Origin of the sequence: Streptomyces sp. NPDC026589 (assembly GCF_040638385.1) — a bacterium.
GTDB lineage: Bacteria > Actinomycetota > Actinomycetes > Streptomycetales > Streptomycetaceae > Streptomyces.
In genome coordinates this window covers 109,305-166,069 of the sequence record NZ_JBEZYG010000008.1, presented here as the reverse complement: position 1 = coordinate 166,069, position 56,765 = coordinate 109,305, and the positions used below count along the sequence as shown (strand labels likewise).

Genomic DNA, 56,765 nt, shown 5'->3' with positions numbered 1-56,765 from the left:
AGCCGTTCGCCCCGCAGCGCCGGCCCCCCGAGAAGAGGGAGCGTGGAGGTGAGGTAATGATCGAGGGAGGAAAGGGGCACCGCGATGGTTTTCGGCTCCCCGGTCGTGCCCGAGGTCTGGATGAGATAAGCGGTCCGTCCGGCGCCGCCGGGGGAGGGGGCGACGCGAATTCCGGTATCCGGGAGGGGTATTTCGGTGTACCGGTCTCCGCGGACGACAGCCGGGGTGGGCGAGATCCGGGCGGCCAGCTCGCCGGCCCGTGAGAAGTCCTTTCCCGAGGACAGAAGAGTCCGCACCCCGGCGGACGCTATCCGTCGCGCCCAGGGGCCGGGTGCGAGGGACGGATCGAGCGGCAGCCACGGTCTGCCTGTTTCCAGGCAGGCCACCATTCCCGCCACGGTGTCTGCATTGCGGTGGGCCGGGAAAGCCACAGGCCCGTCGTCACCGGTAGCGCGAAGCCGGTGGGCTATCGCCCGGGAATGCCGGAGTAATTCTTCTCCGGACAATGATGTGCGGATGCCGTCGTCGTCTTCGAAGACAATGGCCGGACGCGAGCCGGTGGCAAGTAATGCGTGATGAATGCGCTCCGACAGCCTGTGTGTGCTAGGCATGCAGACTCCCCTTGGTCCGGTGGCGTCACGCAAACGGAAATGGCTGGGAAAGTGAGGGAAGGTATTCCCGCTTTTCCCCCAGCCAACAGGCATCTGACAGGCAATGAGCGAGCCCGACTTTAGGCGGTGATCGTCGCCCTGTCGAGAGAAATGTTGTTTCATAAATAAGGATGCGTAAAGGTGTGCAGGTCGCGGCGCGGGCCTTCGGGAGCCTGCGGGGAGACGTTGCCCCGGGCATCTGCGGAAGGGCTACTCGCCGCCCCTCGGGGCTCGTTGCGACGGATCGGCGCTGTGGCTTAAGGTGATCGCAACGCGTCGATGGAGACGAGTAGCCGCATTCCGGGCGAGCCGAGAGAACTGCCGGTGCTGTGAAGGCAGTCTCGCTCCCTGTGGCGAAGACCCTCCTGAGTGCGGGGAGGAACGGGCGCACCGCCTTTATGCCCCGCCGGCCGGCCACCGTCATCTGGCTGTCAAGAGGCTGTCGCTCCGGCGGCGGCGAAGGCGTGGTGGCACCGCGAGTACCCTTCTCGCCCACGCTTCCAAGGGATCACGAAAGTGCCTGGGAGGGCCTTGATGATCCACGCGAACGAACGCGTACACCTGTCTGATCTGCGCCAACACGTGGGCAGGACGGTATCCGTCTGCGGATGGGTGAACACACTCCGACTCCAGCGCAAGATGCAGTTCCTCGTTGTCCGTGACCACACCGCGATGACCCAGGTAACACATCGTCGCGGTGGTGACGGCGACCCGGTGGAAGCCGCCCTGGAGTCCCTCAGCGCCGAGTCCGCCGTCCGCATCACGGGCCGGGTGGTCGACAACCCGGTGGTGAAGCTGGGCGGCCTCGAGATCGTCCCCGAGCGCGTCGAGGTCCTCAACCGGGCCGAGGCCCCACTGCCCACCGATGAGCGGAGCGGGCTGGAGCACCGGATGGACTGGCGGTTCCTGGACGTACGTATCCGCCCCGCGGCTCGTCTGCTGTTCGCCGTGCAGACCACGTTCGAGCAGGGCATGCGCGCGTACGCGTACGAGCAGGGGTGCACCGAGATGCACACGCCGAAGCTCATGGGCACCGCCAGTGAGAGCGGTGCCGAGGTGTTCAAGCTCGGATACTTCAACGGTTCCGCCTACCTTGCCCAGTCGCCCCAGTTCTTCAAGCAGATGGCCATCGCGGCAGGTATCGACCGCGTGTTCGAGATCGGGCCCGTCTTCCGGGCTGAGCCGTCGTTCACCAGCCGCCACGCGACCGAATTCACTGGCGTGGACGTGGAGTTGGCCTGGATCTCCGATGTCGAGGACGTGATGTGCTTCGAGGAACGGATGCTCGCTCACGCGATCGCCCTGGTCGCCGAGCGGCACGGCGACGCGATCGAGGAGACGTTCGGGGCGGAACTCGCCGTGCCCAAGACCCCATTCCCTCGCATCACCATGGCCGAGGCCCAGAGCATGCTGCGCGCCGATGGCTGGGATCCGGAGGGAGTGAAGGAGGACCTGGACCCCGAGGGGGAGCGTGCCCTCGCGGCGCTCATGCTCAAGGAGACCGGCCATGAGTTCGTGTTCGTGACGCACTATCCCACCGGTATCCGGCCCTTCTACCACATGCGTTCGGAGGACGACCCGGGGCTCACGCTCAGCTTCGACCTGCTGTGGAAGGGGCTGGAGATCACGACCGGGGCGCAGCGTGAGCACCGTTACGACCGGCTGATCGAGCAGGCCGCCGACAAGGGGATGGGCACCGACCCCCTGGAGGACTACCTGAACTGCTTCCGGTACGGCTGCCCGCCCCACGGGGGGCTCGGCATGGGCCTGGCCCGGGTCCTCATGGTGATGCTCGGCCTCGACTCGATCCGGGAGGCAACGTTCCTCTTCCGGGGCCCCCATCGTCTTACTCCCTAGGGCAGGAGAGGGAGGGTGGGGGGCCCGCCGACCGCCCATCCTTCCGCTCCGAGTGCCGTGCCGACGACCTCGCGCACGGTTGGCGGTGGGGCGTCCAAGGGGTCGGTGGAGTAGGTGTTCCATCTGCGACGAACAGTGCGCCATGGATCGGGTGGGTGGACCTTTCGAAGACGTGGGCGACCGCGGACTTCCACGGGCGAACGCTGCGCCGTGCGGGAGGGCCGATCGATGCCGACTTCTACGACATCGAGACCAGCGAGGAGTTCTGGGTCTCCGGTCCGCAGCGGGACCGTGCCGACACGCGCTACGCCCCCTCGGACCTGAGGCCGAGCCGGACACGGCCGATGCCTATGAAGCCTTCCTGGACGGCGCGCCTCTGCCGGGCCGGGCTCGGACGCGTGGGATCAGCGGTCGCCGCCGTGGAAGACGCAGCCGACCGTGGCGCCGCTGCCCATGCTGACGACCCCCACGGCCGGATCGGCGCTGCCCCGGACGAAGCCTCCCGCGTAGCCGTCGTCCTCGGCGCCGCGTGCGCTCAGGTAGAGGCCCCAGTTGAGGAAGAGTTCCCGCACGCCGCCGGCGCCGTCGGGAAACGGCTCGGCGGTGGGACGTACACGGCGCTGGAGTACGAACGGGCCGTCCATCGCCGAGGCGACCCTGCTCTCCCACTCGGCCGGGTCCACCGTCCAGCCGGCGATGATGCCGTTGCCGCCGTGCAGCAGCGTCGGCTTGAGGATCAGCTCGTGCTGGTGCCCCAGGGCGTGGGCGAGCAGGTCGACCCGGGTGCCGCCGGGGTCCGTGGCGCGGGGGCGCACGTACCGCGTCCACGGCAGGATCCGGTCGAGGCACGCCAGTTCGGCGGCATCGTAGCGGTCACGGTGCTCCTCGTCGGAGAGCATCGCCAGGGTGCCCTTGTTGCCGTACAGCTCGGCGTCCAGTCGGCTGAACAGGCCCAGCCTCCCCTGCTCGACCGCGGTCAGCAGCGGCTCCAGCTGGGCCGCCGCGGTGGGGTCGGTGAGGTCTTCGGGCAGGAAGTACCGGAAGACGACGTCGACGGTTCGGCCCGAGGCCGTCGGACGGCCGTTCGGGTACGTGATCGCGCCGAGGTCGCAGGCGATCCCCTCGACCCCGAAGTCGGCCAGTTTCTCGGCGAACACCCGCAGCCGAGGTCCCACGACGGCGAAGTTCTCCACCGTGTCCACCACGGCGACGACAGGGGCCCGGCCGGTGGGGATGTTCGCGGCGCACTCCGCGTACATGGTCCGCACCATGTGGCCCAGGGTGTCCTCGTAGCGCAGTCCGTGCCGCCGTACGAACTCTTCGAGCGGAGGATAGGCCAGCATCGCCCGGTTGATGTCCGCGTTCTCGAAGCCGCCGAGCGCACTGGTGATATTGAATTCGAGAAGCCTGAACCCCGTACCGTCGTGGTAGAGATCGGCCCGCCCCAGCGGGAGGAGCGACCCGGTCCGGGCGCTCCGCGTGATGAGCGCCGACTGCGAAGGGTCCAGCCCGACCGCCGCGGCCAGTGCGGTGACGCTTCCGCCGAACCCGCGCTCCGGCAGCGAGCGCAGCAGCCCGTAGACCGTGTGGAGGTCTCCCACGAGGGTGCGGAGCTCGCTCTCGCCGAGGAAGGCGGGGCCGGTCAGGAACCGGTCCTGGTACGCCAGTCTCAACGTGGCGGACTCCAGGGCCGCGGCCGTGGGGCGGCCAGTCGGCCCGTACCGCGCGAGTTGCTCCCCGTACGCGTGGCCCAGCCGCGACCTGGGCGGGGTGCGCGGACTCGTGGTCGTCGTCATGGGGTGTCCCTTTCCGGAGTGGGCACGTTCGGTACGGTGCCGCGTTCGGTGCGGTGCGGTCCAGGGGGGATGCGGTGCCGGTGCCGGTGCGGACCGGGGCGCTGCCGCGTTCGGCGCGGTGCGGCCGTCCCGCGGCGCGCCGGACGGCTGCCCGCTCAGTCCGTCTCCGTCGTGCGTGGAGCCGGGTCGGCGCGGGTGATCCACCGGCGGCGGGCGCCCACGAGGAGCCCCGTCGCGACCACCGCCATGACGACCGCGCCGGCCCCGAACACGGCGCGGGTGCCGACCTCCGCGGCGACGAACCCGCCGGCCGCCGCACCGACGGGCAGTCCGCCCCAGGCCACGAGCCGGTACACGCTGTTCGCCCGCCCGAGCAGGTGCTGCGGCACCAGGGTCTGCCGCAGCACGACCACGACGACGTTCCATGTCACCGTCCCGCAGGCGAAGATCGCGAGGGCCACGCCGGCCGCGTACACCGAGGGCACGGCGGCGAGCACCGTCTCGCTCGTGGTGATCAGGACGGCGGTGGCGACCAACGCACCTTCCCGGCCGAGCCGTTCCGTCAGCGCGGGCGCGAAGCGTGAGGCCAGGACGGCTCCCACCGCTTGGCAGGCGAGCAGGACGCCGTACCCGAACGGCCCCAGGCCGAGTTCCTTCCCGCTGTGCACCACGAGGACCGCGAGCATCGCGCTCCCGGCGAGGTTGATCAGACAGGACACCAGGGCGAGGCTGCGCAGCAGGTGATGCGAGAACAGCCATCTGGCGCCGGCCAGCATCTCCGACATCACGCCGGACCTGTCCGGTGCGCGCTCGACGGGCCTGGTGCGGCGGATGCGGCTGATCAGGACGGCGGAGCACAGGAAGGTGGCCGCGTCCACGCCGAAGGGCAGGGCCGTCGCCACACCGAACATCAGCGCGCCGAGGAGCGGACCGATGAAGCCGGTGCCGGCCTCCTGCGCGGCCATGATGCGGGCGTTGGCGGTGGAGAGACCCGCCTGCGGGGTGATGAAGGGGACGAGTACCTGGGCGGCGTTGCGGCAGAGGACCTCGCCGACGCCGAGCAGGAACATGCAGACGTAGAGCAGCGGCAACCCGCCCCAGCCGCCGAGGATCCCGAGGGTGAGCACCGCCAGCAGGACGGCCCGGCCGACGTCGACGCGCACCATCATCGCCCGGATGTCGATGCGGTCCACCAGCAGCCCCGCCGGGATGCCGAACAGCAGGAAGGGCGCGGTGAAGGCGACCGAGGCCGCGCCGATCAGGCGGGGGTCGTCGGTCAGACGGGTGGCCAGCAGGGGCGCGGCGGCGATCGTGGCCCCGTCACCGAGCGACGACACCGCGGCGGACCACCACAGCCGGGAGAAGTCACGTCCCAGAACGGGCCGTTGCGCGTCGGCCTTGTCGGTCGTCGACGCGGTCATGAGCGCGCGTGGCGGCGCAATCGGCAGTACATTGCCTCCCCCTTCGATGTGGCTGCCCCGCCGTCGACGCCCCACCAGCCCGTCGTCGTGCGCCGAGACCCGCGCAGCCAGGTGCACGGGGTTCCCGAGAGTAGTCGGCGTCCGCGGTGGAGTCGAGGGAGAGATCAGGTCCTGCGGGGAAAGGCACGTATCCGGCGCTCAGGTGGCCGGGAGGAGCCGCCGAGCGCCTCCCCCGAAGATCAACCCATGCGCGAATGAGGGGGGTTGTGTCCTGCGGTCTTCTGATATGTTCACCGCCGCTGGGCGGGTGAATCGGCGGCCGGCGACGTGCGTGCAGGGGAGGACATGCCGTCAACGGGGCTTCAGCACACCGAGTCAAGCCTCCGGTTCGCGCTCACGGCCGATTGTTTCGGCGCGACGACCTGCGGCCGGTGATTCCTCGTTCTCCACGTGCGACCGCGCATCGCCTCACTGATGCTTCACCTCTCGGCGGCCGACCGGCACAGATGACCGACCGACGGTCGCCCGAGGCAGGTGGGAGAGGCATCGTGACCGACCGCGTCGGACACGGTCCGGAACGGACGGAGATCCCGGTGAGGCACCCGGCCGCCCGCGGCCAGGACCGCCACGGAGCAGCCGCGCGCAGATGGAAGGGTGGGAACAACGTTCATGAGAACCTACGAACCCGACGCGGCGAGACAGACGACCGGCGCCCGCCGTCGCCACTCACAGCCTCCGCCGGCCCCCCGCCTCCGGCGCCCCGGAGGCATCCGTTGAGTCTCGCGGCGCGCCTGACGAACGCCAGTCCGGACATCGTCGAGACCGTGACGGTCGCCGTCATCGGCACCGGGGCGATCGGGCGGGACCTGGTCAGCAAGATCGACCGGTCGCCCGGGCTGGACTGCCGGCTGGTCGCCGGGCGCAATCCGGAGTCGGCGGGCCTGCGCTACGCCGCGAGCCTCGGCTGCGCCACCACCGCCGCGGGCATCGAGGCCGTACTGGCGGCGCCGATCCCGTTCGACGTCGTCTTCGACGCCACCAGCGCCGCGTCCCACCGGGCCCACTGGCCGCTGCTGGAGCCGCTCGGGACGCTGGTGATCGACCTGACCCCCAGCAAGGTCGGGCAGATGGTGGCGCCCACCGTGACCGGGGTCGCGGCCGAGGCCGCGCGCAACGTCAATCTGATCAGCTGCGGAGGCCAGGCGTCCGTTCCGGTCGTGCACGCGCTCGCGGCCCGGTTCCCGGTGACGTACCTGGAGGTCGTGTCGACCGTGGCGAGTGACGTGGCCGGCCGCGCGACCAGGCTGAACCTCGACGAGTACGTGACGGCCACCGGTCACGCCGTCACGGCGTTCTCCGGCGTGAGCGACGTCAAGGTGATCCTCAACATCAGCCCGGCGGTGCCGCCGGCCACCTTCCGCACCGTCATCCATGCCCGGGTGCCCGACGCCGACGCGGCGGCGGTGCGAGCGGTGGTCGACCGGGCGGCCGAGCAGGTACGGTCCTTCGCCCCCGGGTACGAGGTCGTCGCCTGCACCGCCGCCGACGACCTGGTGACGATCGTCCTCAAGGTCACGGCGCACAGCGACGTCCTGCCGCCGTACGCGGGGAACCTCGACATCATCAACGCCGCCGCCGTCATGGTCGCCGAGCAGTACGCGGCCCGCCCCGACCGGGCGTCCCGGACGGGGGCGTCGTCGTGAGACAAGTGGTGATCCACGACCCGACGTTGCGCGACGGTCAGCACGCCGTCCGCCACCGGCTCGGCCTGACCGCACTGCGCCGCTACGCGGAAGCGGCGGACGCGGCGCGGATCCCGGTGGTGGAGGTCGGCCACGGCAACGGTCTGGGCGCCTCCTCGTTGCAGGTCGGGCTTGCCGCGGCGACCGACGACGAGATGCTCTCCACGGTCCGCGAGGCGCTGAGCCACAGCCGGCTGGGCACCTTCATGCTGCCCGGCTGGGGCACCTCCGACGACCTACGGCGGGCGATCGCCCACGGGGTCGACGTCTTCCGCGTCGGCGTGCACGCCACCGAGGCGTCCTTGGCCGAGCACCATCTGGGCTTCCTCCGGGACGCGGGCGTCGAAGCCCACTGCGTCCTGATGATGAGTCACATGGCCTCCCCCGGCGAGCTGGCCGAGCAGGCCGCGCGGGCCGTCGGATACGGGGCGCAGGGTGTGGGGATCATGGACTCCGCGGGGCACTTCCTGCCTCCCGACGTCACCGCGCGGATCGGCGCGATCGTCGAGGCGGTCGACACCGTCCCGGTGATCTTCCACGGGCACAACAACCTCGGTATGGCCGTCGCCAACTCGGTGGCCGCCGCCGACGCCGGAGCCCTGATCATCGACGGCTGCGCCCGTGGCTTCGGAGCCGGGGCGGGCAACACCCAGCTCGAAGTGCTGGTACCGGTGCTGGAGCGGAGCGGGTTCGCCACGGGCATCGACCTGTACGCGCTGCTGGACGCCGCCGACCTCGCCGAGCGCGAACTCATGCCGGCACCTCCGGTGACCGCCTCGATGAGCATCGTCAGCGGTCTGGCCGGAGTCTTCTCCGGGTTCAAGCACCGGGTCGTCGAACTCTCCGGGGCCGCGGGCGTGGACCCGCGCGAAGTCTTCTTCGAACTCGGCCGGCGGCAGGCCATCGCCGGCCAGGAGGACCTGATCGTGGACGTGGTGGCGGAGTTGAGCGCCCGCGGGACCGACGGCTGACGCGGAACGAGACCCGGCGAAGAGAGGAGGACCAGCGACATGGCAGTTCCGCAAGCTGTGCCCGGGTCGAACGGGACAGCGGGGGTCGAGATCACCCGTATGTCGTTCGACGAGTTCCTGGCCGTGGGCCCCCGGGGGCTGTACCAGGCCGACCGCCCCGTGGTGATCAAGCTGCCGGCCGATGTGCAGGGACTCGGACGGGACGAAGTGGCCGCGCGCCTGGCCGAGATGACCGTCACCCTGTTCACCGAGCCGGGCGACAAGAACCATCCGGGGCGCTGGGAGACACGGGACATCAAGCTCCGCGAGTTCTTCGCGGACGAGCAGCACCTGACCAGCACGGACACCTGGCACCGGGTGGTGTCGAACATCCGCAGCAGTCCTGCCGACGTGAACGCCGTCATCGGGTTCGACGCCGAGGAGTTCTTCGGCTACGGCGACAGCCTGTACGCGGCCAACCTGTGGATCAGCCACCGGGGCGTGTTCACCAAGAACCACTTCGACGAGTTCGAGAACTTCAACATCGCGTTGGAGGGCCGTAAGCGGTTCATCATCGCTCCACCGGGCGTTCGGGCGTACTACCCGAGGTCGGTACTGCGCGGGTTCGGCGACAAGTCGAACGTGGTCGACCTCGACGACGTCGACCTGTCCCGCTACCCGAGGCTCGCGGCCAAGCTCGCCCGACGCCGCGACTTCGTCCTGGAACCGGGCCACATGCTCTACCTGCCGCTCGGCTGGTGGCACCAGGCCGAGTCGCTGGGCGAGATGAACATCAACGTCAACTTCTGGCTCAAGTCCAAGAAGATCCTCCGCAGGCCGCACGTGCTCGGCGTCGCCCTGTACACGTACGCCTACCGGAGGCTCAAGGGCGTCTACAGCTACAAGCCCACCGAGGGGAACTCCCGATGAGCGAGCGCAGGACGATCACCCCCACCCACCGGTACCGCAACAACGACAAACTCATCGGGATCGGCAACGCCTTCTGGAACCAGTCCTACGAGAACGGGGTCGCCGGAATCGTCGGCGACCTGGAGGACGGCGTGTTCCACATGCCCGACGGGCATGAATTCGTCAACTTCACCGTCTGCTCCTACCTGGACCTGGACACCCACCCCAAGGTCATCGACGGCGCGGTCGCCTCGCTGCGCCGCTTCGGGGTACTCGACCACTGCATCCCGCGCACCCGCGTCCAGACACCGGTGCTGCTGGAGCTGGAGGAGTCGCTGGGCGAGCTGTTCGGCGCGACGGTGATCAGTGCGATCTCCACCGCGGCGGCCAGCACCGGTCTGCTGCCGATGATCGCCTCGGGGCACCTCGGCAACGGCGTCAAGCCGCTGATGGTCTTCGACAAGAACGCCCACGTCTCCCTGGCCAACGCCAAGCCGAGCTGTGCCGACGAGAGCGAGGTCGTGACCTGCGGCCACCACGACCTCGACTTCGTCGAGGACATGTGCCGCACCTACGAACGCGTCTGTTACGTGGTGGACGGCTCGGACAGTCTCGGAGGCTACGCGCCCGTCGAGGAGCTGGCCGAACTCCAGGAGAAGTACAACCTCCTGGTCTTCTACGACGACTCGCACTCGCTGTCCGCGTACGGCGAACGCGGCATCGGCTACGTACGCACGCACTCCCCGGTGCTCGACGAGCGGACCATCACCGTGGCGACCCTGACCAAGGGCTTCGGAGCCGGAGGTACGGCGATCCTCCTCGACGGCTACCCCGAGGAGACGCGCCGGATCGTCGAACGGTTCGCGGGCCCGCTGGGCTACTCGCAGAAGATGAACGCCGCCGCGGTCGGCGCGGCACTCGCCTCGGCCGAGATCCACCGTACCGAGGAACTCACGCGGCTACAGGGGCGCCTGCGCTCCAACATCGCGCTGTTCGACTCGCTGGTCATGACCGAGCAGGCCGAGGGCACCTACCCGATCCGGGTGGTGCCGATGAGCGACGACACGGTCGTCGAGGCCGCCAAACAGGTCTTCGCGGCCGGGTTCTACACCTCACCGGTGTTCTTCCCGATCGTCGCCCGCGGTACCGCAGGACTGCGGGTCATGCTGCGGGCCGGCCAGAGCGCCGACCAGATCAAGCGGCTCTGCACCGCGCTGACCGAGGCCGGGGCGCGCCCGGCGGGCACCACACTCCCCGGGGCGGTGAACCGGTGACCGGGGCGGCCAGGGCGATTCCGCGCAGCATCCTCTACACGCCGGCCCTGTCGCCGGAGAAGGTGGTGAAGGCCTGGTCGTACGACGCGGACGTCCACCTGATCGACCTGGAGGACTCCGTACCGCCCGCCGAGAAGCAGGCCGCCCGCGCGGTCTGCCGGGCCGCGCTGGAGAAGACGCCGAGACCGGCTGACGTCGCCGTGCGGATGAACGAACTCGGCAGCCTCGCGGGGGTCCAGGACGTCCTGATGCTGGCCGAGGGCCCGGTGCGGCCCGGCATCGTCCTGATGACGATGGTGACCTCGGCGGACGAGGTCGACCTGCTGCGCCGGATGCTGGCCTCGGCGGGCGCGTCCCCCGAGATCTACGTGACGGTGGAGACGGTCGAGGCGGTCACCCGCATCGACTCCATCGCGCGCGCCGCCGACGGCCTGGTGCTCGGCTCGGCCGACCTGGCCGCCACACTCGGTGTCGACATCAGCTGGGAGGCCATGCTGGCCGCCCGGCAGGCGATGGCGATGGCCTGCGCCCGGCACGGCACGGCGTGCGTCGACACCGCCAACTACCGGCTCGCCGAACCGGCGGTCCTCGCCGAGGAGACCACCCGGGCGCGGGCGCTCGGCTTCCACGGCAAGGCGACGGTCCACCCGGGCGAACTCGACGTGATCAACCGCCTCCTGCGGCCCCGCCCCGAAGAGCTGGGACAGGCCCGCCGAGTGGTGGAGGCCGTCGCGGCGGCCGACGGCGGGATCGCCGTCCTGGAGGGCAACATGGTCGGCCCGCCGTTCGCCCGGCTGGCCCGCACCACCGTGGCGCGCGAGGACGCCTGGACGCGCCGGTTCGGCCGCGCCGGAGGAACGGCGTGAGCGCGCCGGTGATGGTCCGGGCCGCCGACATGGCCGGAACCCGGCGGATGGTCCGCGTGGTCGACGTACTCGGCGAGATGTTCGTCGACCTGGCCGCCGGCCGCACCCGCTCCCCGGCCCGCACGGTGCTCGAACACGGCGACCGGCGCGTCCTCCTGGTCAGCCCCGCCGTCTGGGAGCGGCGCGCGGTGGGCAGCGTCAAGGTCACCACGCTCACCCCCGACAACCCGGTACGCGGGCTGCCGCTGATCCACGGGATCGTCGCGCTCACCGACCTGGAGACCGGGCAGATCACCGCCCTCCTGGACGGCGCCGAACTCACCGCCGTCCGCACCGGCGCCGTCGCCGCACTGGCGACCCGCTGGTGCACGCCCGACGACGCCGACGACCTGGCGGTGATCGGCGCGGGGGTCCAGGCGCGCGCCCTCTTCCGGGCGGTGACGGCGGTCCGCCCGATCCGTCACCTCCGCGTCCACTCGCGCACGCGCGCCGGTGCCGAGGAGTTCGCCGACTGGATCCGCGACACCGCACCACGGCCCGTCCACGTGACGGTCTGCGCCACCGCGAGGGACGCCGTCACCGACGCGGCGATCATCTGTACGGCCACCTCGACCGACGACGGCACCCCCGTGGTGGAGGCGGACTGGGTGACCCCCGGGGCGCATGTGAACGTGATCGGCGGAACCCACCCGGACGCCGTCGAGCTCGCCCCCGCCCTGCTGGCCGACGCCGTGACCGTCGTCGAGGACCGGACCGCGGCGCTGGACGGCGCGGGTGAGATCCGGGCCGCACTGGCCGGCGGCCTGATCAAGGCCGAGGACCTGTACGAACTGGGCAGCCTGGTGAGCGGCCAGGTCGACGTCACCGGCCGGACCACGGTCCTGCGCACGGTCGGCATGGCCATCGAGGACACCGCCGCCGCGGTGGCGCTGTTCGAGGAGCACCGTACGGCCGAGCAGACAACCGGCGGCCCGGCCGCCGTCCCGCCGACAGAGGAGGAAGCGCCGGATGGACACGCATGAGGACCTCGGTCCGGGCCACGGGCACCCGTGGTTCGGCCGCCACCGGCTGAGGCCCGCCGCGTCGGCCGACGCGATCCGGCGGATGCTGCGGCACGAGCTGCGGGACACCGGCTGGCCGTACCAGAAGGTTCTTCCCGCGGCGCCGCTGGCGATCCCGCGCGCGTCCTACGCCGAGATCTTCCGGGTGAGCGTCGCGCTGGTCGATCTGCTGCGCCGTGCCGCCCTGGAGAGCGGGCGCACCACCGCCGACCGGCTGACCGCCTACGCGATGCCCGCCACCGAGGACCGGCTGTGGGCGTGCGACCCGTTCGTCGAGGAGCGGTACGCCGACTCCGTGGTCCGTCCGGATCTGGTCATCGGGCCCGACGGGCCGCAGTTCCTGGAGTTCAACGTCAGCGGTGCGCTCGGTGGCGTGGTGGAGACCCAGAGCCGTCTGGCGGTGTGGCGCGCGCTGCACGCCGACGAGGAGGGCCGGGCCCCGTTCCGGTCGCCGAGCCCGTTCGCCGCACGCGCCGAGATGTTCCGGTCGCTCAGCGCGGAGTCGGCGGTGGCGCCGAGGGTGGCCGTCGTCGGCAGCGCCCGGGTGACCGGCGTGGAGCGGCGGTACTTCGAGATGGAGGCCGACTACTACAACAGCCACGGCCTGACCGCACGCTTCTTCGAACCGGAGGAGCTGCCGGAGGCGTGGGACTGCGCCCCGCATCTGCGCTATCCGGTCGGACTGCGGAACTTCACCATTCCGGACTGGCTCGACGCGGGCCTCGACACCACTCCGGTCCAGGACGCCCTGGACCACGGTTGCCTGCTGGTGGGCACCCAGACATCGACGTTCCTGCACAGCAAGCTCACCATGGGGCTCCTGTCGGAGGGACGGCCCTGGATGACCGAGGGCGAGCGCGGGCTCATCGCGCGGTACCTGCCGTGGACGCGGATCCTCTCCGAGCGCAGGACCGACCGCGAGGGACAGCAGGTCGACCTGGTGCCGTTCGTGCTGAAGAACCGCGAGCGGCTGGTACTCAAGGCCGCGCTCGGGGAGAGCGGACAACAGGTGATCATCGGCCGCGAAGCCGAACAGGCCGCGTGGGAGTCGGCCGTCGGTGAGGCCGTCCAGGGCCGCACCAGCGTGGTGCAGGAGTTCGTGGAGCCGGGGACCTGCCGGGTATCGCTGATCGCCGACGGGGTCGACGAGCCGTACGACGCCGATGTCGCGCCGGTGCTGGGGCCCCTGATATTCGGTGGCCGGCCGGCCGGGCTGTTCTGCCGGTTCTTCGGCGACGGCTCCGCCGGGATCGTCAGTGTCCGGGGCGGAACGAGCAGCTCCGACAACGTGATGGTGGCGATCTGACCGCAGCACCGCTCACGCCCAGCCCCGCGTACCACTGCGCCCGCCCGCGCCGCCCCTGATCGAGTGACATCACCGGAGAGATGCCGCACATGACCCTGCGTCACGTCAAGGACAACGAGTACGTCGAGGAGCACGGCGGGGACTACGAGGACTTCGAACCGGGCATGGTGATCCGGCACTGGCCGGGCCGTACCCTCTCCGAGGCCGACAACACCTGGCTGACCCTGCTGACGATGAATCAGCACCCGCTCCACTTCGACCAGCACTACGGCGCCGGCGCCGAGTACGGAAGGGTCCTGGTGAACAGCGGCATCACGCTGTGCCTGGTCGGCGGGATGACCGTGCAGGCGCTGTCGGCGCGGGCGGTGGCCAACCTGGGCTGGGACCGGGTCCGTCTGAAGAGCCCCGTCTTCGTCGGCGACACCCTCTACGCGACGAGCCGCATCCTCGACAAGCGGCTGTCCCGGTCCCGGCCGGGGCAGGGCATCATCACGGTGGAGACGACCGGCACCAAGTCGACGGGGGAGACCGTCATCGTCTTCGAGCGGTCCTTCATGGTCCGCTGCCGGGAGCTGCCCGACCCACCGACGGGCCAGGACCCCGAGGGCCCGACCGCCGCTGTCGAAGGAGGCCCGCCCGCGTAGCGCACGGAACCGCAGGCCCCGTACCCGCGACCCGGGCCCGTTCCGTTCCTGGGCGCCCGCCCGGCCGCCCAGGAACTGCGACCCGCGTGCCCCGCGGCTACGCTCGAACGATGGAAGACAGCGGAGCCGGCTCCGGGCCGCCGCCGAACGACGCCGACGCCCAGGACCCTGCGGTACAGGCCCGGCTCGTCGCCCTGGTGGAGGAGTGGTCCGCCGCGATCGTCTCGAACGACGTGCCGCGGATCAGGGCCTTCATGGCGGACGACTGGGTCATCGTCTCCGAGTCCGGCATCACGGACCGGGACGCGTTCCTCGGCCACGTCGCGTCCGGCGACCTGACCCACTCGGCGATGCGGGCCATCAGCCCTTCGAGGATCCGCGTCCACCAGGACACCGCCACGGTCACCGCACGGATGACGAACACGGCCCACTACGGTGGCCGCCGCTTCGACGCCGACGAATGGGTCACGGACGTCTTCGTCCGGCGGGACGGCCGCTGGCTGTGCGTGCTCACCCACATCACCTCCGCCGCCCCGACGGACCCTCCGTCCGACGCATGAGCCGGACGCCCGGCTCCGCGCACCGCGGGAAACGCCTCGGTTACCCGGCAGCGGCGGCCGTCTTCGCCATCGGTATGGCGGGCACCACGCTCCCCACACCGCTCTACGGCCTCTACCGGGAACAGCTCGGCTTCTCCGAGCTGATGGTGACCGTGGTGTTCGCCGTCTACGCCCTCGGAGTGATCGCCACCCTGCTGCTCGCCGGGAACGTCTCCGACGAAGCGGGGCGGCGACCCGTGCTCCTGGCCGCCCTGGGCTTCTCGGCGGCCAGTGCCTTCTGTTTCCTCTTCGAGGGCGGGCTCCCCGCCCTCTTCGCCGGACGTCTGCTCTCCGGGTTCGCCGCCGGACTGCTGAGCGGCGCGGCGACGGTCACCGTGATGGAACTGGCCCCGCCGGGACGCGCGGCCCGGGCGGGGCTCGCCGCGACCGCCGCGAACATGGGCGGCCTGGGGTGCGGCCCGCTGCTGTCCGGGCTGCTCGCCGAGTACGCCCCCTGGCCCCTGCGGCTGCCCTTCGCCGTACACCTGGCGCTGATCGCCGTGGCCGCCGTACTGACCTGGTTCCTTCCCGAGACGGTCGCTTCCGCCCGGGTACGGGAAGTGCGGCTGCGGCCCCAGGGCCTGGCCGTCCCGCCCGCGATGCGCGGCGTGTTCGCCACCTCGGCGCTGGCCGCCTTCGCCGGGTTCTCCCTGCTGGGCCTCTTCACCGCGGTAGCCCCCGCGTTCGTGGCCGAGACGCTCGACGTACACAACCTGGCCCTGACGGGACTCGTCGTCTTCTCCGTCTTCCTCGCCTCGACGGCCGGGCAGGCCCTCATGGGGCGGGCCGGCGAACGGCGGGCCCTGCCCGGCGGCTGCTTCGTCCTGGTCGGGGGCCTTCTCCTGGTGGGCGCCTCGTTGCTCTTCACCTCGCTTCCCCTGCTCATCGCCGGTGCGCTGTGCGGCGGCCTCGGCCAGGGGCTCGCGTTCCGGGGCGCGGTGACGGCGATCAGCGCCGCCGCGCCGGCCGAACACCGGGCCGCGACCGTGTCCGCCTTCTTCGTCATCGCCTACCTCGGCATCTCCCTGCCCGTGGTCGGCGTCGGCGCCCTCACCCTGGGCATCGGACTCAGGAACGCCGGACTGACCTTCGCCGGCTGTGTCCTGGCGCTCGCCCTCGGCGTCGGCCTGTACCTGGCGCGCAGGCCTCCCGCACCCCGGTGATGTACCCGGGGCAGCCCCGGCCGACGTACCGGAAAACCCTTGCCGTGCCCCCCGATCACGGTGCGAGACTGGCTCCGTGGACACAGCGACGCGCTTGCGGCAGACGGTCGTCTCCTGGGCCGCGGGCGACAGGGAGGCGCCCGCGCCCGCCGAGGCCGGGGCCGCCCGTGCGCTGGCGGCCGACCTGAGCCTGCGCACCGTGGTGCTCGTCGAGGGCGTCAGCGACCGGGCGGCGGTCGAGGCCCTCGCCGAACGCCAGGGGCGCACCCTGAGCGCCGAGGGCGTCGTGGTCGTGCCGCTCGGGGGCGCCACCAGCGTCACCCGCTATCTGCGCCTGCTGGGGCCCGACGGGCTCGACACCCGGCCCGCCGGTCTGTGCGACGCGGCGGAGGAGCGCTTCTTCGTCCAGGGCCTGGAGCGGACCGGCTTCGGCACCGCCCGGACCCCCGACGAACTGGCGGCGCTGGGCTTCTTCACCTGCCGCGCCGACCTGGAGGACGAGCTGATCCGGGCGCTCGGCACCGACGGCGTCCAGCAGGTCATCGACGACCAGGGAGACCTGCGCACCTTCCGGATCTTCCAACGCCAGCCCGCCCAGCGGGAGCGGACGGTCGAGGCGCAGTTGCGGCGTTTCATGGGGACCATCGGCGGCAGAAAGGAGCACTACGCGCGAGCGCTCACGGACGCACTGGACCTCGCACGCCTGCCGGAACCGCTGGACGGCCTCCTTTCCCACGTCTGACCGAGGGAGTTGCTGACCACCCTTCCCGGGGAAACGCCAGAGCCGCGCGGACGACGACGACCGCGCGGCTCCGGAACCGGGACAGCTCCGCGCTCACCCCTCGCGCCGCGACCGCCAGAGCAGCCAGATGAAGTACGGGGCGCCGATCACGGCCGTCAGCAGTCCGACCGGGATCTGCGCCGGGGCGATGATCGCCCGGCCGACCAGGTCCGACACGACCACCAGCAGCGCGCCGAGCAGCGCGCTCACCGGTATCACCCGCACATGACCGCGGCCCACCAGTGCACGTGCCGCGTGCGGGGCGACGAGGCCGACGAATCCGATCACGCCGACCGCCGCCACGGCTCCCGCCGTCAACAGGACGGCCAGACTCAGCAGCGCCAGCCGGGTGGCGCCGATCCGTACACCGAGCAGGGCGGGTGTCTCGTCGTCCAGCCCGATCAGGTCCAGCTCGCGGCGCAGCAACGCCAGGACGGGCAGCGCGACGACCAGACCCAAGAGCACCGGGATCAGCTCGGGGAACGTCCGCCCGTACGTCGAACCGCCGAGCCAGGCCAGCGCCTTCGTCTCGTTGTGCGGGTCGGTGAGCACGATCAGCAGACTCACGAACGCGCCCGCACCGGCCTGGACGCCGATGCCGATGAGGACCAGGCGGTTCTGTTCCAGCCCGCGGCGTGCGGCGAGACCGAACACCAGCGCCGCGGCGGCCGTCGCACCGGCCAGCGCGGAGCCGCCGATCAGCCAGAAGCTCGCCAGCGGAACGACGGTGAGGACGGCGACCGCCCCGACCCCCGCACCGCTGACAACGCCGAGGACACCCGGCTCCGCCAGCGGATTGCGCGACACCGCCTGGACGACGGCACCCGCGACGGCCAGCGCCGCACCGGCCAGCAGGGCCGCGGCGACCCGGGGGACTCGCGTGTCGAGGACGTAGCCGACGAACTGCCCCGCCCGGCCGGTGAGCCAGTTGCCCACATCGCCCAGGAGCAGCGTCGCGTCGCCGAAGAGTGTCGCCGCCACCACCGCGCCGAGCAGCCCCACGACCGTCGCCACCAGCGTGAGGACGAACGCCCGCCGGCTGCGCAGCCGGGCGAACGCCGTCGAGCCGCTGTCCGTGCCCATGTCGCGCGACCGGTAGGCCAGGACGATCAGGACGAGCGCGCCGAAGCAGGTCGTGACGATGCCGGTGGGCACCTCGGCACCCGCCTGGGCGCCGAACACCGCGCGCAGAGCGACGTCCGCGCCGAGCACGACCAGCACACCCGCGAGCGCCGACGTGGGGATGAACGCGTGGTGCCGGACCAGGCCCGGGATCCAGGTGCTGAGCAGCCGGACCACGGCGGGCGCGCACAGGCCGACGAAGCCGACCGGCCCCGCGACCGCCACGGACACCGCCGCCAGCAGCACCGCGAGGACGACGGCGGTGCTGCGCGTCAGCCGGGGGCTCACACCGACGACCGCGGCGCCGTCGTCGCCGAGGGCGAGGATGTCCAGCCGCCTGCCGAGCAGCATCAGTCCGGCGAACGCCACGAGCGCGACCGGGGCGAGCCGGTCGATGGACTGCATGCCGATCTGGGCGAGTGAACCATTGCCCCAGGCGAACAGCCCGGTCGTCTGCTGGGAGCGCAGGAGCAGCAGCATCCCGCTCAGCCCGGACAGGGCGAGGGTGAGCGCCGAACCCGCCAGCACCAGCCGGATCGGTCCGGCCCCCGCCCGGGAGAGGCCGAGGACGACGCCCGCCGCCAGCAGCCCGCCGAGGAACGCCGTGGCCCCGGCCGGCAGCGCGGGCAGCGTGATGCCGAACGCGGCGACGGCGACCACCGCGAGGTACGCGCCCGCGTTGACGGCGAGCGTGTCGGGGGAGGCCAGCATGTTGCGCGACACCGACTGGAGGGCCGCGCCCGCCGCGCCGAGCGCGCAGCCGACGAGGAGCCCTGCGGCGAGCCGGGGCAGCCGGGAGTCCAGGACGACGGCTGCCGTCTGCTCGTCGGCGGTCCGGTCGGAGGCGGCCCCGGTGGCCAACTGCCAGAGCGTGTGCAGATCGACGGCGGCGGTGCCCTGGCCCACGTGCACGATCGCGAGTGCGGCCAGCGCGACGATCCCCGCGATCGCGAGGAGGAACATCCGGCCGCGACGGGCCGGCGGGCCGGCCGTCACCGGGGACGTGGCCCCGGCCGGACCGGCCGCGCCCGCCCCCGTCTTCACGGGGGCGGGCGGGGCGGTTGTGGTGCGTGTGCTCATCGTCAGGCGGTCAGCGCGCCGACGAGGGCGTCGATGTACTCACGCATCGACGCGGTGGAGCCGAACATCCAGATGCCGTCGGGCAGCCGGTGGACCTCGTCGTCCTTGACGAACGGGAGAGACTTCCACACCGCGTTGTCCTTGAGGCCGTCGGCGAACGGGTCGCCTCCGTCGGAGTCGTTGGCGATGTACGCGAACCGCGCGTCGCCGATCTTCGTGAGGCCCTCGACATCGGTCGCCGCCAGGCCGTAGGCCGCGTCGCCCTTCAGCTTCCACGGGTCGACGAGGCCGAGTTCGGTGTTCACGTCGGAGAGCAGCGAGCCCTTGACGTACGGGCGGACGGAGACCTGGTTGCCCTCCTGCCAGCCGTCGGCGAAGGCGACCTTCTCGCCGTCGAGACCGGCGTCCGCGAGCTTCTTCCTCCCGTCGGCGACCGCCTTGCGGAAAGAGTCGACCTCGGACTCGGCCTTGTCCTCGTTGCCGGTGGCCTTGCCGATGAGTTCGACGGTGTCGACCATCTGGTCGATCTGCCGGCTCGCGTCGGCCGAGCGCACCACGGCGACCGGAGCGGCCTTGGACAGCTGCGCGATGGCGGAGTCGGACAGGTCGGTGGTGGCGATGATCAGGTCGGGCTTGAGGCCGGCGACGGTGGCGACGCTGGGCTCGCCCCGGGTGCCTATGTCCTTGACGCCCTTGGTGAGCGGCGCGGCGGTGTTGTACGCGGTGTAGCCCTTGACGTCGGCCACGCCGACCGGCTGGACGCCGAGGGTCACGAGCGACTCGACGACGTTCCACTCGGTGCCGACGACGCGCGTCGCCGGCCCGTCGAGCGTGATCTTCTTGCCGCGGGAGTCCGTGATCGTCACCGCGCCGTCCCCCGCGGACTCCTTCTTCGGCGCCTCGGTGGTGCCGCAGGCCGTGAGGGCGAGGGCGGCCGCGGCGGCGAGGACGGGCCACGTCAGGTGCTGGTTCTTCATGAGGGTGTTCAGGGCCTTTCGGAACGAAGGTGGTGGCGGCCGACCGCACGGGTGCGCGGGATGCCGGTGGAGGAGTCGGGTTCGACGTCGATGCGGATGCCGTACGCGTCGCTGAGTCGCTCGGGGGCGTACACCTCCGTGGGCGTGCCCGCGGCGACGATCCGCCCGGACGAGAGGAGGACGACCTGGTCGGCCACGGCGGCGGCCTGGTCCAGGTCGTGCAGCACGACCCCGACGGTGACGCCGTGGGTGTCGGCGAGGTCGCGGACGAGGTCGAGGATCTCGACCTGGTAGCGCAGGTCGAGATAGGTGGTCGGCTCGTCGAGGAGGAGGACGTCGGTGTTCTGGGCCAGGCAGCAGGCGAACCAGACACGCTGCAACTGCCCGCCGGACAGGCTCTCCACCCCGCGGTCGGCGAACTCGGCGAGGTTCGTGACGGCCAGCGCGTGCTCGACCATCCGGGCGCCGTCCGGATCGGTTCCCCGGAGCCGGCCCCGGTAGGGGTGCCGGCCGAATCCGACCACGTCGCGCACGCTGAGGCCGGCCGGCGCGTTCCGGCTCTGCGCGAGCAGGGTGACCCGGCGGGCGAAGTCGGAGCGTGACAGGGCGAGGGCGTCGACAGGCGCGGCGTCCTCGGCCCCGGCCGCCACGGTCACACTGCCGACGCGGGCCTTGTGCAGCCGGGCCACGGCACGCAACAGGGTCGACTTCCCACTGCCGTTCGGCCCGATGAGCGCGGTGACGCGACCGCGCGGAAGCCGCAGGTCGGCCCCGTGCACGACGTCGGTACGGTCGTACGCGATCGTCATGTCGCGGGCTTCGAGGCCGGCATCGGGTTCGGGGCCCGCGAAGGCCGTGGCCGGGCCGGGCTCGGCGCCGGGGGGCGCGGCGGTGGCACCGGCAGCGGGCGCGGAGCGCCGACGCGGCGGTGGGTCTTCTCGGTCGAGGGCAGGAGCGATCACGGCTGTGAGGTTAGCCTAACCTAAATTGCCCTGGTCAAGCGGTATTCGGAATCGTGTCCTCCGCGTGACCCTCGGGTGGTTCACCTTCCGGTTGCTGGTCGCGGTCGGGAGCGGTTGACGCTCGCGGAAGGGTCCGGCGGTCCCGGGTGGCGGTACATTCTGGCCGAAGCGGAGGTGTGGCGCATCAATGGATGCTCGTGTATCCGCAGGTCAGGCGGTCGTTCTGTGCTGAACCGCCGCAGTTCGTCCATATGCTGGACGGCTCGCGCGAGGTGCCTGAGCTGCCCGAATGACCATTCGGTCGGCTCGAACGCTCGTCTGCGGCTGGAAGCGGGCCGTCGGCGTGCGCCTACTTTCCGCATACGTAAGACTCCTGACCGCAATCAGGCACACGACCAAGGAGTCTTCACTCATGCGACGCAACCCTCACGCGATCTTCGCAACCGTCACGGCGGGCACCCTTCTGCTCGGCGGATTCGCGACCGCCACCGCCCAGGCCGCGCCGACGGGGGCGGAGAGCCTCTACGCGCCCTCGGCGCTCGTCCTCACCGTGGCCCGCGGCGAGGACCCGCTGACCGCCACCGTCGAGCGGGCCGTGACGCTCACCTGCGCCCCCACCGCCGAGGGAACGCACCCCACTCCCGCTGCGGCCTGCAAGGAACTGGCCGCGGTCCAGGGGAAGTTCTCCGAGCTGACCGCCGGACCGTCGAACCGGACCTGTACCCGACAGTGGGACCCGATCGTCGTGACCGCCCACGGCGTCTGGCAGGGCGAGCGGGTCCAGTTCAGCACCGCCTACGGCAATGCCTGCGAGATGGCGGGCAGCATGAACGACAACGCCGTATTCGCCTTCTGATCCACCAGGGCGCGCCGACGTCCGGGCGACGGAGCAGGACTCCGTACCGCCCGACCGTCCCGGCGTGCTACCTGCCCGCCGTGGATCCGGTGTACGGCAGCAGGGCCATCTCGCGGGCGTTCTTGATGGCCGCGGCCATCTGCCTCTGCTGCCGGGCGCTGATCCGGGTGACCCGGCGGCTGCGGATCTTCCCTCGGTCGGAGATGAACCTCCGCAGCAGATCGGTGTCCTTGTAGTCGATGTACGTGATCCTGGCGGCGTCCAGGGGGTTCGGCCGGTTCTTGAGCGGCTTGCGGGGGTCCTGCTGACGTGCCATGGGGCTTCCTTCGTGCTCGGTGTGCGGTCGGTGGTCGTTCGGCTCGCGGGGTACGGGAGGACGGGGGACGGGACGTCAGTGCACCGGGTCGAGGAGCGCGTCGAACGCGGCGGGCAGGCTTTTCCAGGTCTCCCGGCCGGAGCCGTACTCCTCGTCCGTGAGCAGGCAGGAGTCCAGCAGGCCGGTCAGGCCGTCGCGGTCGAGGCCGGGGGAGACGAAGACCAGGTGCTGGCAGCAGTCGCCGTGCTCCGGGTGCCAGTCCAGCGCGGCGGCCGCCCGTCGGTAGGGCGGCACCATGGACCAGGCGGCGTCCGGGAGCGAGGCGAGCCAGGGGCCGGTGTTCTCCACGCAGAGCGCGCCGCCCGCGGCATCCCAGGAGAGCAGGGTGTCGGGTCGGTCGGCGAGCCAGAACCGGCCCCGGCTGCGGGCCGCCGCGCAGCTCAGGTCCTCCAGCGCGTCGAGCAGGCGCTCGGGGTGGAAGGGGCGGTGCCGCCGCCAGACGAGCGTGCCCACCCCGGCCTCGTCGGCCTCCTGCGGAAGCAGCGCACAGGCCGGGTGCTGGCCCGCGTCCGCCGCCTCCACATCGAATCCCGCGAAGGCGAGCCGGGCCAACTCGGCCGACCCGGAGGCGGCCTGGCGGGCCGTCGGGTTCAGCTGCCGGATCAGGGCGCGGTCCTCGTCGTCGGCCGCCGGGCTCGGCACCACGGCCAGTACGGGTGCGTACTCCACCTGCCGGGCCCAGGTGTCGCCGATGGTCCGCCGGTCGGCCGGAGCCGCCGCGAGACCGGCCTCGGCCAGATCGTCGCCGTTGGAGAGGCAGGGCAGGACCAGAGTGGGGTCGACCGCCGCGAACACGTTGGTGACCTCGGCGGCGGTGGTGTGCGCGGCGATCACCTCGGCCATGGACTTCGGCTCGACGGAGTCCCAGAGCTCCAGGACGGCGAGGCGGGTCCGTCCGTCCCCCGCGAGGCGTTCGAGTTCGGGGACGAGGTCCTCGCGCAGCGCGCAGCAGGCGCACGCGTTCACCAGCGGGGTCTCGCCGGAATCCAGCTCGCCGCCGGAATCCCGCAGGGAGCGACGTACGGTCCCGCCGGTGGCCGTGGACAGGTCGTGGTGCAGCGCGACGCTGTACGGGATGTCCCGCAGCAGCCCTTCCACCACTTCGCGGCGGGCCTCGGAGTGCAGGCCGCAGACGATGACGACAGGCAGTTTCGTGCGGTGCTCGCTCACCGGGCCTCACCACGCCCGTAGCGGCGTTCGAAGCGCTCGACGCGTCCGGCGGTGTCCAGCACGCGGGCGGTGCCGGTGTAGAAGGGGTGGCTCGCGGAGGAGATCTCCACGTCGACCACCGGGTAGGTGTTGCCGTCCTCCCAGGTGACGGTGCGGTCGCTGGTCATGGTCGAGCGGGTCAGGAACGCGAAGTCGGCGGCCTTGTCGCGGAAGACGACGGGGCCGTAGGAGGGGTGGATTCCGGGCTTCATGAAGGTGTCCTAGGGGTCGGGTCCGGGGCGTGTGCGGAAGAGCGGCCGAGCCTTTCCGGCCTCAGCGCTCCTCGCGGAAGTCGACGTGGCGTCGGGCGACCGGGTCGTACTTGCGCAGCACCATCCGGTCGGGGTCGTTCCGCCGGTTCTTGCGGGTGACGTAGGTGTAGCCGGTCCCCGCCGTGGAGCGGAGCTTGATGACCGGGCGTACTTCGTTGCGAGCCATGGGCGCTACTATATGGCAATGGTTTCCATTTTCAATAATGGATGCGTCGAAGGAGAGGCAGGTAACCTCATGTCCGCCCACTGTCAACTGACCGGCTCCAAGCCGGGATTCGGCAACGACATCTCCCACTCGCACCGCCGGACATCCCGACGGTTCGACCCGAACATCCAGCGCAAGCGGTACTGGCTGCCCGGCGAGGGCCGCTATGCGCGCCTCACGCTGAGCGCTCGGGCCATCAAGACCGTCGACCGCGTCGGCGTCGAGGCCGCGGTCGCGCGCATCCGTGCGCGGGGCGGGAAGGTCTGATGGCGAAGAAGAGCGAGATCGCGCGGAACGACCGGCGCCGGGAGACCGTCGACCGCTACGCCGCCCGCAGGGCCGAGCTGAAGGAGATCATCCGCCGACCCGGTACGCCGGAGCGCGAACGGAGCGCTGCCGTCGAGGAGTTGCGGCGTCAGCCGCGTGACGCCAGTGCCACGCGGGTGCGTAACCGCGACAGCGTCGACGGCAGGCCCCGGGGGTATCTGCGCAGGTTCGGGCTCTCCCGGATCCGGCTGCGTGAGCAGGCCCACGCGGGGTTCCTGCCGGGGGTGACCAAGTCGTCCTGGTGAGGATGGTCTGAGCGCGGGGGCGCGGGTGGTGGTTCGGCGGTCGCGCCGCGCCACCACCCGCGACGCGTTCCTCAGCGGCCGACCGGGTCGGCTTCCGCCCCGTCCCCGGGGGTGAGCAGGGCGAGGTGGCCGCCGTCGTTCAGAGGGGTCGGGACGGTCAGGGTCGTGAGCAGGTCCGCCCGGTCCGCGTCGAAGACGTGGACCTCGCCATGGCCTCCCCGGCTGACCGCGACCAGGCCCCCGCCGGGTGAGGCGGCGACGGCCCGCCGCTGCACGCCGTCCCAGGGGGTCCCGCCGCGCCGTGGCGCCCCGGACATGGCGGGCAGGGGCAGGCGCGCGGCGACCTCCGGGCGGGCTCCGGCGACCGAGGGGGCGGTGAGCAGGACGAGTTCGTCGCCGTCCGGGTGGACACGGGTGTACGCGATGTGGCGGGCGGTCACCGCGAGCCGGAAGGCCAGCCCGCGCCCCAGGTCCAGCCGGCCCGTGACGCCGGTGTCGAGGTGGTGCCACCAGGCGTCGTTGGACCAGTCCGGCCACTGCCCGGGGTCGCTCGGTCCGCCGCGCACGCAGGACCAGAGCGTCCGCCGCACGGGGTCGAGCCGCAGGTAGTATCCGCGCCCGCCGGAGCGCCCGTCGGCGGACCAGAGCAGGGGGGCCTCGCTGACGAGGCCGTCCCCCTCCCGCCGGGCGCGATGCACCCCCGACCCCGCGGCGGCGAACACCCGGCCGGTGAGCGGGTCGTGCGCGTCGCCGTGCCCGTCGTCGTCCGGCAGGGCGATCCGCCGGACCGGGATCGCCGGAGGGCATGCGGGGGCCGAGCGCATCAGGTCGCGGTGCCGGTGGACCAGTAGCTCGCCCGGCTCCCGGTGGCGCAGCACCACGAGCGAGGCCGGCCCGCCGAGGACCGTGACCCCCGGCTCGCCCGTCCGGCCGCGTACGCGTACGGCGACGGCGCCGTCCGGTGCGTCGAGGTCGACGGCCGTCAGAAGCCCCGTCCAGGCCTCCTCGTTGCGGCCGAGGCCGGTGGTCACCGCGAGGTGCCGCCCTTTTGGGTCGGCCGCGAGGTGTTCGGCGGGGACCGCGACCGGTATGCGCCGCCGGACCAGCGGCCGGCCGGCGCCGGGGCCGTAGGGGTCGAGGACCAGCAGCTCGCCCGCCCGGTCGTCCACGCAGGCGGTGAGGCCGTCCGGCAGCGCGAGGAACCCCGCGTGCTCGGCGAGGTGCCGGTGGTTCAGCTCGGCGCGCTCCGTGCCGCCCGGGAGGTCCAACAGGCTGATCCGGCCGGCGACATGGTCGGAGACCAGTAGGCGCGGCGGTGCGTGGGTCGAGGGGTGCGGGGACTGCGGCATGGCGAACTCCTGCGGTCGGCGGGGTCGTGGGGGCGGCGGGGGCCGGTGGGTTCCGGCGAGAACCGGATGAGAACCCGGCACTTTATTGGAAATGATAATCATGTGTATGGTTTCCGCTTGTGGCGGGGATCGCTTCCCGGGGCTCCGCCGCCTTCTCTGCCGCATCCCCGGGACCGCACAGGAACGTTGAGGGACCGTCGATGCCACGAACCGCGCTGAGAGTCCGCCGCTGGGCCGCGATCGCCGTACTGGGAGGTCTGCTGGCCGGCTGCGGAACCGGGGAGGCCGACACCGGGGGACCGGCCGTCGCTCCGGAGAACGGGTCCGGCGCCCGCACGACCACGGAGGTGCGGCCCATCGAGGCGGCCACCCGGATCACCGACGCCAAGGGCGTCACGGTCGCCCTGCCGAAGCCGCCGGAGAAGATCGTCTGCCTGGTCGCCCTCTGCGACGACATCCTCGTCGAGCTGGGCATGACCCCCGCCGCCACCAACTCCCAGGTGCTGGCGCACCCGAAGTTCCTGGGCGAGAAGGAGGCCGCGGAGATACCGGTGGTGCCCGGCGGCTTCCTCAGCCCCGAGGTCGAGGCGATCCTGTCCCACCGGCCCGACCTGGTGATCGGCCTGGAGGACACGCACGGCAAGCTGGCCCCCGCGCTGAAGGGCGCCACGACGTTCTGGCCGGTCCAGCCCGGATCCTGGCAGGACAGCGTCGGCTACCTGCGGGACCTGGCCGCGCTCACCGGCCGCACCGAGCAGGGCGAGAAGGCGGAGAAGACCTTCCGCACCCGCCTGGCGCAGGCGGAGCAGAGGAAGAGCGACAAGACCGCGCTGATCGTCTACGGCAGCGACGAGAACTTCGGCGTGGCCACCCCGGAGTCCGACGTGGCGGCCGGGCTGTTCCCGAAGATCTCCCACTACCCCTGGAAGAGCCGGGGCGTCGACGGCAGTTACAGCCTGGAGGAGATCCTCGCCCGGGACGTCGACGTCCTGTTCGTGGAAACGCTGTCGTTCGGCGCCCCCGACGGCAAGCTCTCCGACAAGCTGGCGAAGAACCCCCTCTGGTCACGCATCCCCGCCGTGCGGAACGGCAAGGTCATCGAGGTCGACTCCGAGGTGTGGGCCAAGGGGCGCGGCACCCGCTCCCTGGGCGTCGTCCTCGACGAGGCGACGGCCGCACTGCGGTGAGGCGGTTGCCCGTTGCGCCGCTCTGCCTGGGCGCGGCGGCCCTGGCGGGCGCGGTCTGCGCGCTCAGCCTCGGCACGCCGTACGTCCCGCCCGCCAGGCTCCCGGCCACGCTGGGGGCCGACGGGCTCGCGGGGCTCGTCGTCACCGAACTACGGCTGCCCCGCATGGTGCTGGCGCTGATCGCCGGGGCCTGCCTGGGCGCGGCCGGCCTCGTTCTCCAGGAGGCCCTGCGCAATCCGCTGGCCGTCCCCGAGATGCTGGGAGTCTCCTCCGGGGCCGCCCTGGGCGTCGCCGCACCGCTGGTCCTGGCCCTGGCAGTCCCCCTCGGACTGCAACCGTTCCTCGCCCTGGCCGGGGCCGCTCTCGGTGGTCTGCTCACTCTGGTCGCCGCCGGATTCGGGCGGAGCCCCTCGGCCGTCCTGCTGACCGGAGCCGCCGTCGCCGCCGCGCTCCAGGCGGCACTGCTGGTGCTCATGGTGATGGCCGACCAGCTCGATCTCCAGCTCATCTACCGCTATCTGCTGGGCAGTCTGTCCGCCCGCACCTGGGACGACGTCACCGGTCTGCTGCCCTGGCTCGCCGTGGCCGTCCCGGCGCTGGTGCTGTGCGTGCCGGTGCTCGGTGTGCTGCGCCTCGGCGACGACGACGCCCGTGCGCTGGGCGTACGCGTCGAACGCGCGCGGGTCGCCGCGCTGGGCATCGCCGTCGTCCTCATCGCCCCCGTCGTCGCGGTCTGCGGACCGGTGGCCTGGGTCGGCTTCCTCGCCCCCCACCTCGCCCGCCGGCTCCGCCCGGACGGCGGCGCGGCCGGGTGGCTCGTCCGGTCCGCCGCGTGCGGCGCGATCGTCGTGCTCTGTGCCGATCAGCCGGCCCGGCTGGCGCTCGCCCCGGTCGAGACCCCCGTCGGCGCGTGGACCGCCCTGGTCGGGGTGCCGGTCGGGGTCGTGCTGCTGAAGCGGGGGAGACGGCCCGCCCGGGACCGGGGGCCCGTGCTTCCGTCCCTGCCGGGGACTCCGCCGGACCTGCCCGCTCCCGTCCTGCGGAAGGCGGAACGATGACACTCATCGACACCGTGCCCGGATCGTCCCGCCGGATTCTGCGCGCACCGGGCGTCCGGATGGGCGGCCTGGCGCTGCTCGTCGCCGCGGTGGCCTGCGCCGATCTGTTCGCCGGCCGGGGCGTCACTCCCGATGGCGTCCGGGCCGTGCTGCTCGGCGGCGGTGACGACCCCACCGCCGAGCACATCGTGCTCCAACTGCGGTTGCCCCGGCTGCTGGTGGCCCTGGTCGCCGGGGCGTGCCTCGGGGTGGCCGGGCTCGTGCTCCAGTCGGCCCTGCGCAACCCGCTGGCCGGGCCCGAGGTCACCGGCGTCACCCCCGGTGCGGTGCTCGGCGCGGTCGCCGCGACCGGCCTCGGCCTCGCGGGCTGGGAATCCCCCACGGCCGTGGTCGTGGCGGCCTGTCTGGGCGGCTTCGCCGGGGCGGGGCTGCTGTGGCTGCTCGCAGGGCGGGACCGGGGCGACCCGGAACAGACAGCCGTCTACGGGGTCCTCGTGTCGGCGGTGCTCGCCGGGCTCACCGCCGTCGTCCTTCTGGTGGCGCCCGGCGAACTCGGCAGCGTCGTCCAGTGGTTGATCGGCTCCACCGAGGGCCGGGTCTGGCAGCACTGGAATCTGCTCTGGCCGTGGGCCGCCTTCTGGGGCGCGGCGGCCTGGCTGCTCGCCGGGCCGCTGACCTTGTTGCGCTGCGGCGACGAACAGGCCTCCGCCGCGGGCCTGGCCACCGGCCGGGGCCGGGGAGCGGCGCTCGTGTGCGCCGTCGCGCTGACGGCCGGCGCCGTGTCGGCCGTGGGGGCGCTCGGCTTCGTGGGTCTGCTGGTGCCCCATCTGGCGCTGGCCGTCTTCGGGGCCGATCTGCGCATCACCCTTCCCGGTGCCGCGCTGCTCGGCGCGGCGGTGGTGTGCGGGGCGGACGCCGCCGCCCAGCTGCTGTCCCGGCTGCTGGCCACCGCGCTCGAAACGGACCGGCTGACCCTGCCGGTCGGCGCCCTGACCACCTTCGTGGGGGCGGGGCTGCTGATGGTCGTGGCGCGACGACGGGCGGACGAGCGATGACGGAGAGCCGTACGCGGACGGGACGCGTCGATGGCGGCGTCGGCGTCGGCGTCGACACCGGCATCGGCATCGGCGCCGGCGTCAACGGAAGTGGAGGACAGAGGATGAGGAGGGTGACATGCCGGAAGGCCTGACCGGACAAGTGGAGCCGAGCCCGGTGGAGGCGGCCGGGCCGGAAGCGGAACCGAGGGTGATGCCCGGCCCCGAGGTCGTCCGGGCGGAGGGGCTGACCTTCGGCTACCCAGGACGCATGGTCCTGCGCGGGGTGGACCTGAGCGTCCGCACCGGCGAACTGGTCGCGCTGATCGGGCTGAACGGCTGCGGCAAGAGCACCTTCCTCAAGCTCGCCGCCGGACTGCTCACCCCGAGCGGCGGGCGCGTCCTGCTCGAAGGCGACGACGTGGCGCGGCTGCCCCGCCGCACCGCCGCCCGGCGCGTCGCCCTGCTCCATCAGTCGGCGCCCGCCGTACCGGGACTGACCGTGCGCCAACTCGTGCGTCAGGGACGCTACGCCGCCCGGGGTCCGCTCGGGATGCTGCGGGAGGGGGACGACGCGGTGACGTCGCGGGCGCTCGCGGACGTCGGCGTCACCGCCTGGGCCGACCGGCCCGTGGACGCGCTGTCCGGAGGCGAACGCCAGCGGGTCCGGCTGGCCATGGCGCTGGCCCAGGACGCCCGCGTGCTCTTCCTGGACGAGCCGACCACCTATCTCGATCTGCGGCACCAGCTGGAGGTGCTCCAGACGGTCGTACGGCTCCGCGCGGAGCGCCGACTGACGGTGGTGATGGTGCTGCACGACCTCAACCACGCCGCGCGGTTCGCCGATCGGATCGTCGCGCTGCGCGAGGGCCGCGTCGCCGCCGACGGGCCTCCGGCCGAGGTGGTCACCCGGGGTCTGCTGGCCGAAGTCCTCGGCGTGGAGGGCCGGGTGGGGGCCGACAGCGAGGGCGGGTGGCCCGTCTGTTACCCAGATCACCCTCTCGATCCGCTCCAGCTATTGCGGAATGAAAATCATATTCATTAGTGTCTGTGCTGCGGCACGCACCGACGCCGCGACCGAAACACCTATCCGATCCTTCCGAATGGAGATTCAACTCATGGAGAACAACAAGGTGTTCAGCCCGATCGCCGACCAGGGCCAGCTCGCGCACCTCTCCGCCACCCACTCGAACGCCCTCGTCGAGAACCCCTTCGACGACGCCGTCGAGGCCGACACCGCGACCGAGAAGTAAGCGACGCCTGCCGCTGACGGCAGGTTCCCCGCGTGGTGCGGGGGCGGGCCCGCCCGGTGACATCCCGGGCGGGCCCGCCCCGTTCAGCCCCCGAACGTCCCGTCCCCGCTTACCGCTTTTCCGCTTCGGAGGATTCCGTGACCCGCAGTCGACTCGCTCCCGGCACCGGGATCGTCACCGTCCCCGGTGAAGCCCCCGTGCTCCGGACCTCCGGAGGGGAGTTCCTGCGCATCCACACCGGCGGTGTCGCCGGCGAGGCCCTGGTGCGCCGGCTGGCGGGGGAGGAGGCGCCGGACCAGGACGAGCCGGACGGGAGCGGGCACGCCGCCGAACTCACCCGGATCGTCGAGGCGTTCGAGGCGGACGGGCATGCGCTGTCCTCCCCGCCCCGGGCCCGGCTCGCCGGCCGCACCGTCCATGTCCTCGGCGCCCCCGTGCTCGCCGAGCCGCTGGCACGCTGCGCAGGAGCGGAAGGCGCCGAGATCCACCGGATCACTCCGGACCGCGTGGCGGAGCTTGCCCGGGCGGCCCCGGACCACCGCACCGAAGGGCGCGTCGCCGTGGTGTGGTGCCTCGACTCGCCCGTGTCCGAAGGGCTCTGGGACACGGCGGACCTGCTGCCCGGGCGGCGCGTCGCCTGGCTGCGCTGCCACCGTGAGGGCGCCCACAGCTGGACCGAACCCCTCGCCGCGGCCCCGGGAGACGTCACCTCCCGTCACGTCAGGCTCCGCAGACTCGCGGCCACCCCCGCCCATCGCGAACTCGCCGCGTACTGGGCCGGGCACCGGACCCCCGACACCGGACCGCACCCCACCGAAGCCTCCGCCGCCCTGATCGCCGCGCTCCTCACCGCCGATCTGCTCGCCTGGGCCGAAGCCGAAGCCGAAGCCGAAGCCGAAGCCGAAGCCGAAGCCGAAGCCGAAGCCGAAGGGGTCGATGCCGGGGCGCGGGCCGATACCGGAGCCGAAACCGGGGCCCGGGCCCGGGCCGATGCGGCTACGAGCCGGGCGACCGTTCTCCCGGTGCGCCGTCGGCTGCGCCGGATCGACCTGCGCGATCTCACCTTCTCCGAGCACCCCGTGCTCCCCGTCCCGGACATCGCGCCCCTGCCCGCTCCGGCGCCGACGCGCGCCGGGGCCGGGGTTGGGCCCGGGGCAGCCAAGGCGCGCCGGTGAACACCCGCACCGTGTACGTCCCCACGCCGGACGGCACCGCGCTCGCCACCGACGTATGCCTCCCGGACGGCAACCGCCCCGTTCCCGCCGTCCTGATCAGAACCCCGTACGGGCGCGACGCCCACCGCGCCGAGCTGCGCGGCTGGGCGGCGCACGGATTCGCCGCCCTCGCCCAGGACGTTCGCGGCCGCCACGGCTCACCGGGGGAGTGGCACCCCTACCGGGGCCACGAGACGCTGGACGGCGCGGCCACCGTCGCCTGGACGCGCGCACAGGAGTGGAGCAACGGGGAGGTCGTCGCCGTCGGCGCCTCCTACGCCGCGTACTGCGCCCTCGTCACCGCACTCACCGCCCGCGACACCGCCCTTGACGCCGGCGGTGACGCAGCCTGCGATGCCGGACCCGACGTCGGCCCGGACGACCTCCAGCGCGACGGAGTCCCCGACGCCGTCATCGCCGCTGTCCCCGCGCTCGGGCTCGCCGAGACGGCGCGGGAGCCCGGGGGGCCTGAACGGCTGTGGGCCCGGGCCGGCTGGTGGGCGGCCCACGGCGACCGTCGCGACTCCGACCCGGACGCGCTGGCCCGCGCCCTGGCGGACGACCCCCGGCTGCTCGAACACCTCCCGGTCGCCCGCCTCGCGGAGCGGCTGGCCGAGGGCCTGGGGCGCGAACTGCCGTCCTGGCCCGGCCTCTGGGCCGGCCGACGGCGAGGCCGACTCGTCGCGCTGGGCCCCACCGCGCGTCTTCCGCTGCTCGCCGTCGGCGGCACCCGTGACCCCTTCGCCGACGACACCGTGGCACTGTGGCGCGGCTGGGGCGGACCGTCCCGCCTGCTGCTCGGGCCCTGGGGCCACCGTCTTACCGCCGACCCTGCCGTGCCGGCCCGCGCTCGCGTCAACCTCGGTTCGCTGTACGTACGGTGGGCACGCGCGGCGCTCGCCGGGCGGCTGGAGCCGACGCGGCACGGTGTCATCGCCCTCGGCGACAGCGGTCGCTGGCACAGCGCCCCCGGAGCGGCGATCACTCCCGACGCCACCCCGCCGGACCGGCCGGAGACGGAGTGCCGCTGGCCCTTCGGCTCGCCCACCGGTCTGCGGCTGCTCCACGGAGCCGAGTTCAGCGCCGACCCGGACCGCCCCGTGCGCTCCGACGACCTCGCCGTCCCGGCCGACAGCGACCGTGCCGACCGCTGCCTGCTCCTCTCGCCACCGCTTCCCCGCCCGCTCGACCTGGCGGGAGCCGCCGTCGCCCGGATCAACGTCACGGCCGACACGCCCAGTGCCGACTGGGCCGTACGCCTGACCGCCCTCGACCCGACCGGCCGCGCGGATCCGCTCGCTTTCGGCATCGTCCGCCGCACCGGCCCGCCCGGCGAGGCCGCGGATGTCACCGTGCCGCTCGGCACGCTGGGCCGCCGACTGCCCGCCGGGACCCGGTTGCGCGCGGAGATCGCCGGACACCACTTCCCCGCCCACGCCCGTAACCCGCACACCGGGGAGGACCCGGTCACCGCCACCCGGCTCGCCCCGTCCCGCCGCACCGTGAACCCCGGGGGAAGCGCCCTCCACCTGCCCGTCGTCGCCCGACGCCGCTACGTCGAGCCCGCACCGGAGATATGCCGTTGACCATGACCAGCGCCCTGCCCATCGAAGCCCTCGTCGATCCCGTCAGCGGGATCATCCGCGACGTCGCACCCGTCGAGCACCCCACCGGTGCGCCGCCCCGCTACACCGCGATGACCGCCGACGTCTCCGACGCCCGACGCCTCGGCGCCTGGCCCGCCGACCGCGTCTCGCTCGGCACCACGTTCGGTGACCCCCGGGGCGCCTGGATCGCCGCGGTGGCCGAGGCCGTCGAGCGCTACTGCGGCAACCGCCTCCCACCGCCCGGCCACCCCCAGGAGCCCCGCCGGGCCACCGCCGCCGAACTGACCGCCGAGGGCCACCGCGTCTACGGGCCCGGCGCCCTGCCGGCGTATGCCCCCTGGCAGTACGGTCGCCCGGGATTCCCGTACGCCGAACTCACCTCCGAAACCCCGGCGTTGTGGAGCCGGGCCGTCGAGAACGGGCGGCCGTGCTGGGCGCCCGTCGCGCTGACCCACCTCAACTGGCGGCAGGGCGAACTGCGTTCGCTGCCCCGCACCCACCACCTCAACTACGCGGGCATCGCCACCGGGCAGGGCCTCGACGACGCCGTCGAGCGCGGGCTCCTCGAAGTCGTCGAGCGCGACGCCCTGGAGCTGTGGTGGCACCTGGACGGGCCCACCCGGGGCATCGACCCGGCGAGCGTCCCCGGGCTCACCGAGGACCTGGCCGGCTGCGAGCTGGACGTGCACATCGTGGAGATGCCCTCCGAGTTCGCCCCCTGTATGGCGGCCCTGGTGCACGATCCCGGGCGCGGCATATACGCGGCCGGGTTCGCCTGTCGTTACGACCCCGCGGAGGCGGCCCGCAAGGCCGTCCTGGAGGCCGTGCACACCTGGGTGTTCACCCAGGGCGCGGTGGACGCCGACGGCTGGGTGTACCGCGCGGTCGAAGCCGGGATGCTCGCCCGTGGCCTCTACCTCGACCACCGTGCCGACCGGCGCTATCTCGACGACTGCGGGGCCGAGTTCGCCGCCGTGCGGGACCTCGGGGCCCATGTCCAGGTCTGGCTGGACGACCGGATGTCCCCGCTCGCCCGCCGCTTCATCGAACCCGCCCTCGGCACGGTCCCGGTCACCGCGATCGCTCCAGGCGGCCGCACCGCGCTCGACGCGGCGCTCGCCGCCGGGGGGCACCGGGTGATCACCGCCGACCTCACGACGGAGGACGTCGCCGAGACGACCCTGCGCGTCGCCCGCGTCCTGGTCTCCGGACTGATCCCCAACGCCCCCGCCGCCTTCGGCTACTTCGGCTGCCCACGCCTCGCGGACGCGGCGCTCGCCCGGGGTTGGCGAACCCGACCGCCCACCGCCCCGGGGGACTTCACCCTCGCCCCGCCCCCGCACATGTGAAGGAGCGCGCCGCCATGCACGACACTCCGGCCCGGACCGCCGCCCCCGACCCCCGGACGCGCCCCGCGTCCGGCCTGCTGCGCCGGGCCCTGGCAGACGTCCGCTCCTCGCGCGCGCCGGGCCGCTCCCCGTACGTTCCCGAGCGCCCGTTCCCCTGGAGCGGGACCGGGCTGCCCTTGGCCGGGGGCGAGGCCCGGCCCGGGGCGGCTCCTGGGGCCGGGGGCGGGGCCGCGCTCAACCTCGACCGCGTCCTGCGGCTCTCGCTGGCCGCACCCGCCGGCACCCCGGGCCGGCTGCGGCCCGCCCCCTCGGCGGGAGCCCTGCACCCGGTGCGCGCGCACCTGTTGGCCGGGCCCGGATGTTCGCTGCCGCCCGGGCGCTACGCCTACGACCCGCGCGCCCACCGCGCGCACCCACGCGGCCCGGCCCCCGAAGACATGCCTCCGGGCGTCCTCGTCGTCCTCACCGTGGTAGCGTCCCGCACCGTCGCGCACTACGGCCACCGGGCCTGGCCGCTCCTGCTGCTGGACACCGGGCACGCCGCCGCGGCCCTGGCGCTGGCCGCGCTCCCGGCCGCCGATGTCCTGGTCTGCCTCGACGCGGACACCGCCCTCCTCTCCGCCGCCGCTGGACTGCCTTCCGCTCCGGGTCGGCCGGATGCCTGGCTGGGCACCGAGCCGGAACTGCCGCTCGCGGTAGTCGGGTTGACACCCGCGAGCGTGACAGCCGACGCCTACGGGGCACTCATGGCCTGGGCCGACCCACCCCGTACCGGAACCTCGTCGCCGCGACCCGGCGCGGAGGCCACACCGCCCCGTGAACTCGCGGCGACACTGCACGTGTTGCACCACATCGCGGCATCCCCCGAGCTGCCCGGCGGCATCTGGCGCCCGGCCGTCCGTCCGGGACCGGTGACCGACAAGGCCCTGGAGGCGCGCCGGAGCGCCCCGCCCGACGACCTGAACCACCCGCCCGGCGAGGAGCAGCTCACCCGGCTCCTGACCACAGCCGGGACAGCGTGGCCGGACGGGCCCGCCTGGACCGCGGCGCTCGGCGGTGGCGCCCCGGCCCTGTACACGAAGGCTCCCGGCAGCAGCGGACTCGACCTCCGCGCCTCCGGGGACGCGCGTCCCACCCTCGCCCGCTGGGCCGCGGGCCAGCAGTGGATCGGCGGCGCGGGCGCGGTGCTCCTCGCCCACGGCTGTCCCGCTGACGCCCCGCCGGCCGCTGTGCGCACCGCCCACCTCGCCGCCGGGTACGCGGCAGGAGCCGTCCAGGCCCACGCCACCGCGCTCGGCCTTCGCTCCCGGCCCATCGGCTCCTGGCAGCAGGCGGACCTGGGCGCGGCGCTCGGCGAGGCCCCCGGACGCGACTGGATCGTCCACGGCCTCGCGGTGGGAGCGCCCCCACCGCCGAGCCCCGTCGCCCCGAGCTTCGTCCGACGTCCAACGACGGCCCAAACGTCACCAGCCCCGGCGCCCCCGACGCAGCGAGCCCAACGCCGCCCGCCCCAACATCACTCGCTCACACGGCACCCGGCACAGCGAGCCCGGCGCCCGCCGCCCCGTCGGCACCCGACCCAGCGTCCCCGACAAGCGCCGCCCCGGCGGCTCCGCCCGGCGAGGAAGAACGCCCATGATGCTCCACCCCGAACTCCTGCGCGCCGCGAACACCGCGCGCCGCCCGCTCGCCCTCGCCACCGCACTGCTCGCCGCGGTCGCCGCCACCCACCTCGCTCAGGCGGTCCTGCTCGCCCTCGTGCTCGCCGGGATCGCCCGGGGGGAGACTGCCGCTCTCGCCCCCCTGCTCACCGCCGTCATCGCCGTCGTCCTGGTCCGCGCCGGACTCGGCCGCGCCCAGCGCCTGACCGCCGTCACGGCGGGAGCCGCCGTACGGGTCGGGCTGCGCGACACCCTGCTGGAGCGGCTCGGTGCCCTCGGCCCCACCGCGATCACCGGCGCGCGCGCCGGAGCCGTGCGCGCCACGCTGGTGGACGGCGTCGAGGGAGTCGACGCGTACGTCTCGCGCTATCTGCCCCAAGCGCTCATCACCTGCGCCGTTCCACCGCTGCTGCTCGTCGCCGTCGCCCTCGTCGAGCCGTACGCGGCCCTCGCCCTCGGCCCCGCCCTGCTGCTCGCCCTGTTCGGGCCGCGCTGGTGGGACCGGCTGCTCGCGCGACGCGGCAAGGAGCACTGGGACTCCTACGAAGCCCTCGCCGCCGACTACCTGGAGGCGCTCCAGGGGATGCCGACCCTGCGCGCCACCGGTGCGGTGGGCCGCGTACGGGAACGGCTGGAGCGGCGGTCGGCCGCCCTGCACCGGACCACCGTCGCCAAACTCCGGGTCTCGCTCGTCGACACCGGCCTCACCGACCTGGCCGTCCAGGGAGGCACGGCAGCCGCCGTCCTCGTGGCGTGCTCGTCGGCGGCCACCGGCCGTACCGCCGCCACCGGCACCTACCTCCTGCTCCTCCTCGCCTCCGAATGCTTCCGCCCCGTCCGCGACCTCTCCCGCGAGTGGCACGCGGGCTACCTCGGAGTGTCCGCGGCCGACGGCATCGCCGCCCTGCGCACCGCCGAGGCCGCCGTGCCCGACCGGGGCACCCTGGCCGCCGCCTGGGAGAGCCCACCCGAAATCCGTTTCCAGGACGTGCGCTTCACCCACCCCGGGAGCAAGCTGCCCGCCCTCGACGGCGTCACCTTCACCGCCGCTCCCGGGCGCACCACAGCCGTCGTCGGACCGTCCGGGGCGGGGAAGTCGACCCTGCTGAGCCTGCTGCTGCGGCAACGGGACCCGGACAGCGGCAGCCTCACCGTCGCCGGGACGGCCACCGCCACGTACACCCTCGCCTCACTGCGCCGGGGCATCGCCGTCGTCTCGCAGGACACCTACCTCTTCCACGCCACGATCGCGGAGAACCTGCGCATCGCCCGCCCGGCCGCCACCGACGAACAACTGCGCGCCGCCGCCCGCACCGCCGGGATCGACCAGGAGATCGCCCGGCTGCCGGACGGTTACGCCACCCTCGTCGGCGAACGCGGCACCACCCTTTCCGGCGGACAACGCCAACGGCTCGCCCTCGCACGGGCGTTGCTGGCCGATGCCCCCGTCCTGATCCTGGACGAGGCCACCAGCGCGGTCGACGAGCGCGGCCAGGCCCGCATCGTGCGGGAGCTGTCGGCGGCCGGCCGAGGCCGCACCTGCGTCGTCGTCGCCCACCGGCTCGACGCCGTACGCCACGCCGACCACATCGTCGTCCTCGACGCGGGCCGTGTCGCCGCGACGGGCGACCACACCACCCTGCTCGCGGGCGGCGGCGTGTACGCCTCGCTCGTCGCGGCCGGGCGCACCACACAGGAGGAGCGCGCCGCATGACCCCGACCTCGGCCCCGACCGGCCCTCCCCGTCCCCCCGGCGTCGCCGCCACCGACGACGCCGCGCCCGGCGCCCTGCGCTCGCTCCTCCCGGTCCTCGGCGCGCACCGCGCCACCGTCCTGCGCACCTGTCTGGCCGCCCTCGTCGACCAGACGGCCCTGGTCGCCCTCGTGACCCTCGCCGCGTACACGGTGGGCACGGCCGTGACGGAGCACCGCCCACCCACCCCGGGGACCGTCGCCGTACTGATCGGGCTGGTCCTGCTCCGGGCGCTGGCCACCTGGCGGGAGATGGACCTCTCGCACGACCTCGCCTACCGGGTCCTCGCCGAACTGCGCGTCCGGGTCTTCGACGGGCTGGCCCGCAGCGCCCCCGCCCGGATCGCGGGCCGGCGCAGCGGCGACCTCGCGGCCACCGCGCTCGGGGACGTCGAGGCACTGGAGTTCTTCTACGCCCACGCCATCGCCCAACTCCTCGCCTCCGGCGTGGTCTTCGCCGTGTCGGCCGTTGTGCTGGCGGCCCTCGGCCCCTGGCTGCTGCTCGCCGTCGTGCCCGCCGCGCTCCTCCTGATCTGGTCACCCCTGTTCGAGGCGCGCGGACGGGCCGAACGCGGGGCGCGGACCCGGAGCGCGCTCGCCGAGGTCTCGTCCGAGACCGTGGAGAGCGTCGACGGACTGCGCGAACTCCTGATGACGGGGGCGCTGAACCGCAGGAGGGCCCGGCTCCGGTCCGCCGGACGCCGGCTCGCCCGCGCCCAGCGCGCCGAACAGTCCTGGGAGACCGGTGCGGGAGCCACCCGCGACCTGCTGGTCGTCGCCGCCGTCATCGGGGTCGTCGCGGCCGCCGCCCACGCCGCGTCCGCCGGACGTCTGGACGGGGCGTGGGCCCCGGCAGCCATGGCACTCGCCCTGGGAGCCCTGGCCCCGGTCGCCGAGTCGGCGGCCGCACTCGGCCGGGCCGGGGGTCTGCGCGCCGCCGCCGCCCGGGTCCGGGCGGCCGTGCACGCCGCCGCCGGAGCCCCCGCTCCCACCGCCCCCCGCCCCGTACCGCCGGGACCGCTCGGCCTGCGGCTGCGCGGAGTGCGGTTCGGCTACGGGGGAGAGGCCGTGCTGGACGGCGTCGACCTGACCGTCCGGCCGGGCGAGACCGTGGCCCTCGTCGGAGCGTCCGGGGCGGGCAAGTCGACCTGCGCACACCTCCTGGCGCGTTACTGGGACCCCGAGGCCGGGGCCGTGGAGCTGGTGCCCCCCGCCCCGGCGGGCCCCGTGGACCTGCGGGACCTCACCGAGGAGGATCTGCGCGCCGCCGTGTCCGTGGTGGGGCAGGAGGCCCCGCTGTTCCACGGCACCCTCGCCGAGAACCTCCGCCTGGGCACTCCGGACGCCACGGCGGACGAACTGGGCGCGGTGACCCGGATCTGCGGCATCGACCCCATCGCCGACGCCCTGCCCGACGGTCTGCGCACCCCCGTCGGCGAGCGCGGCGCGACCCTGTCCGGCGGCCAACGCGCCCGGGTGGCCCTGGCCCGGGGGCTGCTCAGCGGCCCACGCGTACTCGTCCTGGACGAGACGACGGCCCACCTGGACCACCGGGGCGACGCGGAACTGTCCCGGGCGCTCGCGGCCGGCTCCGCCACCCGGACGACCCTGGTGATCGCGCACCGCCCTGCGACGGTCCGCAGGGCCGACCGGATCGCGGTCCTGGACGGCGGGCGCATCGTCGAGGAGGGCACCTGGGACGAGCTGATCCGGGCGGGCGGCCCGCTGACCCGCCTCTTCGCCGGCGAGGAAAGTCCTTGAGGGCAGTCGTTGAGGAGAGCCCTTGAGGAGAGTCCGCAGGGGGCGTCCCCGAAGCGGTCTGGGGGCATCCTGCGGATCGGACCGGATCAGGGAAGGGGCTGCTCCGCCCAGATGATCTTCCCCCGGGGGGTGTAGCGCGTACCCCACCGATGGGCGAGCTGAGCGACCAGGAACAGCCCACGCCCGCCCTCGTCCGTCGTCCTGGCGTGCCGCAGCCTCGGTGAGGTGTTGCTGGCGTCGGAGACCTCGCAGGTCAGCGCCGACTGGAACAGCAGCCGCAGCCGCACAGGACCCGCGGCGTACCGGATCGCGTTGGTCACCAACTCGCTGACGATCAGTTCCGTCGTCATCGACAGCTCCGCGAGCCCCCACGTCTCCAGCTGCCGCGAGACCTTGGCCCGGGTCTCGCCGACCGCCGCGGGATCCACGGGCACGTCCCACGAAACCAGGTGCTCGGGGCTCAGACGGTGGGTCCGGGCGAGGAGCAGCGCGATGTCGTCCGGCTGCGGGACGGGCAGCAGCTCCTCGACCACCGCCGGACACAGGTCCTCCAGCGGCATCCCGCCCCGGGACACCGCCCGGCCAAGACGGTTCATTCCGCGCTCCAGGTCCCTGTCCGCCCCTTCGATGAGCCCGTCGGTGTAGAGGCCGAGGAGGCTTCCTTCCGGCAGCTCGATCTCCAGGGACTCGAAGGGCAGCCCGCCGAGTCCCAGGGGCGGCCCTGCGGGCAGGTCCGGGAAGCTGACCGCGTTGTCCGGCGTGACGATCACCGGTGGCGGGTGACCGGCCCGGGCCATCGTGCAGGAGCCGTTCGCCGGGTCGTAGACGGCGTACAGGCAGGTGGCCCCCACCACCGTCGTCCCGCCCCGCTCCTCAGGTCCCCCCGCGCGCTCCTCCTCGCTGAGCCGCAGGACGAGATCGTCCAGGCGTGCCAGCAGCTCGTCCGGGGGAAGGTCCATGTCGGCCAGCGTCTGTACGGCGGTGCGCAGCCGGCCCATGGTCGCGGCGGCCCCGATGCCGTGCCCGACGACATCGCCGATGACCAGGCCGACCCGGCCCCCGGACAGCGGGATCACATCGAACCAGTCGCCGCCGACCCCGTCCTTCGCGTCCGCCGGAAGGTACGACGACGCCACGTCCAGCGCCGTCCCGCCACGCAGCGTGTGCGGCAGCAGGCTCCGCTGGAGCACCAGCGCCGCGGTGTGCTCCCGGGTGTAGCGGCGGGCGTTGTCCACGGACACGGCCGCACGCGCCACCAGCTCCCGGGCGGGCGCCACATCGTCCTCGTCGAACGGCACCGGATTCCGCGACCGCATGAAAGTGGTCAGCCCCAGCACGGTGTCGCGCGCCCGCATCGGTACGGAGATCAGCGAGTGCAGCCCGAACTCCCGGAGCCGGGCGGCCCGTGCGGGCTGCTCCACCGTCCACCCGTGGCTGTCCGGGTCGAGCACCGGGAGCAGGACCGGGTCGCCGTCCAGGAGGAAGTGCGCGTCGTGCGGCGGAGGCACGAAGTCGACCGCCTCCCCGACCCGTACGACCGCCTCCGGGCAGCCCTCCCGCACCGAGCTCAGGCCCGCCCGGCGCATGGCCGGCCGCTCGCCCTCGGCCGGCGCCGTCGACCCCGGCCGGTCGCCGCCGAACGAGGTCTCCAAGAGGTCCACGAAGACGAAGTCCGCGAACCGGGGCACCGCGAAGTCGGCGAGCTCCTGCGCCGTGCGCTGTACGTCCAGGGTGCTGCCGATACCCGCTCCGGCCTCGTTCACCAGCGCGAGCAGCCGGCGTGCGTTCCACCGGTCGGTGACGTCGAGGACCATGCAGCCGATGCCGATCCGCCGGCCCCCGGCGTCGCCCAGCGGGAAGAACGAGCTCGCGAACGCCCGCCGACGGCGCGGATCCGGCCAGCTCCAGCCCAGGTACTCGTAGTCCGTGATCGCCTCGCCGGTCGACAGGGCCTGCCGCATCAACCGCTCGATGGGCGTCGCCAGTTCCCCGGGCAGCACCTCGCTCGGCCGGCGTCCCAGTCGCTGTTCCCGGGGCACGCCGTCGACCCGTTCCAGGGTGTCGTTCAGCCAGAGGTAGCGCAGGTCGGGGTCGAGCACGGCCATGCCGACCGGTGACCGGGCCAGGAAGTCGTCCAGCACGGACCCGCGCATCGTCCAGTGCGGGGTGAGTTCCCGCCCGGACACCAGGAAGCCCTCCCGCCCGGCGATCAGGAACGAGGCGGTGGCCCGTACGTCGATGTCCAGCGACCGGCCGTCCCGGGCCCGCAGGGGGACCAGTCCGCTCCACCCCGACCCGGCCCGGCAGCGGGCGGCCACCGCAGCCGTGCGCCGGGCGTCCGGAGGGCCCGTGAGGAGCCGGGAGGCGGACCGGCCGACCACCTCGGCCGCCGGATACCCGAGCAGCGCCTCGGCCCCGCGGGTCCAGCCGATGACCGTGCCGTCCCCGGCGATCACCGCTGCCGCGCCGTCGGTCGTCCGCGCCGGTCCGAGCCCGTCCCCGGAGGGCAGCGGGCCGGGCTCCGCCGGGGAGCCCTCGTCGGCGGATGCCATCGCACTCACCACCCTCTGTAGGTTTCCATGGTCGCTCGTCGCCCCGGACGGCGCCCGGTGCGGAGTCCGGGCGCGGGCTGTCCCTCGTTCGGCGGCGTGACGGAGCGGGCCGTGTCCGCGTTGGTGGAGATGACAAGCGGTTGCTTGTCCACCTGCCCCCGCGCTGGACCCGTGTGGGTGGACGGCTCCGGCTCCGACAGGAGGGCCGGAGCCGTTTCCATGCCCGGGATGCCCGTGGTCAGTAGCGGAAGCAGATCTCGCGCTCCCGCAGCCACGGGCCCAGCCAGTCGCCGAACGGGACCGACACACACCACTCGCGGGCGGGCGGCGCCCCGGCCCCCGGACCCGTGGGCGTCGGCGCCACCGGGGACGGCGCCACGGACGGCGGGACCGTCGGGGAGGACGCCGGATCCGTCGGGGCGGCGGTAGGCGTGGGGCTGGGGCTGGGCGTGGGTGTCGGGCTGGGCGAGGGCGCGGCCGGCGCGGCCATCTCGGTCAGCATCGTCCGGAACACCTTCGACGACCGCGGATTGCTCTCGCACTGCCAGACGCCGTGCGGGCAGTAGTCCGTGACCGTCTGGTACAGCGGCTCGTGCCGGTCGATCCACTCCAGCATCCGCCGCATGTACTCGGGGTTGTCGCCGTTGCGGAAGAGCCCCCACTCCGGGAACGAGATGGGCTTGCCGTGCTCCGCGGCGAAGTCGACGTGCTTCTGGAGCCCGTACGGGTCGGTGATCTGGTCGTCGAAGGTCTCGCCGGGCGGCTGGTCGTAGGAGTCCATCCCGATGATGTCGACGACATCGTCGCCCGGGTAGCACTCGGTCCACGGCACCGCGTCCCGTCCCCGGCTCGGCGTGAAGTCGAAGCGGAAGTCCTGACCGTGCACCGCGCGCATCGCCGTGACGATCCGCTGCCAGTACGCCTTCCAGGACGCGGGATCGGGGCCGCACCGATGGGTGTACGTGGTGCCGTTCATCTCCCAGCCGAGCACGATCACGGTGTCCGGAACGCCCAGCCCCACCAGCCGCTCCGCGAGCCGGGTGAAGTGCTCGTCGTAGTCTCCCGCCGCGCCCGCCCGGAGCAGGGCGCGGACCTCGTCGTCCGGGACCCGCTCCTCGTTGCGCTCCAGCATCGGCACGTTCAGGACGAACATCCGTTCCGGGTCCGCCTGTCTCCACTCCGCCCAGGCGTCCAGGAAATCGGGCGCCCCCTCGATGTTCACCCACAGGTCGCCCGGCAGGTACGTGTGTCCCACCCGGAGCTCCGCCCCGCCGAGCCAGCGCGACAGCTCGGCCATCCGGCTGACTCCTGCGGGCCCGTAGTCCAGATACGCGCCGTGCGCCGTGCTGCTCGCCGCCCCCGGGGCGCCGGGGGCGGCGCCGTCGACGGAATCGGTGCCCGGCGGCGACTGCCCCGCGATGCCGCCGCCCGCCAGGAGGCTGAGAGCAGCCGCCGCGATGCACGAAACGATAAGTCGGCGCTTGGCCGGCATTGCTCCTCCTGGCTGCGGTGAATTCCGGCCGGTTCGGCCTGATAGGGAGAGAGTCGCATCATCGTTCACCGGGGGCATGTGCAGGAGCCCATTTATCGTATTCGGCGTTGCGTACGTGCCGTTCAGGTGAATGTGGGGCCGAACGTGAAGGGCAGCGAGCCGACGCGGTTGTCGAAATTCGAGTCGACCAGGTCCGGATCTCCCAGATTGCGCATGACGGGACGACGGGCGATCAGTTCCCGGAAGAGTGCCGCCATTTCGACCCGCGCCAGGTGCGCTCCCAGGCAGTGGTGCGGCCCCCCGCCGCCGTATCCCAGATGGGGATTGGGCGACCGGGTGATGTCGAAGCGATCCGGCTGGGTGAAAACCGTCCCGTCGCGATTGGCCGACGCGTAAATGAGGGCGACTTTCTCCCCCGGGAGAAACGTACGGCCGCTCAGGTCGCATTCCGCGGTGACAGTCCTGCGGAACTGGATGATCGGTGTCGAATGCCGCACGATCTCGTCGACGGCGCCGCCGATGTACCGGTCGAAGTCGGACCGCAGCAGCTCCCGCTGCTCCGGATGCCGGTCGAGCAGGAACAGCCCGTGCGCGATGGCGTTGCGGGTCGTCTCCACCCCCGCCACCAGCAGCAGCGAGAAGAAGGCCCCGAGTTGCCGGCCGGACAGCGCCTCGCCGTCGATGTCCGCGCTGACGAGCGCCGAGACGAGGTCGTCCCCGGGGTGACGGCGCCGCTCCCGGGCGAGCCGCCCCATGACGAACCGCATCCGGGCCAGCGACGCCAGCCCGCGGCCGGGAATCCGCAGCCGGGCCCGGCCCCGGCGCTCGACGCCGACGTGCTCCGAGGCGTGGTCGATCTGCTCCGCGATCCGCGCCCGGTACGCCTCCGGGATGCCCATCAGGTCGCAGATCACCTCCAGCGGCAGCCGCGAGGCCGCCGACGGCATGAAGTCCCGGGGGCGCTCGGCGATCAGCTCGTCCACCAGCCGCCCGGCGAGCCGGCCGACGTTCTCCTCGACGTCCGCCAGCAACCGGGGAGTGAACCGCCGCGAGACGATGCGGCGCAGCGCCGCGTGCTCGGGCCCGTCCATGTTGACCATCGAGTTCCCGAACAGCGCCTTCGCCCAGCCGGCCGGCTCCGGGGTGGTGACCCCCGGAGCGCTCGCGAACACCTGGGGCGTGCGGCTCGCGGTCCGCACGTCCGCATGGCGCACCAGGGCGTGGAAAGGCTTCCCGGCGGTGCGCGCGGCACCGGCCCGCGGAGTGAACAGGACCGGCGCGTCCAGCTCCCGCAGCAGGGCGAAGGCCCTGAGCCTTATGGGGCGGGGCAGCCGCCAGAAGGCCGGGTCGGCCAGATCGACGTCCGCCGCGCGCAGTACACGGTCCCCGGACGACTGATACGGAACGGTCATGCCCATCACCTCCACGGTTCGCCAGGCCATGGTCAGGCCCGCCGGCCGCGAGGAGCCTCATCGACGCGGCCCGTCGCTCCCGATGAGCCCGCACCCTCACGCGTTTGACGGAACGGAGCCGGCGACTGTGCGCCGTACGCCGCACGCACGAGAACTGTTTCGCCACCGCCTCGTTGTCAACATCGCCATCAGAAGCACCTCGGACGAGTGAGCCAGTCACGAGTCGACGAGGCGAGTCAACGAGAGGCAGGCAGTCATCCCATGAGCCCCACCCCCGCGAAACCGGGCGGCACCCGCGTTCCCTCCCGCCGGATCGTCCTGCGCGGAGCCTTCACCGCCGCAGTGGTCACGGGCACTGCGGGCGCCCTGCTCCCGCTGATCGGCCGTGAGCGGGCCGCCGCGGTCCGGCCCGTGCCCCGGGCACCCGCATCCGGCACCGGATCCCGCCCCGCACCCGCGGCGGAGGAGTTCGCCGAGACGTACCGGGGCAGGGAGATCCGGGCGACGGCGACCGTCGTCGTCCCCGCCGGCGCCACGGACGACGACCGGGTCGCGATCGCCGCCGAACCGGGCCCCGAGATCCGCATCGACGGCAGGCCCCTGCACGTCATGAGGCGGGCGGACGGCACCTATCTGAGCGACGTCCGGCACTACGAGTCGTACCCGACGCTGCTGGAGGCGGCCCGTGCCGCCGTCGACGAGCTCGGAGCCGCCCAACTCGCGCACCCCGCCGCGCACCGCATGTGAACCAGGAGGACCAGCACCGGTGTACACCCGCAAGAACCAGCGCGACCTCACGCGCACCGAGAAGCGCCGGCTCGTCGACGCGATCCTGAAACTGAAGCGCTCGGGCCGCTACGACGACTTCGTCGTCATGCACCGGGAGTACTACGTCATGGACACCGAGCGGCGGCCGCGCCCGGCGCACATGACGTCCTCGTTCTTCCCCTGGCACCGCCAGTACCTGCTGGAGTTCGAGAAGGCGCTCCAGGGCGTGGACGAGGGCGTCAGCGTCCCGTACTGGGACTGGACCCAGGACGACAAGCCGACCTCGTCGCTCTGGGCGGAGGACTTCCTCGGAGGCAACGGCAGACAGGGCGACCGGCAGGTCACCACCGGGGCGTTCGCCTACGGTACGGGCAACTGGAGCGTCGGCAGGGGCGTCACCGACGAGCACTACCTCACCCGCAACTTCGGCAGACCCGGCCGCGACCCGGTCTCCCTCCCCACCGGGAACGACCTGGCGCGGGCGCTCAAGGACCCCGTCTACGACACCGAGCCCTGGAACAGCGTCTGCGCCGAGGGCTTCCGCAACCGCATCGAGGGGTGGGGGATCCGGGGCGTGCGCGGGGTGGGCCTCCACAACCGGGTCCACCAGTGGGTCGGCGGCCCGATGGCGGGCGCGGCCTCCCCCGAGGACCCGGTCTTCTGGCTCCACCACTCCTTCATCGACCTGCTGTGGGACCGGTGGCGCAAGGCCCACCCGAACTCCGTCTACCTGCCGGGCCGCAAGCCCGCGTCGCCGGGTCCGGACCGCGACTACGTCTTCGGCCGCGACGACGCGATGCCCCCCTGGGGCGTGCCCCCGAGGAAACTCCTCGACCACGGCAAGCTCTACCGCTACGCCTGAGCCCGGACGGAGGAACGGCCGGCCCCCTCCGCGAGGAGGGAACCGGCCGTTCCGGTACTACGGGAGATCAGCGGCCGTAGCCGTAGCCGCCCTTGTCGTGGTGGCCGCCGTCGGCGTTGACGCAGGTGTTGCCGAAGGCCGGGTTCAGCAGGCCGATCACGTTGATCGTGTTGCCGCAGAGGTTCACCGGCACGTGCACGGGGACCTGGACCACGTTGCCCGAGCCGACGCCGGGGGAGGCGGCGGCGAGGCCCTGCGCGCCGGCGTCCGCGGACGCCATGCCGGCGCCGCCGGCGATCAGGGCGCCGGTGCCGGCCATGACTGCGGCGACCTTCGTCATACGAGACATTCGGAACTCCTAGAACAGATAGGGGGTGTGCTGCGGACGCGAGGCCCGCACCCCCTGACAACGCGGGAGAGGCCGGACGGTAACGGATCAGCGCATAGGTGATATCTCCGACGCCCCTGTCCGGCGTACGCCCGGCCCGTCAGCGGTCGGCGTACGCCCGGCCCGTCAGCGGTCGGCGTACGCCCGGCCCGTCAGCGCCCGATCACCGGCAGCCCCGTCAACCGCTCGTGCCAGTCCCGCGCCGCCGGGAACCGGGCCTTCACGGTCTCCACCGCCCGCTCCCGTACCGCCACCTGCGACTCGCGCAGCCGCAGCAGCGGCTCCAGGCCCGGCCGCGCCAGCAGCAGCCGCTGGTTGACCACCGGCACCGGCCCCCAGTGGTTCTTGTAGCTCTCCGCACCGCGCAGCAGGCTCAGCACCGCGCGCCCGCCGTCCGAGGCCTGCTGGGCGACCTCGCGCAGCAGCAACGTCGACACATCGACCTTCCGCTCGCGCAGCGCCGGGTCCGCACCGTACAGATAGCCGCCCGTCAGCCGTCCGGACTGCAACGACAGGTTGGACGCCACCACCTCGCCGTTCAGCCGGAACTCGGTCATGGCCGCCGTACCGTCTCCCACCATCCGCCCCACCGACCGGATCAGATGGTCCGAGAACCGCGCCCGGAGATGTTCGGGGTTGACCGCCCGGCCCTCCCACTGCCGCTCGTGCAGCCGCAGCAGCGTGCCGATCGCGGCGGGCACCCCGTCCCGCGGGATCCGGCGCGCCTCGACGCCCAGGGCGTCGACCTTGCGCAGCTTGGAACGCAGCCGCTGGCCCCGCGAGCCCGTCAGCCGTGCCACGGCGTCGCCCAGCGGCTCGGCCGGCAGCTCCATGCACGTCGAGTCCGTGAGCCGGCTCCGGGCCCCGGCCCACCGCCCGAACAGCAACTGCGCCGACGCGTCGGGCCTGACCTCCCGCAGGTCAACCACGGTGTGCCGGGCCGCCCGGTCCAGACCGCGCCCCAGCGCCCCCACCGCGTAACCGGCCTCCTCCTCGTCCAGAAGGATGTCGAAGAAGTCGGAGATCGCCCCGCCCATCGGGACGAGCAGTGGCATCGGACGGTGCACCAGCATCAGCGGCGCCGCCCCGATCAGCCGTCCCCCCCGGCGGACCAGCAGTACCCGCAGCCGGCCCTCCTGACCGTAGGAGATCCACCACGAGTGCAGCCAGGCGTGGCTCTGGAACGGGGTCGCGGTGGCGCAGCGGCTGTGCAGCGCGTCCCACTCCCCGGCGAGCGCGCCGAACTCCCCGAAGTCCCGGCACAGGGTCACGGAGAGGCCGCCCGCCCGGCGCCCCGTCATCGGACGAGCTCCCGGTCGTCCTGGGCGACGTTGCCGCCCCCGGCCGTCGGTGCGGGAACCTGCGCCGGGAAGGTCCGGCCCGCCCGGCGCGGCCGGACCAGCAGCACGAGGCCGCCCAGCAGCCCGCCCGTCGCGGCCCCCACGGCGGCGCCCAGCGGCACGGACGGCGAGACCGGCTGGTCCGGCGTCATCGCGTGGGTGAACTTGATCAGCCTCACCCCGGTGTCCTTGGAGACATGGCCGCTGCTCACGATGACGGCCTCGATGACCGCGTTGGCGATGTCGGCCGCCCTGTGCCGGTCCTCGGACGTGCCCGTCACCGCGATCATCGGCGAGTCGGGAGAGGTCTCCGACCGGACGTGGGACCGCAGCTCACGCACCGGTTCGCCGGCCGCGCCCCGGGCGTACGAGAGCGTCGCGTCGCTCGTCGTCAGCCGCCCGTACGACTGGGCGTACCCCAGGGCCGCCGAGGGGTCCGTCTCCCCCTCGGCGACCGCCATCGCATAACTGGTGGCCTCGTACCGGTCCGCGGCGAGCGCACTGTACGAGAGCCCGGACGCGGTGCCGATCAGTACGGAGACGGGCAGCGGCCACCAGTGCGGCAGCCGGGCGAGAGCGGTGCGCAGCCGACGGACGACGACATGTCGGCGCTGCTGCTCGGGTGAGTCGGTCATGAAAGGGCTCTCCGGTTCGGTGGGGCGGTGTCGAGGGCGTACGCGTACACGTCCATCAGGCGCTCGCTGCTGCGCCTGATGTCGTAATGGCCGACGGCCCGGGGCGGCGGCCGCCGGTCCGCTCCGGCCTGTATCCGCTGCCGCAGCCGGGCCGTCAGCTCCTCGGGGCTCCCGGCGATCCGGGTGGCGCCCGGGGCATGGGCGGCGGGCAGGTCGTCGATGGCCGGGCAGGCGTCGTGGAGCACGGGCAGTCCGGCGGCGAGCGCTTCCACGGCGGCGAGCCCGAAGGACTCCTCGCGGGACGTGGAGACGAAGGCGTCCAGGGCGCTCAGCAGCGCCGGCACCCCCGGAACCGGACCGTCCCCGTGCTCGTCGCACTCCCCGAGGAACCGGATCCGGTCCACGGCCCCCAGGCGCAGGGCCAGCGCCCGCAGCGCCCCGGCCTCCGGACCGTCCCCGGCCAGCAGTAGGCGGGCCTCCGGAAGCGCGGCGACCGCGCGGATCAGCACGTCGAACCGCTTGCCCGGCACCAGCCGACCGACCCCGCCGACGACGAACGCCCCTTCGGGGACGCCCAGTTCCGCCCGCACGGATGCCCGACGTCCCGCGTCGAAGCGGAACCGGTCCGCGTCGATGCCGTTCGGCACCAGCCGGATCCGGTCGGCCGGCACCCCCCAGTCCCGCAGCCGGCCGGCCACGGTGGAGGAGACGGCGACGGTCGCCGCCCCGAGGCGTTCGGTCGCGAGGTAGAGGGCGCGGACGGGGCGGGTGAGGGGGCGGCCCTCGATCTCGGCCCGCCCCAGGGAGTGCTCGGTCGCGACGGTGGCCCGGGTCCCGGCGAGCCGGGCCGCGATCCTGCCGTACACACAGGCCCGGTACAGATGGGTGTGGACCACGTCGTAGCGGCCGTCGCGGATCAGCCGGGCCAGCCTTCCGACGGCGGTGAGGTCCCGGTTGCCGCGCATCCCGAGGTGGGTCACCCGGATGCCGTCGGACCGCAGCTCCTCGGCCACCGCCCCCGGGTTGGTGAGCGTCACGACATCGCACTCCACCGGCAGATGCCGCAGCAGCAGCCGCAACTGCCGCTCGGCGCCGCCGACCCCGAGCCCGGTGATGACGTGCAGCGCCCTCACCGGGGGCCGCCCGTCCGCACCGGCCCGGTGGCCCGGGAGGCAGCACCGGGCGCCGCCACCTGCCGCAGCCCGTGCCGCAGGTCCTTCGCCCACAGGCGTACCCCCCGGTCCGCCTGGCTGATGTGGGTGCGGGGCAGCGCGAACCGGCTGAGCAGCGGGCCTGGAGCCAGCGCGCACGCGTAGCCGTAGCCCGCCGAGCGCGCGGCCTCGGTGACCCGGCGGTCGAGGATGCCGTACGGGTAGCAGAAGCCCTCCGGGAGCGACCCGGTGAGATCGCCGATCAGCTCCCGGCTGCGGGTGGTCTCCCGGCGCAGCTCCTCGTCCGGAAGGGCCGTCAGGTCCTGGTGGTACAGACCGTGCGAGCCGACCTCCATGCCCACCGCGGCGACCCGCCGGACGTCGTCGTGGGTGAGCAGCGGCTTGCGCGGGCCGAGCGGATCCCACTCGTTGACGCCACCCGGCCGGCCCGGGAGGACGAAGACCGTCGCCCGGAAGCCGTGCTTGCGCAGCACCGGCAGCGCCTCGTCGAGGAAGTCCGCGTACCCGTCGTCGAAGGTCAGCCCGACCAGGCCGCGCCGCCCCGCGTCCCCCGCCCGCAGCAGCTCGGACACCCCCACCCCCGTCAGCCGCCGGCCGCGCAGCCAGGACAGCTGCTCGTCGAGGCGGTCGGGGGAGACGGTGATGCCGTACGGATCGTCGCTCGGGTCCGTCACCGAGTGGTACGTGAGGATCCACGGCCGACGGCGGGTGTGGGTGTGCGGGCGGAGCCGGGACGAGGGAGCGTCGGCGCGGTGTGCCGAGGATTCAGCGGCCATCAAGGAACCTCCGTCGGGTGAGTGCCAGCAGGGAGACGACCTCGGGCGAGCGCAGGGCGAGCCCGGTCAGGAAGAACACGGCGGGGACGAGAAGACACCCGGCGGCCAGACTGAGCACCGGATCGGGGACCAGGGGAGCGCAGGCCCAGCCGGCCACGCCCGCCGCCAGCGACGCCCCGGTGAGCCGGCCCAGCGAGAGCGCCACGTCCCGCGTCCGGATCGGCACCACCCGGGTGCCGAGGCCCATGAGGAGCAGCAGCGCCGTCGTGCTGATCCCGATCGCGTTGGCGGTCGCGATGCCGTCCACGCCGAAGCGGTACGTCAGGGCGTACCCGGCCCCCATCGTGACCAGCAGCCCGGTGCCCATGGCGAACGCCGGGAACCAGGTGGGCCGCCCGGACGAGAAGAACGGGCGGCTCAGCGCGCCGACCAGACAGTGGCCGAGCAGCCCCAGCGCGTACACCCGCATCACCTGGGCGGTGGACGCGGTGTCGGCGGCGTCGAACGCGCCGCGCTGGAAGAGGACCTCGATGATCCGGGGCGCGTAGCCGAGGACGACCGCCGTGCCGAGCAGCACCACCATCCCGGCGAGCGCCAGGTCCCGCTCGACGCGCAGCCGGGCCTTCTCCCGGTCCCCCGCGGCCATGGCCTGCGCGACCACCGGGAAGGTCACCGTGCAGATCATCAGCGACAGCACCATCGGCAGCTGCGCGACCTTCTGCGCGTAGTTCAGATGCGAGATCGCGCCCGCCGGCAGCGTGGAGGCCAGGAACCGCTCCACCAGCACCTGGGACTGACGGCTCACCACGAACAGGACCACCGGGGCCAGCACCGCGAAGCTCAGCAGCGGAGCGGTCCGCGCCGCGCGCCGACTCCGCCGGAACCTCGGCAGCCGGGGCCGCGCGAGCGGTACCAGCCGCAGGAACATGGGCAGTTGGGTCAGGATCATCAGCACACTGCCGACCGCGACCCCCACCGCGGCCGCCCGTACCCCCCACGTCGCGTGCAGGGCCAGCGTCATCCCGATGATGCCGAGGTTGTACGCGACATAGACCCCGGCGGGCGGCAGGAAGCTGCGGTGCGCGCGCAGCGCGGCGCTGAAGTAGCCGGTGACCCCGAAGGTGAGGACGGTGACCGCGGTCAGCCGCGTGCAGTCCACGGCGAGCCGCGGATCGGCGAGGCCCGGGGCCAGCACGCCCACGACCCACGGGGCGCCCGCGATCAGCAGCGCCGCGCCGCCGGAGAGCAGGAGGAACAGGCGGGGGAGCGTGGCCGCCACCAGATCCCGTACGGGGTCGTATCCGGGGGCTTCCCCGGCCGCCGCCCGCCGGGTCAGGGCGAGACTGAACGCGGGGACCAGGAGGAGCGCCATCCCGTCCTCGATCAGCAGCGTCGCCGCCATCTCGGGCACGGTCCAGGCGATCAGGAAGGCGTCACTCGCGTCGCTCGCCCCGAAGTACCGGGCGATGGCCTGGTCCCGCACCAGACCGAGGACGGCTCCCACCACGGTCAGCACCGCCGTGGCCGCCGCCGCGCGGGCGAGGAAGGCTCCGAGCCGGGGCGCCTCGCCGTCGGCCGTCCCGGGCGCGACGCCGGGGGAGAGGCACCCTTCGGCTCCTCCTCCCGGGGCCGGGAGCAGCGGCGGGGCCGCCGCGCCCGCCGGACGCGCCTCGGCCTCCGTCCCCGTGCCGGTGTCGCTCATGCGGCGCTCACCCGGTCCGGCCCGGCCAGCGCCCACCAGGCGGCCAGCCCCAGCACGACCCCGCTCAGCACCGTGGTGGGCCCGCCGATGTCCGCGTACAGGAAGTTGACGCTCTGCCAGGTCATCAGGGCCACCGCCGCCAGCCCGCAGTCAAGGGCAGCGTGTCCGCGCGAGCGGGCGACGTACAGTCTGCGGACCGCGCCGACCAGGATCGCCGCCCAACTGCCGACGAGCGCGGTCAGACCGATGAGGCCCTGCTCGCTGAGGACGAGGAGATACATGTTGTGCGGGGAGAGGAGCGCCTGCCGGCGGAAGTCCTGGCCGGCCCCGGCCGTGTCGCTGCCGGAGGAGAGCCCGATGGAGGCGTGTCCGTCACGGTGTGCGGGGAAGCCCTTGAGGCCGAACCCGGCGGCCGGCCGCTCCCGCCACATCGCGCCGGCCGCGCTCCACATCGCGTAGCGGTCGCTGACCGACCGGTCCGGAGTGCTGGTCACCCGGGTCACGCTGGCGGCCCGGTCCGCGATCATCTCGGAGCCGACGCCGAACCCGCCGACCAGGACCACCCCGGCCGCGCCCAGCACGGCCAGCGACGTCCAGGCCTGGCGCCGCCCGGTCAGCGTCAGGGCGACGAGGACCGCGACGACCGTGGCGATCCACACGCCCCGGCTGAACGACAGCGTCAGGGGCACGATCAGCGCCACGGCCAGGACGGCGGCGCACGGCCGCAGCCAGACCGGGGCGCTCCGTGGCGTACGCAGGGCACAGGCCGCGGCGGCGAGCAGCCCGTAGGCGACGACGGTCGCCATCCCCATGATGTCGCTGGGCCCGAACGTGCCGACCGCCCGGACGTCCTCGCCCATGTAGGAGGCGCCGGTTCCGGTGACGTACTGATGGACGCCCGTGACGCCCTGCGCGACCGCCAGGAGGACGAGCGAGCCGGCGACGATCCGGAACCCGTGGGCGTCCCGGAGCAGCAGGTACACGGCGATCGGTACGAGGACGAAGACCTGGAGATGGCGGACCAGCCCCGGCAGGGCCGCCGCCGGGTCCGCCGCGGTGACCGTGGCCACCGCGAAGCCCACGGCGGGCAGGCCCAGGACCAGCGCGGCGGTGGCGCTCAGCGGACGCTGCCGCAGATACAGCAGCCGCCCCACGCACACCAGCACCGCGAGGCCGGACGCCACGTCGGCCGGGCCGCCCCCACCGGAGGCCCCGGAGGGCAGAGCGGGCAGCAGGACGGTCGCGACCAGCGGCAGCAACGGCCAACGGCTCCGCCAACCACCCCACGGGGGGCGGGAGAAGGCGCGGGGTCCGGCCGCCGTCGACGGCGCGGGCGGGCTGAGCACAGCGGCCATGATCAGCTGCCTCCGAGCCGGAACAGGGAACCCGCGGTCCGCGCGAGCACGCACGCGTCCTGCCACAGCGACCAGGTCTCGATGTAGCGGTTGTCGAAGCGGGCGCGCTCCTCGATCGAGGTGTCGCCGCGCAACCCGTTCACCTGGGCCAGACCCGTGATGCCCACGGGCATCCGGTGGCGGGCCTGATAGCCGGGATGGACACGGCTGAACTGCGCCACGAAGAAGGGGCGTTCGGGGCGCGGGCCGACCATGCTCATATCGCCCCGCAGGACGTTCCACAGCTGCGGCAACTCATCGAGGGAGGTCCGGCGCAGCACGCGGCCCACGCGGCTCATCCGCCCGTCGGACGCGACGTTCCAGCGGGTGGCCGACTCCTGGACGTCCGCGGGCCGCAGCGTACGGAACTTCAGCAGGACGAAGGGGCGTCCGTGCCGGCCGACGCGTTCCTGACGGAAGATCACGCCAGGCCCGTCGGAGAGCCGCACGCCCAGGGCACAGACCGCCATCACCGGGGCCGCCAGCAACAGCCCGACCGCGGCCAGGACGGCGTCCATCGCCCGCTTCGCCCCGTGGCCGAGAGGACGGTTCGTCCCGTCGTTCAGCGGCTGGACGGTGAAACCCCACAGATGATCGGGGCGGCCTTCCGCCGGGGGCCCCGCGACGGCGCCGGGACCGCTGGCCAGCCACACCCGGCAGTCGTGACCGGTGAGCAGAGCGAAGAGAGCGGCGCCGTCCGGGGTGGACTCGGGCGGGGCCGTGAACACCGCGTGCCGCACGCTGTTCTGGACGACGGCCCGCCGCACCTCCTGGGGCGTGGCCAGGACCGGCAGCGGCACGGGGCCGGAGCCCGTCGGCTGCTTCTCGTCCCCGGATGCCGGGGGCGCGACCAGACCGACCGGCCGCAGTCCGTAGGCGGGGTGGTCGTACAGGGCGGCCGTCACCTGACGGGCCAGCGGCCCCTGACCCACGACCAGCGCGGACAGCGGGCGGCGGACCGCGGCCCACCGCCGCGCCCGGTACACGGACGCGCGTCCCGCGCAGGTCAGCGCGGTCTGCGTGGCGGCCCCGTACGCCAGCACCGTCCAGCCGATCGCCTGTTGCGGCGCCCAGGCGGCCAGCACCTCCATCGTCACGTACCACTGGAGGAGGGTGAGGCCGAGCAGGGCGGGGAGTTCGGAGAGGACCGAGGGGGACAGGCGCATCCGGTGCAGGCCGCGCCGGGCGAAGAGCAGCACCTGCGCCACCGCCTGGACGGCCACCAGCATCCAGGGCCACGGGACCGGGACGACCAGGGCGAACGTCACGGCCGGGGCCAGGGCGTCCACACACAGGAGCGGCGCGAGACGGCCGTACCGGACGGACCGGCGCTTGCCGGGCCGCGTCTGCGCACCGCCGCCGCTTCTTCGCGGCGGATGAACCGTGTAAGCCTGCACGGCTGTTGCCTGACCAGCGCCGGGAACCGGTGCACTCTCCATCGTCATCGCTCGGTGCGCTTCCTCGTAAGGCCGGACACGCCGACCAGTTCCTGGTAGAGACCGGCAACGGCCCCCGCGGTCCGTCGGACGTCGAAGGCCGCACGGGTGTGGCGCAGGGCCCGGCGGGACAGCACATCGCACAACTCCCGGTCGGCGAGCAGGGCGGTCAGCGCCGCGGCCAGTGCCGCCGGATCCTCCGGAGGCACCAGACAGTGATCCTCATGGCCGGGCGGCAGGCTCTCCCGCGCCCCGTTCACGTCGGTCATCACGACGGGGCGCCCGCAGGCCATGGCCTCCAGCGGGGCCAGTGCCATGCCCTCCCAGCGGGAGGGCAGCACCAGGACGTCCGCCGCGTGGATATACGGCCGCACGTCCTCGCAGGCTCCGGTGAACAGCACGCCCGGCGGGGCCGACGCCTCCAGTCCGTCCCGGTCGGGCCCGTCCCCCACCAGCACCAGACGGGCCCCGGCCGCCGGCATCCGGCGCCAGGCCCGCAGCAGTACGTCCTGCCCCTTCTGCCGGGTCAGCCGGCCGACGCAGACGACCAGCGGGGCGTCCGCGCCGACGCTCTCCAGTAAGGGCAGCGAGGCGCGGGCCTCCGCACGGTCCTTGCTTTCGCCGGGACGGAAACGTTCGAGGTCGATGCCGTTGTGGATGACCGACCAGCGGGCGGCGATGCCCGCCTCCTGTCCGGTGCGGCGTTCGGACTCGCTGACGCACAGGATGTGATCGGCCCAGCGCGCGCCGAACCGTTCCCAGCCGAGCGCGAGTTCCGCGGTGCGCCCGCCGACCGCCTCGAACGACCAGGCGTGCGGCTGGAACACGGTGGGGATCCGGCCGCGTACCGCGATCCGGCCGGCCAGTCCCGCCTTGGCGCTGTGGGCGTGCACCACGTGCGGGCGGCTCACGCGGACGATCCGGCGCGCGGCGGCCACCTCACCGGCCAGCCGGGGCCCGG

Annotated in this window: 50 protein-coding genes and 1 pseudogene (2 of these 51 cut by a window edge); 28 read left to right on the top strand and 23 right to left on the bottom strand. The window is 73.3% G+C overall.

The features are described from left to right. Positions 1–611: the beginning of an amino acid adenylation domain-containing protein gene (locus tag AB0F29_RS16290; RefSeq protein ID WP_361872382.1), read on the bottom strand. It extends 8,839 nt beyond the left edge of the window; the window shows 611 of its 9,450 coding nt (coding positions 1–611); it begins with the start codon at positions 609–611; the stop codon falls past the left edge of the window. Between the two features lie 573 nt (positions 612–1,184). Between AB0F29_RS16290 and aspS the strand changes: the two genes are divergently transcribed. Then, positions 1,185–2,507, top strand: a complete 1,323-nt coding sequence (aspS, locus tag AB0F29_RS16285) for an aspartate--tRNA(Asn) ligase (RefSeq protein ID WP_361872379.1) — start codon at positions 1,185–1,187, stop codon at positions 2,505–2,507. 404 nt (positions 2,508–2,911) lie between these two features. Here aspS and AB0F29_RS16280 read toward each other — a convergent pair whose 3' ends face one another. Then, a complete protein-coding gene (locus AB0F29_RS16280; RefSeq protein ID WP_361872376.1) occupies positions 2,912–4,303 on the bottom strand; it encodes a hypothetical protein in 1,392 nt (463 codons plus the stop codon). 155 nt (positions 4,304–4,458) lie between these two features. Next, positions 4,459–5,724: an MFS transporter gene (locus tag AB0F29_RS16275; protein ID WP_361872373.1), complete on the bottom strand. Its 1,266-nt coding sequence runs from the start codon at positions 5,722–5,724 to the stop codon at positions 4,459–4,461. Positions 5,725–6,497: 773 nt separating this feature from the next. On the opposite strand from AB0F29_RS16275, the gene AB0F29_RS16270 reads away from it, so the two are divergent. From AB0F29_RS16270 to AB0F29_RS16220, 11 genes are all read left to right on the top strand, one after another. Beyond that, positions 6,498–7,427 (top strand): acetaldehyde dehydrogenase (acetylating), encoded by a 930-nt coding sequence (locus AB0F29_RS16270; RefSeq protein WP_361872370.1) that lies wholly within the window; start codon positions 6,498–6,500, stop codon positions 7,425–7,427. Next, positions 7,424–8,437 (top strand): 4-hydroxy-2-oxovalerate aldolase, encoded by a 1,014-nt coding sequence (gene dmpG, locus AB0F29_RS16265; protein WP_361872367.1) that lies wholly within the window; start codon positions 7,424–7,426, stop codon positions 8,435–8,437. Before AB0F29_RS16270 ends, dmpG begins: the two co-directional genes overlap by 4 nt. Before the next feature lie 39 nt (positions 8,438–8,476). Beyond that, positions 8,477–9,346, top strand: coding sequence for a cupin-like domain-containing protein (locus AB0F29_RS16260; protein WP_361872364.1), 870 nt, complete (start codon positions 8,477–8,479; stop codon positions 9,344–9,346). Next, positions 9,343–10,599 carry an aminotransferase class I/II-fold pyridoxal phosphate-dependent enzyme gene (locus AB0F29_RS16255; protein ID WP_361872361.1) on the top strand — a complete coding sequence of 419 codons (1,257 nt, stop codon included), beginning with the start codon at positions 9,343–9,345 and terminating at the stop codon, positions 10,597–10,599. The genes AB0F29_RS16260 and AB0F29_RS16255 overlap by 4 nt, the downstream gene beginning before the upstream one ends. Next, the gene (locus tag AB0F29_RS16250) at positions 10,596–11,465 is read left to right on the top strand and encodes a CoA ester lyase (protein ID WP_361872358.1); all 870 of its coding nucleotides are present in this window, start codon (positions 10,596–10,598) and stop codon (positions 11,463–11,465) included. The genes AB0F29_RS16255 and AB0F29_RS16250 overlap by 4 nt, the downstream gene beginning before the upstream one ends. Continuing rightward, positions 11,462–12,487, top strand: a complete 1,026-nt coding sequence (locus tag AB0F29_RS16245) for an ornithine cyclodeaminase family protein (RefSeq protein ID WP_361872355.1) — start codon at positions 11,462–11,464, stop codon at positions 12,485–12,487. The genes AB0F29_RS16250 and AB0F29_RS16245 overlap by 4 nt, the downstream gene beginning before the upstream one ends. Further along, positions 12,474–13,832, top strand: a complete 1,359-nt coding sequence (locus AB0F29_RS16240) for a hypothetical protein (protein WP_361872352.1) — start codon at positions 12,474–12,476, stop codon at positions 13,830–13,832. Before AB0F29_RS16245 ends, AB0F29_RS16240 begins: the two co-directional genes overlap by 14 nt. 89 nt (positions 13,833–13,921) lie before the next feature. Beyond that, a complete protein-coding gene (locus tag AB0F29_RS16235) occupies positions 13,922–14,476 on the top strand; it encodes a MaoC family dehydratase (protein WP_361872349.1) in 555 nt (184 codons plus the stop codon). Between the two features lie 110 nt (positions 14,477–14,586). After that, complete coding sequence (locus AB0F29_RS16230) at positions 14,587–15,036, top strand: nuclear transport factor 2 family protein (RefSeq protein WP_361872346.1); 450 nt, start codon at positions 14,587–14,589, stop codon at positions 15,034–15,036. Then, a complete protein-coding gene (locus AB0F29_RS16225; protein ID WP_361872343.1) occupies positions 15,033–16,238 on the top strand; it encodes an MFS transporter in 1,206 nt (401 codons plus the stop codon). The genes AB0F29_RS16230 and AB0F29_RS16225 overlap by 4 nt, the downstream gene beginning before the upstream one ends. A gap of 76 nt (positions 16,239–16,314) precedes the next feature. Next, positions 16,315–16,980 carry an ATP-dependent endonuclease gene (locus tag AB0F29_RS16220; RefSeq protein ID WP_361872340.1) on the top strand — a complete coding sequence of 222 codons (666 nt, stop codon included), beginning with the start codon at positions 16,315–16,317 and terminating at the stop codon, positions 16,978–16,980. Positions 16,981–17,073: 93 nt separating this feature from the next. Here AB0F29_RS16220 and AB0F29_RS16215 read toward each other — a convergent pair whose 3' ends face one another. From AB0F29_RS16215 to AB0F29_RS16205, 3 genes are read right to left on the bottom strand one after another with little or no spacing between them, the layout of a single operon-like run. Continuing rightward, the gene (locus AB0F29_RS16215; RefSeq protein ID WP_361872337.1) at positions 17,074–19,221 is read right to left on the bottom strand and encodes an iron ABC transporter permease; all 2,148 of its coding nucleotides are present in this window, start codon (positions 19,219–19,221) and stop codon (positions 17,074–17,076) included. 2 nt (positions 19,222–19,223) lie between these two features. Next, the gene (locus AB0F29_RS16210; RefSeq protein ID WP_361872334.1) at positions 19,224–20,198 is read right to left on the bottom strand and encodes an iron-siderophore ABC transporter substrate-binding protein; all 975 of its coding nucleotides are present in this window, start codon (positions 20,196–20,198) and stop codon (positions 19,224–19,226) included. Between the two features lie 8 nt (positions 20,199–20,206). Continuing rightward, positions 20,207–21,160, bottom strand: coding sequence for an ABC transporter ATP-binding protein (locus AB0F29_RS16205; RefSeq protein ID WP_361872331.1), 954 nt, complete (start codon positions 21,158–21,160; stop codon positions 20,207–20,209). A 412-nt stretch (positions 21,161–21,572) separates the two neighbouring features. On the opposite strand from AB0F29_RS16205, the gene AB0F29_RS16200 reads away from it, so the two are divergent. Then, the gene (locus AB0F29_RS16200) at positions 21,573–22,016 is read left to right on the top strand and encodes a subtilase-type protease inhibitor (protein WP_361872328.1); all 444 of its coding nucleotides are present in this window, start codon (positions 21,573–21,575) and stop codon (positions 22,014–22,016) included. 67 nt (positions 22,017–22,083) lie between these two features. On the opposite strand, the gene rpsR is transcribed toward AB0F29_RS16200, so the two are convergent. The 4 genes from rpsR to rpmG all read right to left on the bottom strand — a co-directional run bounded on the left by rpsR (position 22,084) and on the right by rpmG (position 24,039). Continuing rightward, the gene (gene rpsR / locus AB0F29_RS16195; RefSeq protein WP_361872325.1) at positions 22,084–22,332 is read right to left on the bottom strand and encodes a 30S ribosomal protein S18; all 249 of its coding nucleotides are present in this window, start codon (positions 22,330–22,332) and stop codon (positions 22,084–22,086) included. 75 nt (positions 22,333–22,407) lie between these two features. After that, a complete protein-coding gene (locus tag AB0F29_RS16190; protein ID WP_361872322.1) occupies positions 22,408–23,562 on the bottom strand; it encodes a GTP-binding protein in 1,155 nt (384 codons plus the stop codon). Next, entirely contained in the window at positions 23,559–23,813 is a 255-nt protein-coding gene (locus tag AB0F29_RS16185; protein WP_006129269.1) for a type B 50S ribosomal protein L31, read from the bottom strand. Before AB0F29_RS16185 ends, AB0F29_RS16190 begins: the two co-directional genes overlap by 4 nt. A gap of 61 nt (positions 23,814–23,874) precedes the next feature. Beyond that, complete coding sequence (rpmG, locus tag AB0F29_RS16180) at positions 23,875–24,039, bottom strand: 50S ribosomal protein L33 (RefSeq protein WP_003964410.1); 165 nt, start codon at positions 24,037–24,039, stop codon at positions 23,875–23,877. A gap of 69 nt (positions 24,040–24,108) precedes the next feature. Here rpmG and rpmB point away from each other — a divergent pair, with 69 nt between their 5' ends. Continuing rightward, the gene (gene rpmB, locus AB0F29_RS16175) at positions 24,109–24,345 is read left to right on the top strand and encodes a 50S ribosomal protein L28 (protein WP_361872318.1); all 237 of its coding nucleotides are present in this window, start codon (positions 24,109–24,111) and stop codon (positions 24,343–24,345) included. Then, positions 24,345–24,650, top strand: coding sequence for a 30S ribosomal protein S14 (gene rpsN, locus AB0F29_RS16170; RefSeq protein ID WP_361872316.1), 306 nt, complete (start codon positions 24,345–24,347; stop codon positions 24,648–24,650). The genes rpmB and rpsN overlap by 1 nt, the downstream gene beginning before the upstream one ends. Positions 24,651–24,721: 71 nt before the next feature. On the opposite strand, the gene AB0F29_RS16165 is transcribed toward rpsN, so the two are convergent. After that, the gene (locus tag AB0F29_RS16165) at positions 24,722–25,999 is read right to left on the bottom strand and encodes a hypothetical protein (protein WP_361872312.1); all 1,278 of its coding nucleotides are present in this window, start codon (positions 25,997–25,999) and stop codon (positions 24,722–24,724) included. Between the two features lie 200 nt (positions 26,000–26,199). On the opposite strand from AB0F29_RS16165, the gene AB0F29_RS16160 reads away from it, so the two are divergent. From AB0F29_RS16160 to AB0F29_RS16110, 11 genes and pseudogenes are all read left to right on the top strand, one after another. Next, the gene (locus tag AB0F29_RS16160) at positions 26,200–27,186 is read left to right on the top strand and encodes an ABC transporter substrate-binding protein (RefSeq protein ID WP_361872309.1); all 987 of its coding nucleotides are present in this window, start codon (positions 26,200–26,202) and stop codon (positions 27,184–27,186) included. Next, entirely contained in the window at positions 27,183–28,244 is a 1,062-nt protein-coding gene (locus AB0F29_RS16155) for an iron ABC transporter permease (RefSeq protein WP_361872306.1), read from the top strand. The genes AB0F29_RS16160 and AB0F29_RS16155 overlap by 4 nt, the downstream gene beginning before the upstream one ends. After that, positions 28,241–29,299 carry an iron ABC transporter permease gene (locus AB0F29_RS16150; RefSeq protein ID WP_361872303.1) on the top strand — a complete coding sequence of 353 codons (1,059 nt, stop codon included), beginning with the start codon at positions 28,241–28,243 and terminating at the stop codon, positions 29,297–29,299. Before AB0F29_RS16155 ends, AB0F29_RS16150 begins: the two co-directional genes overlap by 4 nt. 193 nt (positions 29,300–29,492) lie before the next feature. Further along, positions 29,493–30,323 (top strand): ABC transporter ATP-binding protein, encoded by an 831-nt coding sequence (locus AB0F29_RS16145; protein WP_361872706.1) that lies wholly within the window; start codon positions 29,493–29,495, stop codon positions 30,321–30,323. Positions 30,324–30,396: 73 nt separating this feature from the next. Continuing rightward, the gene (gene amiA, locus AB0F29_RS16140; RefSeq protein WP_361872703.1) at positions 30,397–30,531 is read left to right on the top strand and encodes a streptamidine family RiPP; all 135 of its coding nucleotides are present in this window, start codon (positions 30,397–30,399) and stop codon (positions 30,529–30,531) included. A gap of 137 nt (positions 30,532–30,668) precedes the next feature. Then, positions 30,669–31,706 (top strand): hypothetical protein, encoded by a 1,038-nt coding sequence (locus AB0F29_RS16135; protein WP_361872301.1) that lies wholly within the window; start codon positions 30,669–30,671, stop codon positions 31,704–31,706. Beyond that, complete coding sequence (locus AB0F29_RS16130) at positions 31,703–33,331, top strand: CocE/NonD family hydrolase (RefSeq protein ID WP_361872298.1); 1,629 nt, start codon at positions 31,703–31,705, stop codon at positions 33,329–33,331. Before AB0F29_RS16135 ends, AB0F29_RS16130 begins: the two co-directional genes overlap by 4 nt. Before the next feature lie 2 nt (positions 33,332–33,333). Next, complete coding sequence (locus tag AB0F29_RS16125) at positions 33,334–34,701, top strand: YcaO-like family protein (RefSeq protein ID WP_361872295.1); 1,368 nt, start codon at positions 33,334–33,336, stop codon at positions 34,699–34,701. 14 nt (positions 34,702–34,715) lie between these two features. Then, positions 34,716–36,104, top strand: a pseudogene (locus AB0F29_RS16120) (nitroreductase); the annotation flags it as partial. Positions 36,105–36,336: 232 nt separating this feature from the next. Further along, positions 36,337–38,076: an ATP-binding cassette domain-containing protein gene (locus AB0F29_RS16115; protein WP_361872292.1), complete on the top strand. Its 1,740-nt coding sequence runs from the start codon at positions 36,337–36,339 to the stop codon at positions 38,074–38,076. Next, positions 38,073–39,875: an ABC transporter ATP-binding protein gene (locus AB0F29_RS16110; protein WP_361872701.1), complete on the top strand. Its 1,803-nt coding sequence runs from the start codon at positions 38,073–38,075 to the stop codon at positions 39,873–39,875. The genes AB0F29_RS16115 and AB0F29_RS16110 overlap by 4 nt, the downstream gene beginning before the upstream one ends. A gap of 86 nt (positions 39,876–39,961) precedes the next feature. On the opposite strand, the gene AB0F29_RS16105 is transcribed toward AB0F29_RS16110, so the two are convergent. The 3 genes from AB0F29_RS16105 to AB0F29_RS16095 form a co-directional block, all read right to left on the bottom strand. Next, complete coding sequence (locus AB0F29_RS16105; protein WP_361872289.1) at positions 39,962–42,427, bottom strand: SpoIIE family protein phosphatase; 2,466 nt, start codon at positions 42,425–42,427, stop codon at positions 39,962–39,964. Between the two features lie 238 nt (positions 42,428–42,665). After that, the gene (locus AB0F29_RS16100) at positions 42,666–43,919 is read right to left on the bottom strand and encodes a glycosyl hydrolase (RefSeq protein ID WP_361872286.1); all 1,254 of its coding nucleotides are present in this window, start codon (positions 43,917–43,919) and stop codon (positions 42,666–42,668) included. Between the two features lie 122 nt (positions 43,920–44,041). Then, entirely contained in the window at positions 44,042–45,331 is a 1,290-nt protein-coding gene (locus AB0F29_RS16095) for a cytochrome P450 (protein ID WP_361872283.1), read from the bottom strand. Positions 45,332–45,592: 261 nt separating this feature from the next. Between AB0F29_RS16095 and AB0F29_RS16090 the strand changes: the two genes are divergently transcribed. Both AB0F29_RS16090 and AB0F29_RS16085 read left to right on the top strand, forming a co-directional pair. Then, positions 45,593–46,078, top strand: a complete 486-nt coding sequence (locus tag AB0F29_RS16090) for a tyrosinase family oxidase copper chaperone (protein ID WP_361872280.1) — start codon at positions 45,593–45,595, stop codon at positions 46,076–46,078. Between the two features lie 19 nt (positions 46,079–46,097). Next, positions 46,098–46,961, top strand: a complete 864-nt coding sequence (locus tag AB0F29_RS16085; RefSeq protein WP_361872277.1) for a tyrosinase family protein — start codon at positions 46,098–46,100, stop codon at positions 46,959–46,961. A 67-nt stretch (positions 46,962–47,028) separates the two neighbouring features. Here the strand turns inward: AB0F29_RS16085 and AB0F29_RS16080 are convergent, their stop codons facing one another. The 9 genes from AB0F29_RS16080 to AB0F29_RS16040 all read right to left on the bottom strand — a co-directional run. Then, on the bottom strand, positions 47,029–47,310 hold the full coding sequence (locus tag AB0F29_RS16080) for a chaplin (RefSeq protein ID WP_026290151.1): 282 nt from the start codon (positions 47,308–47,310) through the stop codon (positions 47,029–47,031). A gap of 191 nt (positions 47,311–47,501) precedes the next feature. Next, positions 47,502–48,650, bottom strand: a complete 1,149-nt coding sequence (locus AB0F29_RS16075; protein WP_361872272.1) for a GNAT family N-acetyltransferase — start codon at positions 48,648–48,650, stop codon at positions 47,502–47,504. Continuing rightward, entirely contained in the window at positions 48,647–49,324 is a 678-nt protein-coding gene (locus AB0F29_RS16070) for a lipopolysaccharide biosynthesis protein (RefSeq protein WP_361872269.1), read from the bottom strand. The genes AB0F29_RS16075 and AB0F29_RS16070 overlap by 4 nt, the downstream gene beginning before the upstream one ends. Then, positions 49,321–50,457: a glycosyltransferase gene (locus AB0F29_RS16065; RefSeq protein ID WP_361872266.1), complete on the bottom strand. Its 1,137-nt coding sequence runs from the start codon at positions 50,455–50,457 to the stop codon at positions 49,321–49,323. Before AB0F29_RS16065 ends, AB0F29_RS16070 begins: the two co-directional genes overlap by 4 nt. Next, positions 50,454–51,272: a polysaccharide deacetylase family protein gene (locus AB0F29_RS16060; protein ID WP_361872263.1), complete on the bottom strand. Its 819-nt coding sequence runs from the start codon at positions 51,270–51,272 to the stop codon at positions 50,454–50,456. The genes AB0F29_RS16065 and AB0F29_RS16060 overlap by 4 nt, the downstream gene beginning before the upstream one ends. Beyond that, positions 51,262–52,974: a lipid II flippase MurJ gene (locus AB0F29_RS16055; RefSeq protein WP_361872260.1), complete on the bottom strand. Its 1,713-nt coding sequence runs from the start codon at positions 52,972–52,974 to the stop codon at positions 51,262–51,264. The genes AB0F29_RS16060 and AB0F29_RS16055 overlap by 11 nt, the downstream gene beginning before the upstream one ends. Further along, positions 52,971–54,329 carry an O-antigen ligase family protein gene (locus AB0F29_RS16050; RefSeq protein WP_361872257.1) on the bottom strand — a complete coding sequence of 453 codons (1,359 nt, stop codon included), beginning with the start codon at positions 54,327–54,329 and terminating at the stop codon, positions 52,971–52,973. Before AB0F29_RS16050 ends, AB0F29_RS16055 begins: the two co-directional genes overlap by 4 nt. 2 nt (positions 54,330–54,331) lie before the next feature. Beyond that, complete coding sequence (locus AB0F29_RS16045; protein ID WP_361872254.1) at positions 54,332–55,657, bottom strand: exopolysaccharide biosynthesis polyprenyl glycosylphosphotransferase; 1,326 nt, start codon at positions 55,655–55,657, stop codon at positions 54,332–54,334. 152 nt (positions 55,658–55,809) lie between these two features. Continuing rightward, positions 55,810–56,765: the 3' portion of a glycosyltransferase gene (locus tag AB0F29_RS16040; protein ID WP_361872251.1), read on the bottom strand. The gene runs 208 nt beyond the window's last position; only the last 956 of its 1,164 coding nucleotides appear in the window; the start codon falls outside the window, past its right edge; it ends in the stop codon at positions 55,810–55,812.

What these genes read in the sequence shown, in the direction of transcription:
- aspS (WP_361872379.1), top strand. Translation starts at nt 1,185, where the DNA reads ATGATCCACGCGAACGAACGCGTACACCTGTCTGATCTGCGCCAACAC.
- AB0F29_RS16280 (WP_361872376.1), bottom strand. Translation starts at nt 4,303, where the DNA reads ATGACGACGACCACGAGTCCGCGCACCCCGCCCAGGTCGCGGCTGGGC.
- AB0F29_RS16275 (WP_361872373.1), bottom strand. Translation starts at nt 5,724, where the DNA reads ATGACCGCGTCGACGACCGACAAGGCCGACGCGCAACGGCCCGTTCTG.
- AB0F29_RS16260 (WP_361872364.1), top strand. Translation starts at nt 8,477, where the DNA reads ATGGCAGTTCCGCAAGCTGTGCCCGGGTCGAACGGGACAGCGGGGGTC.
- AB0F29_RS16255 (WP_361872361.1), top strand. Translation starts at nt 9,343, where the DNA reads ATGAGCGAGCGCAGGACGATCACCCCCACCCACCGGTACCGCAACAAC.
- AB0F29_RS16240 (WP_361872352.1), top strand. Translation starts at nt 12,474, where the DNA reads ATGGACACGCATGAGGACCTCGGTCCGGGCCACGGGCACCCGTGGTTC.
- AB0F29_RS16235 (WP_361872349.1), top strand. Translation starts at nt 13,922, where the DNA reads ATGACCCTGCGTCACGTCAAGGACAACGAGTACGTCGAGGAGCACGGC.
- AB0F29_RS16230 (WP_361872346.1), top strand. Translation starts at nt 14,587, where the DNA reads ATGGAAGACAGCGGAGCCGGCTCCGGGCCGCCGCCGAACGACGCCGAC.
- AB0F29_RS16225 (WP_361872343.1), top strand. Translation starts at nt 15,033, where the DNA reads ATGAGCCGGACGCCCGGCTCCGCGCACCGCGGGAAACGCCTCGGTTAC.
- AB0F29_RS16215 (WP_361872337.1), bottom strand. Translation starts at nt 19,221, where the DNA reads ATGAGCACACGCACCACAACCGCCCCGCCCGCCCCCGTGAAGACGGGG.
- AB0F29_RS16210 (WP_361872334.1), bottom strand. Translation starts at nt 20,198, where the DNA reads ATGAAGAACCAGCACCTGACGTGGCCCGTCCTCGCCGCCGCGGCCGCC.
- AB0F29_RS16200 (WP_361872328.1), top strand. Translation starts at nt 21,573, where the DNA reads ATGCGACGCAACCCTCACGCGATCTTCGCAACCGTCACGGCGGGCACC.
- rpsR (WP_361872325.1), bottom strand. Translation starts at nt 22,332, where the DNA reads ATGGCACGTCAGCAGGACCCCCGCAAGCCGCTCAAGAACCGGCCGAAC.
- AB0F29_RS16185 (WP_006129269.1), bottom strand. Translation starts at nt 23,813, where the DNA reads ATGAAGCCCGGAATCCACCCCTCCTACGGCCCCGTCGTCTTCCGCGAC.
- rpmG (WP_003964410.1), bottom strand. Translation starts at nt 24,039, where the DNA reads ATGGCTCGCAACGAAGTACGCCCGGTCATCAAGCTCCGCTCCACGGCG.
- rpmB (WP_361872318.1), top strand. Translation starts at nt 24,109, where the DNA reads ATGTCCGCCCACTGTCAACTGACCGGCTCCAAGCCGGGATTCGGCAAC.
- rpsN (WP_361872316.1), top strand. Translation starts at nt 24,345, where the DNA reads ATGGCGAAGAAGAGCGAGATCGCGCGGAACGACCGGCGCCGGGAGACC.
- AB0F29_RS16165 (WP_361872312.1), bottom strand. Translation starts at nt 25,999, where the DNA reads ATGCCGCAGTCCCCGCACCCCTCGACCCACGCACCGCCGCGCCTACTG.
- AB0F29_RS16160 (WP_361872309.1), top strand. Translation starts at nt 26,200, where the DNA reads ATGCCACGAACCGCGCTGAGAGTCCGCCGCTGGGCCGCGATCGCCGTA.
- AB0F29_RS16150 (WP_361872303.1), top strand. Translation starts at nt 28,241, where the DNA reads ATGACACTCATCGACACCGTGCCCGGATCGTCCCGCCGGATTCTGCGC.
- AB0F29_RS16145 (WP_361872706.1), top strand. Translation starts at nt 29,493, where the DNA reads ATGCCCGGCCCCGAGGTCGTCCGGGCGGAGGGGCTGACCTTCGGCTAC.
- amiA (WP_361872703.1), top strand. Translation starts at nt 30,397, where the DNA reads ATGGAGAACAACAAGGTGTTCAGCCCGATCGCCGACCAGGGCCAGCTC.
- AB0F29_RS16125 (WP_361872295.1), top strand. Translation starts at nt 33,334, where the DNA reads ATGACCAGCGCCCTGCCCATCGAAGCCCTCGTCGATCCCGTCAGCGGG.
- AB0F29_RS16115 (WP_361872292.1), top strand. Translation starts at nt 36,337, where the DNA reads ATGATGCTCCACCCCGAACTCCTGCGCGCCGCGAACACCGCGCGCCGC.
- AB0F29_RS16110 (WP_361872701.1), top strand. Translation starts at nt 38,073, where the DNA reads ATGACCCCGACCTCGGCCCCGACCGGCCCTCCCCGTCCCCCCGGCGTC.
- AB0F29_RS16105 (WP_361872289.1), bottom strand. Translation starts at nt 42,427, where the DNA reads ATGGCATCCGCCGACGAGGGCTCCCCGGCGGAGCCCGGCCCGCTGCCC.
- AB0F29_RS16100 (WP_361872286.1), bottom strand. Translation starts at nt 43,919, where the DNA reads ATGCCGGCCAAGCGCCGACTTATCGTTTCGTGCATCGCGGCGGCTGCT.
- AB0F29_RS16095 (WP_361872283.1), bottom strand. Translation starts at nt 45,331, where the DNA reads ATGACCGTTCCGTATCAGTCGTCCGGGGACCGTGTACTGCGCGCGGCG.
- AB0F29_RS16090 (WP_361872280.1), top strand. Translation starts at nt 45,593, where the DNA reads ATGAGCCCCACCCCCGCGAAACCGGGCGGCACCCGCGTTCCCTCCCGC.
- AB0F29_RS16080 (WP_026290151.1), bottom strand. Translation starts at nt 47,310, where the DNA reads ATGTCTCGTATGACGAAGGTCGCCGCAGTCATGGCCGGCACCGGCGCC.
- AB0F29_RS16075 (WP_361872272.1), bottom strand. Translation starts at nt 48,650, where the DNA reads ATGACGGGGCGCCGGGCGGGCGGCCTCTCCGTGACCCTGTGCCGGGAC.
- AB0F29_RS16070 (WP_361872269.1), bottom strand. Translation starts at nt 49,324, where the DNA reads ATGACCGACTCACCCGAGCAGCAGCGCCGACATGTCGTCGTCCGTCGG.
- AB0F29_RS16060 (WP_361872263.1), bottom strand. Translation starts at nt 51,272, where the DNA reads ATGGCCGCTGAATCCTCGGCACACCGCGCCGACGCTCCCTCGTCCCGG.
- AB0F29_RS16055 (WP_361872260.1), bottom strand. Translation starts at nt 52,974, where the DNA reads ATGAGCGACACCGGCACGGGGACGGAGGCCGAGGCGCGTCCGGCGGGC.
- AB0F29_RS16050 (WP_361872257.1), bottom strand. Translation starts at nt 54,329, where the DNA reads ATGGCCGCTGTGCTCAGCCCGCCCGCGCCGTCGACGGCGGCCGGACCC.